Origin of the sequence: Rhizobium lusitanum, assembly GCF_014189535.1 — a bacterium.
Taxonomy (GTDB): Bacteria; Pseudomonadota; Alphaproteobacteria; order Rhizobiales; family Rhizobiaceae; genus Rhizobium; species Rhizobium lusitanum_C.
Genome location: NZ_CP050307.1, coordinates 972368 through 1030038 on the forward strand (window position 1 = coordinate 972368; position 57671 = coordinate 1030038).

Below are 57671 nucleotides of genomic sequence, written 5' to 3' on the forward strand. Positions count from 1 at the left end.
TCCAGAAGCTATCGTCATATCCGTCGCTACGGTCGTTGGTCGGCGCGCACCACCATCGGCGATCCAGGGCGCCATTCCCAATGGACTGGGTCAACCGGCAGGCCGACTCAGTCGTGGGTCTCGGAGGAGTTGTGCAGATGGCTGGTTAAGGCGCCACGTGCGTCTGGAAAATCTTGCTCACCACTGTCCACTGGCCATCGACCTTAAGCAGATGGAAGAAGTCGGTGAACGAGATGCCCGACATGTCGTTGGCGTCGATGCGGGCGCTAGCCGCCGTACCGACGATCTCGATGCGGGTTATCGCGGCCGTCGCGTCGGGAGACGGGCGAAAATCCTTGTCGATCCCCTCGAACAAGATCGGGATCGCGCCGCCGCTGAGCTTGCCATCCGGGCCGACGCTGTACATCGTTGCCTGGGGGTGGAAAGCGGACTTCATGATGCTGCTCTTGGCTTGCTTGCAGCCTTCGATGTACTTGTTCAGCACTTCGGAGATGGCTTGGTAATCCTGCACATATGTCGGGTTGCTCATGGTTTTTCCTTGGTTGGCTGTTGGGCGGCTTGGCGGCTCTGCGGCTTGGGTGGTTGTGCACATGCCAACTGCGACTGCCGCAAAAATCAAAGTCTTGATGAAAGTCGTCGTCACTCGATTACTCCCGGTAAGAGTCGCCATGACTCTTCGGTTCCACGTCGATACTGTGTCGATAACCAACCTGCTCAGCCCGCCAGCACAGGCCAGTCGGTGTAGCCCTTGGCACCGTTGCCGTAATAGGTTTCACGGGGGGCCACAGCCAGGTCAGCGCCCTCTTTCAAGCGACGGACCAGATCGGGATTGGCAATGAATGGACGGCCGAAGGCGACGGCATCGACCTTGCCTTCCGCACGGCGATTTACCGCGAGGTTGAGGTCGTAGTTGTTGTTGCCGATGTAGGGGCCTTTGAACCGTGCGCGCAATGCGTCGAGGTCCACGCCGGCGGGCACGGACCGCGAGGTGGCCGTGGCGCCCTCGACAAAGTGCATATACGCCAAATGGAAGCGATTGAGCTGCTCAATCAAATGGCCATATGTCTGCATGACCTGACTGTCCAGCGGCGTATTACCAGCGTCCGGCGTCGCGGGAGAAAGTCGAATACCGACGCGGTCGTGACCCCAGACCTCGACCACCGCCGCAGTGACTTCCAACGTGAGCCGGCTGCGATTCTCGATGTTGCCGCCGTATTCGTCGCCACGCTGGTTGGTCGAATCGCGCAGGAACTGGTCCAGCAAATAGCTGTTGGCGGAATGCACTTCCACGCCATCGAAACCGGCGCGTTGTGCGCATTCCGCAGCGTGCCTGTATTGCTGGATGATGCCGGAAATCTCGGACGTTTCCAGTGCACGCGGCATCGAGACATCCAACAGCCCCTTTTCAGTATAGGTCTGCCCTTCCGCTCGAATCGCTGAAGGTGCCACCGGGGCTGCACCGTCCGGCTGCAGGTCCACATGCGAGAAACGGCCCACATGCCACAGCTGGCACACGATCAGGCCACCGGCTGCGTGCACCGCATCGGTCACTTTTTTCCAGCCTGCTACCTGTTCTTCGGTCCAGATGCCCGGCGTCAACGCATAGCCACGCCCCTGCGCGGAGATGTTGGTCGCCTCGCTGATGATCAAGCCCGCGCTGGCCCGCTGTGCGTAGTAGCAGGCGTGCATTTCATTAGGCACGCCATCTGTGCCCATGCGACTACGTGTGAGCGGTGCCATGACGATGCGGTTTGCGAGCCTCAATGCACCCATCTCCATTGGCGAAAAAAGATCGCTGAAAGCACTGCTGAGCGTCATTTTTATTCCCTTCGGCAACCAAGTTTCATGATGAATTTGTGTCAAGGCTGCAGTATAGAGATCCGCGATAATGACGTGAATAATCAGAAACGGCCATACAGTATGAACAAAAAGATCATAATCCAGGATGCCGGCCGTGCGGGAGTGGCGCCCGCCTCGCTGCCTGTGCATTTTCCGGGGCTTTTGACGTTCGAGGCGGCGGCCCGGCATTTGAACTTTGCCCGAGCGGCAGCAGAATTGGACGTCACGCCCACCGCGGTATCGCGCACCATCAAAGCCATGGAAGCACAATTGAATGTCCGGTTATTCAACCGCACCACGCGCAGTGTCAGCCTGACTGAGGCGGGTTCGTCACTGAACTCAAAAATGACACCCGCGCTTGCACTGATCAGAGACTCCTTGTCAGAAGCCTTGCTGGCAACTGATCAGCCGTCTGGCACCGTCCGCGTCAATTCTTCATACGTCGCATACCGTATGTTGATCGAACCTCACATAGATGCCTTTCTGGCGAGTTTTCCGATGATCCATGTCGAGATATCGTTGGATAACGTGCTCGGCGACATCGTCAATGCCGGCTTTGACGTCGGCATACGGATGGGCAAGAGAGTGCAGAACGACATGGTGGCCATGCAGCTGGGATCGGTACAGAAAAGAATTGTGGTAGCCGCCCCAGACTATTTTCAAAATCGAAAGGAACCCAAGACCATTGACGATCTGCTGGACTACAACTGCATTCGGCAACGCTATTCCGTGGGAGGCCGGTGGTTTGAATGGAAGTTCGATTCGGAGGGACAAATAATTCGAATCGACGTGCAGGGGCGTCTGATATTTGACGAAATGAGGTCTGTCGTGGACGCGGCCGTACAGGGGCAAGGTATCGGTTTCGTATTCGAGCAGTTTGCAAAACAGGAGCTGACCGGCGGCCAATTGCGGCAGACTCTGAAGCAGCACAGCGGGATGGACGACGCGTTTCATCTGTATTATCCACATCGCAAACATATGCCGGGAAAGCTTCGCGCGTTCGTTGATTTCATGCTGGATGCTAATGCAGCATAAGGCGAGAGCATGATCTTTCAATCGAACCGCGTGCGGATCATAGATCCAACTGGTGGCTTCCGCGAGAGTGATGACGGATTGGCAGCGCTAGTGAAGAGCGAGTTGCGCAGTGCCGCTTTGCAGCTAATTGTGAGACTTGCGCGCCTTGAAGGGTATCGAACCCGCGGCCTCCTAAGAGACAGTATAATGTCGTTGGATTGTTAAATTATAACGGCCACTTAAGGTGCTGGAAAGCGATATCGAGAATTATGGAACTAAAGCCGACATCCGGCATCTTCAAACGACTTCGGCGTGTGTGGCTCGGCAGCGAACACTGCCCCCAGTGGGTTTGGCATTAAGCGCCTGATAATGCGGATCGATTGGTAGCGCCCCGGGGATCATCATCGGCGCTGGATTTATCCGAAAAATCAGAGATTTGCGCTCTTTTGATGAGGAGGCATCGTTCGCTGCGGATTGACAGTTGCAAAAGGCCGCGCAACAGCGCGGCCGATTGGTCACCCGTGGTTCGAAGCCACGAATGGATAGTCGGTATAGCCTTCGGCGCCGCCGCCGTAGATGGTGGTCGGGTTTACCTCCGTCAGCGGAACGGCTGTCTTCAGCCGCTTCACGAGATCCGGATTGGCGATAAATGGCCGGCCGAACGAGAAGAGATCAGCCTCGCCCTTCGTAAAGCGCGACGTCGCGAGTTCCAGGTTGTAGCCGTTATTGGCAATGTAGGTGTTCGCGAATTTGGCCCTAAGCTCTGCGTAATTGAAGGCAGCAGCCTCATGCGGCCCACCTCGCCCACCTTCGACGACATGGAGATAGGCAATACCCATCTCACCCAATTTCTCGGCGATGTAGTTGAATTGCGCCTGCGGATCGGTCGACGTGATACTGTTGATCGGCGAAATCCGCACCCCCGTCCGCTGCGCACCGACCTCCGCGGCCACGGCGGCAGTGACTTCCAATATTATCCGTGCACGACCTTCGACGGAGCCGCCATAGGCGTCGGTGCGGGTGTTGGAGCCGTCCTTGGCAAACTGATCCAGCAGATAGCCGTTGGCGCCATGGACTTCGACACCATCAAAGCCCGCGGTAATCGCGTTGGCGGCGGCGCGACGGAAATCGGCGATGATGGCCTGGATCTCATCCAGTTTGAGCGCGCGAGGTTCGGACACATCGACGAAGGCATTGTTCACGTAAACCTTCGTATCAGCCTTGATGGCGGATGGCGCGACCGGGGCTTGCGCATTCGGCTGCAGATCGACATGCGAAACACGACCTACATGCCAGAGCTGCAGAAAGATGTGCCCGCCTTTGGCATGCACCGCGTTTGTCACTTTCCGCCACCCGTCGATCTGGGCTTGCGTATAAATCCCCGGCGTATCCTGATAGCCCTGCCCTTCCTGCGAAATCTGCGCCCCTTCGGATATGATCAGGCCAGCAGTCGCGCGCTGGGAATAATATTCCACCGCGAGTTCGCTAGCCACGAAGCCAGCGCCAGCTCTGTTGCGGGTCAAGGGGGCCATGACAATACGGTTCGCCAGCGTCAGGGCGCCGAGTGTGTAGGGTTCAAAGAGTGTGTTGTCAGTCATTTCGTTTCTTTTCTTTTCTCTCGTCCGGATTTCATGGTTCTCTGTCGCGCCTCGGAGTTTCGCGCCGAAGCTCGGCACAGGCCGGCCTGCCTTTGCGGCACGGCCTGCGTCGGTGACCGCGCGTAGGCGCTAGGCGGCGGAGCGATAACGCTCTGCTGCGTGGACCTGCGCAAAGCCCGGGAGCATCGCCTGACGTGTGGCCTGATAGGCATCCCATTGGGCGGCATCATGCAGCGGCGGGATGGTGACAGACTCGCGCTTGTCGAAGCCTGCCAAGGCAGCGTCCACGAGTTCACCCACTTCCATCACGCCCGGAAGCGTGTTGACGTCGATGCCGACAAGCTCCCAGAGCTCCGTCCGTGTCGCCGCCGGCAGGACTGCCTGCACATAGATCCCCTTGGGTCCGAGTTCGAGGCTGAGCCCCTGCGAGAGAAACGTCACGAACGCCTTGGTGGCGCCATAGACGGACATTCCGAATTCCGGGGCAAGCCCGACGACCGAGGAGACGTTGATGATCGCACCCGAACCCGCCTCGATGAACCGCGGTGTGACGGCACTGGTGAGACGGGCAACCGCCGTCACATTGAGCGCAATCAATTGGGCGATATCATTCGTAGCCTGATTGGGAAATGCTCCTTCCAGGCTCGCACCGGCATTGTTGACGAGAATTCCGATCTGACGATCGTCGCGCAGACGCGTTTCCACCGCCGCCAGTTCATCGGAATTGGTGACATCGGCCGGCAGAATGTCGATTGTTACGCCGGTTTCCTCGCGAAGTCGCGCCGAGAGAGCCACCAGTCTTGCCTTATTGCGCGCGACCAGTACGAGATTGTGCCCACGCCGGGCGAACCGTTCTGCATATGTGGCTCCAATACCAGAGGACGCGCCGGTGATAAGGACGGTGGGAGTGTCAGCCATTGTCTTGTTCTCTTTCGAATGAGTGTTATATAATTATGATGATGAACCTAATTATGACTTTAAAGTGATGGCTATCATAAAAAAGTCAATGGCAGAGATGGAGAAATCTCGAAATGAAAATCAGTCGCGAACAGATGGCCGAAAACCGCCAAAGGATCCTGGAGGTCGCAAGCCGGCTGTTTCGGGAGAAAGGATTTGAGGCCGTCGGCGTCGCCGAGGTCATGAAGGCCGCGGGACTGACGCATGGGAGCTTCTACGGTCATTTCAGCTCCAAGGACGACCTGATCGTCCAGGCGCTTGCGCACGCGCTTGGCCAACGCAACGGAGCGACACTTCCTCTTGGTGCCTACATGGAGGAGTATCTTTCGCCACGCCATCGCGACAACAGGGCCGGTGGCTGCCCGATTTCCGGACTTGCCGCTGACACGCTGCGCCAGACCCCGGAGGCCCGTGCGGCGGTGACGGATGGAGTGCGGGCACAGCTCGACTGGATGAGCGAGAAGGTCGAAGAGCCAACCGAAGCCGACCGCCGCCGCCGGGCCATTGCAAGCTGGTCGGCGATGGTCGGGGCAACGATCCTGGCACGGGCTATGGTCGATCCCGCCTTGTCGAAGGAGATATTGATGGAGACGCTCGCCTGGATCGATGACGAACACCACCGCCCTGCTTCCGCACTTTCAGATTCTCAATGAGGAACAGTGGCGGCTGGGTCTCCGCGTCTCGTCGGCGTGCATGCGAGAGCAGGAACTCCCTATTCCCCTCAGCCTACGGCTGGTGAAAGAGATGCTGTTCGAACGCGGCGCTGCCGTTTCTTATGAGACGGAAGATCAAGCCAGGCTTGTGGTCACGGCCGCAAGCACAATATACCGCCCAACCTTCGCGACGGTCACCAACAACAGGAATGTCGGTAGCGGCTCTCGCAGAACGCCGGCGGCTATTGTGATCGGATCACCAACGATCGGCAGCCAACTTGCCAGCAACGACCATCGTCCATAGCGTCGATACCATGTCTGCGCCCGATGCATCGCCTGTTCACGAACAGGAAACCATCGGCGCGAACGGAAACGTTCCATGCCGCGACCCAATATCCAGTTGAGCAGTGAGCCGAGGACATTGCCGATGCTGGCGACGGCCACGAGGACCGGAGCCGCATATTCTCCCGTCAGGAGCAAGCCGACCAAGGCAGCCTCGGACTGCATTGGCAGAATGGTGGCCGCCGCAAAGGCAGCCATGAACAAGCCAAGATAGACAGCAAGCTCGGCCATCGGTCAAAGATACGCGATGATTGTGTTGCGTTCGTTGATCCGACAATGTCGATCTTTCGGAAACATACCGATAGCTTTCTCTATACCCTGACCACGGCAGTCTCGGTCCAACCCATACTTGACGAGCGCTTATCATAATGGCGACCGGCAAGATCGAGCAAGTGTTTGCGTGACAATCAACAAGCTTTGAGATTGTCCCCTCACCTTGCAGAAATGGCCAATCGGTGATGACCGGTCAGTGCTTTGCCATCCTCAGCCACTTCATCGCATAGTAGGTGAGGAACATGTAGAGGCCTGCGATAGCGATACAGTGGATGAAGAAGCCCACCACCGACTCCTCGAAGTTCCACCAGTCCAATGTCACCCGCATTGCGAGCTTGGTGCCGAGGCCCAGCTCGAACGAGCTCCAGACCCCATGGATGGCGATGACGACGGCGATCAGCCGAAGCACAAAGCTTCTCACAGCACTCGATTTCGAGATGCCGAACAGATTGCGTCCCACGCCCATGATCATCGGCCAGCGCAGGCCCAGATGGACCGCGAGGATGACCAATGCCCAGTAGGCGGCGAGCGTGTGGATCTGGCGGATCGTGAAGCCGCCATAGGACGACATGAAGCCTGACAGAGTGTTGGAGATAAGCACGCTGGTCACCAGCAACACCAGCATGGTGACGAGCAGCAGCGCGGTGATCGCGACCTCGATCAAGCTCCTCGCTTCGCGTCGTCCTCTAGAGATCGTGCCGTACCAGCGCCTGTTGAAGACGTTGTGCACGATCACCAGCAGAAACATGGCGGTGCCGGCGACCTCATGGACGGTATTGCCCAGCCACCAGTAGGAAAGACCGATCAGCAGCAGGCCGGCGGCTATGAAGTCAAACGTCAACCTTAGGAGAAATACAGAGTTCAACGCGCAAGCCCCTCAACCTATTCGACCGGCGTGTCGTTGAACCTGGGAATGCGGTACCCGGTATAAAGATAATCGCTGTCCGCCTGCCCCTGATGGCAGGATTGGCAGCGGGCGGTGTTCTCGCTCATGTTGATCGTCTTGTCGGGCCAGAACCACTGGAACTGCCAATCGCCGGTGCGGCGACGGTCATCATAGTCGGCACCCCATCCACTCCCCTTTTCCATCACGAAATATCGGTAGAGCGCGCCATCCCGATAATCAACGAGCACGAAATGCGTGCCGTTCGGGATCGGCTGTCCTTTTTTGACAGCTTCCATCGCCTCGGGTGTCGTCAGGATGTGCTCAGTCACATTGCCGCGCCGGACGGTCGTGTAATGCACCAGCTGATCAAGGTTCTCGGGGAACTTCACGCGATTGGTTTCAGCGTCGGCCTGCCATCCGGCAAGGGACACAAAGGCAACAACCATAGAGATCACGAGGAAACGGCTTGCAAATATCGTCATGAACAACCTCGACGGGTTCGTAAAATGAATTGGGGCAAAGCGTGTGTTGAGAGCACGCCTCAATGCTCTGGTGGCTTCGATCGGGGCGGCCTAACGCCGGTACTGCTCGTCCGAAACCTGCTCCTTCCACTCGACCGCTTTACCGTCGAGAGCCTCCGCGATCGCAATGTGACTCATATCGGCGGTGGCAGTCGCGCCATGCCAATGCTTGACACCGGGTGGGATCCAGACGACGTCGCCGGGTCTGATTTCCTGGGTGGAGCCGCCCCACTGCTGGACCAGGCCAGCTCCCGCCGTGACGATCAACGTCTGGCCCAAGGGGTGCGTGTGCCAGGCGGTACGCGCACCGGGCGCGAACGTCACGATCCCGCCGCCAATCCGCGCCGGTGCGTCCCTCTGAAAGCGCGAATCGACACGCACGGAGCCGGTGAAATTGTCGGCGGAGCCCAAGCTGGATGGCTGCGAACCAGCGCGGGCGACGACGACTGCCTGCTCGTCCTGGGCAAAAGCCGCCGAAGTTAGGAGGGCCAGCGAGGACATAATGAACGTAATCGTCTTCATTCGAATCCCTTGTGTTGGTTATGGCCCCACGTCGCGCTTCATGCGCGGGCCGCACATTACGAACCAAAGCGGACTTCAGTTTTTCTGGAAGACTTCCTTGGCCACAGCGACGGCCGAAACGGCATTCGGCCAGCCCGCATAGAAGGCCATTTGCGTGATCGTCTCGACCAGTTCCTCCTCGGTCACGCCATTCTTGCGCGCCAGCGCGAGGTGGGAGCGAAGCTGGTCAGGGCGGTTCATTGCGATGAGCGCGGCAACCGTGATCAGGCTTCGATCTCGCTTCGAGAGCTGGGGCCGCTCCCAGATATCCCCATAGAGCACGTCATCCGTGAGCTCAGCCAACTTGGGCGCTGTGCTCCCCATCAATTGCTGCGCTCGTGACTGCTGCTGCGTGCCCCCCGCCTCAGAAGCGGTTGGCGTTGGCGTTTGTGCGTTGGTCAAACTGGATACACCTCCAGCCAGCAGCACGCCGCCGGTGATAAGTAAGTTTCTGGCGAAATGCTTCACCTTGTTTCTCCTGAAATTCTGAACCTGAGTTCGGAATGGAAATGCGAAATCAGTCGAGGTTCTTCTCGTCGAGGAACTTCGACACCTGATCCGCGATCTCGACGTTGTTCAGGTCCGAAAAGGGAAAATGGGTGTTGCCCCTGATGCCGATCTCCGGCAGGTGCACGACGGTCACATCGCCGCCATGCTTGTTGACCGCGTCCCGCCACAGTCGGGCCATCTGAAGTCGGGCACGCCAGCTATCCTGCGCCGGCAGGTCCACGGGATGATCGGGAATATTGTCGCCGTAGAAGACGAGGATCGGGATCCGCGTCAATGCCATGAACTGCTCCATCGGGACCGTAGCACCTTGAACGGTATCGAAGGCGCTCGGGATCGGAGCGGGCGCCTCGCCTTCGGGGAAAACGAAGCTGCTGCCGGGCTCGAAGGAGACAATCGCCTTGACGTTCTGGTTCTTGATGGCGGCCAGCCAACCGGGTCCGCCGCCTTGCGAATGGGTAAAGAGAATGCCCGGACCGATCCGGTTAAAGAGCGCCGAGACACCATCGGAAGTCACATTCATGTCGAACGGCCCGGTATTGGGCGTCATCGATCGGAAAAATTGGTTGAGCGCCTCAGGACTGCGGTCGAACTGGACGCCCTCGAAATAGTTCGGCCATAAGCCGACGCGGAACTGATTGAACCAGAGCTGCTCGTCCGGTGTCGGCTTGATTGTCGTCTCGACCATGCTGCGACCCGCATCGCCCCGACGCGGCTGGTCGATCAGATAGGTGGAAAAATGCCGACGCAGAAAGATGGTCTGGAAGCCCTCGCGACCATCCGCCGTCGTCTCCCATGTCCTGGAGAACTGGCCAGCACCATGCCACATGACGACCGGAAACTTCCGCGGACTAACCGGGATCTGATAGAAGGCATAGAGATGATCGCCGTGATAAGTCTGCCCCGCGGGCTCCAGCGGCTTCCTCGGATCGAAGGTTCCGGCTGCGGTTGCAACCGTGCCCCCGACCGCAAAGCTACCCTGCTCCTGAATGACGAGAGGCTCGGGCTTGCTCGCCTGTTGAGCCATTGCGGGCGATATCAGGATGCCGGCAGACACCAATAATGGTGCAAAAAAATACTTCCAGGCGCTCACAGTCGGGTCCTTCTATCAAATCAAGACAACCCAAAGCTAAACGCAATGTCACTTTTTTATTAGACAGCTAAGTCTGATAAGCTCTAGAAGCTGAGCTAATCAATCCATCGACCAATCATTTTCAGATGTATGAACATGGGTGCAGCTCGCACCAATGTTCACTTGAAGAGACCTGATCAAAGGGGCAGTTGCGGCCTAGGACTGACCCATCAGCTGCTGGTCCCGCCATGTAAAATACGACGTCCGTTTCGAGATCAGCCACTGACTGCCCTGACGGACATACTCGTCGTTGTAATACACACCATTGGTATGTCTGGTCTTCTTACCATCCACCGTATTGACGAGCACAACGAGGCAGTAGTGAACGGCCGTCGCGCGGTCTCCGTCCAGTTCGGCGGTATGCTGGCCATTTAAGTGATAGGAGGTCTCGAAGTTGGCCATGAAACCTGAAAAAGTATCTTCGATTTCCTTGCGTCCTTTGAGTGACGCAAAGAGCTGTCCTTCGAAATATGTGTCGACGACCGCGTCTTCCGTGAACAGCAGCGCCTGAGTGGCCAAGTCTTTCTGGTCTGCAAGGTTCGAGAATGCGTCGACAAGAGCCTTAAGGGCGGCCTTGTCTTCGAGTGTCTGGATTCGCTGCTCTAAACTGTCGTGTTGCACGATTTTCTCCTGGTGTTGTTCGATGAAGGTAAGAGAGGTCGATTGAGCTGGGCGGCCTGCGCAGCCGGTCGCGAGCAGGATCCGCCACCTGCCTCATTGAAGGGACGCGCGCACCCTGGCTTTATCCAGGTCCTCGGCAACCAGCGTTGGCTCTTGAGCGAGGGGCATGTTGGCGACGTCATGCACTGCATCGAGGGCGCCGACTTCGTCCGCGTCCATCGCATCAAAGAGCCGATCAAAATCATCTGGTGCCGAGCCGGTCTCGGCGACGAGTTCGAACGTCTTGCGCAGAGCTTCGTCGGACGTAAGGCTGCGGACCAGCACCTCCGCAAGCTGGCGCCGGGCAATCACGCCATCGCGCGGGGTGCCGGATTGCCGCTTATCCCCCTGCAGCAGCAGGAGCCGGAGCTGATTGGCGTCGTTGTAGTCGAACCAGCCGGGACGCACGATCGTGTAGGGCAAGCCGCTTGCGCGAACCAACCGCTCGCCGCGCCGTTTCCAATCATGCGCCCCTCTACGATCGGTCACGCCGATGGAGGTCATCAACGCAATACGGACCTGTCGGTTTCCCAATGCGGCCAGAATATTACGAACCCCACCATAATCGACAGCTTCGGCTGCGGATGCGCCGCCGTGCGAACCATGGGTAAACACGATGGCGTCGACACCATCTACAGCGGCTAAGAGCGTATCAGGTTGCGTCAGGTCGCCGACGACAACATCCACCTCTGGTGTCGGACGAAGCTTGGTGCGATTGCGCACCAAAACGCGAACGCTGTGCCCCTCGCGAAGAGCTTCCTCGATGACATATCGGCCGATGCTTCCAGTCGCGCCGACAACCAGAATTTTGATCTGCGACTTACCCATGGCGTTTCCTCACTATTGGTGACTGCTATTTTTCATGTGATGCTCCCAGAACCGGGTGGCATTCGTGATCCACCCTTCGGCGCTGGTGCCGATGCCTGGTCCGAAGCCGTGTCCAAGACCGCTGTATTTATGATATTCGACCTCGGTACCGGCCTGGCGCAGGGCCGCAATGCGCCGTTCCATACGGGATGGAGGCGCTATTCCGTCTTGCTCGCCGGCCACGACAAAGACGGGAGGCTCATTGGAAGAATGGTCTGAATGGCCGGTGTAAGCCATCACGACCACCGACGGCCTGGGAAGGTTGTCGCCTGCGAAAGCCGCAACGCCGTGCGAACCGATCGACGCGGCCATCCGTGCTCCGGCTGAACTGCCCCATAGGGAATAGTCCCTGGTGCCGACACCGAGATCGCCCGCATTCTTGAAGATGTAGGAAATGGCCGCCGCAAGGTCTTCGGTCGCGACCCCACCGCCATATCCGGCCCGATATCTCAGCACCAAGACATTGTATCCGCGGCGGCTGATCTCCAAGGCATAGGGAAAGCCTTCGTGAACAGAACCGACATAGGAAAACCCGCCGCCGGGCGAGACAACAGCGAAGGGCTCTCCCGGTTTGCCACGAAAGAAGAACAAGCCGGTGTTCTCTCTGGTCGGATCTTCCCGTTTCTGCGCCTCGGTGTAAAAATCGTAGAATATCGTTTCGCCCTTGTTCACGTCATCGATCATGCGATTGAGCGCCGAGACGACGTTCCCCGGATCCACATGACTGTGATAGGGCAGAAGCAAGCCGATATTGCCAAGGCGCATCGTCTCGTCATAGGCACGACCATCCCACGGCAACAGCAATCGACCGAAACCCGCAAATGCCGGATTGCCCAGCATGTCGACTATCTGACTAGCAGGGCGCAAATGCGCGGGCTCTCCATCCTTTGAGTGACGCTCTACACGCATGGTAGCGCCTCCACTGGATTGCGCACTGTCACTACCGCCGGCTTCGACAGATGCCGGCGCCAACAATAGAGACAGGGCCACATACACAGAGTTCAGCTTAGAGGTGCCCATGGCATCGAAGGTGAATTTGAACATGGCAGTTGGCGGGCCGCCCAACCTACGAAGCCAGGGCGGCCTGCGATCTCCTTTATCGGCCGGTCATCTTCAGTGCGGCCTCGGGAAGCCGCTCGCCCTGAACTTCGATCTTCGACGCTGCCGTGTTGATTTCGGCAAGATCGTCCGCGCTCAGTTCGAGGTCGACTGCCCCAAGATTCTCCTCAAGACGATGCAGCTTGGTGGTACCGGGGATCGGTACGATCCAGGGCTTTTGAGCGAGCAGCCAGGCCAGCGCGACCTGAGCCGGTGTCGCGCCCTTGCGCTCACCGACCGCTTTGATGAGGTCGACAAGAGCGAAGTTCGCCTTGCGAGCCTCGGGTGAAAAGCGAGGTACGCTGTTACGGAAATCGGTCGGATCGAACTTGGTGTTCTCGTCGATCTTGCCGGTTAGGAAGCCGGCGCCCAGCGGGCTGAATGGCACAAAGCCAATGCCAAGCTCCTCGAGCACCGGCAAAAGCTCTGCTTCCGGCCCACGCCAGAACAGCGAATATTCGCTCTGAACCGCCGTGACAGGCTGGACGGCGTGCGCCCGGCGGATCGTTTGGATGCCGGCCTCGGATAGGCCGAAATGCTTGACCTTGCCTTGCGCTTTCAGATCCTTGACGGCACCAGCCACGTCCTCGATCGGCACCTCCGGATCGACACGATGCTGGTACAGGAGATCGATGCGATCGGTCCGCAGGCGCTTGAGGCAGGCATCCACCGCAGCCTTTATATGGTCCGGCTGGCTGTTTGTGCCCCCACGGCGCTCACCGGTCTTGAGGTCGATGTCAAAACCGAATTTGGTAGCGATGACCACCTTGTTGCGGATCGGGGCGAGCGCCTCACCAAGGAGGTCCTCGTTGATGAAGGGGCCATAGGATTCGGCCGTGTCGAAAAGCGTCACGCCGCGATCATGGGCGGCCCGGATGAGCTTGATCATCTCGGCCCTGTCAGCCGGCGGTCCGTAAAGGGCGCTCATGCTCATGCAACCGAGGCCGAGCGCTGAAACATCCAGATTGCCGATCTGTCGCTTTTTCATCGTTATTCTCCTTGAGGTCTGAGGGTACTACCCGTCAGGAACCACCATGCGCCGCAACGCCATTCGTTTCGTCATTTTGCGAATTGGCTTGAATTTAACGCGTCTGGCGCCATGCGATTAGATGCTATAATCTGCATGTTCCTATAAGATGGGCTAATCAATGCCACATGAGAACTTCAACGACCTCGCCGCTTTCGCCACCGTCGCAAAGGAGCGGAGTTTCACAAAGGCCGCAGCAAAGCTTGGGGTTTCGCAATCCGCCCTGAGCCAAACCATCCGAGCATTGGAAGAGCGGCTTGGGCTCCGCCTGCTCACGCGCACGACGCGCAGCGTAGCTCCAAGCGAAGCGGGCGAGCGGCTGTTGCAAACTGTCGCGCCAAGGTTCGAGGAGATAGAAGCAGAGCTGGCTGTGTTAAGTGAGTTGCGCGAGAAACCCGCGGGCACGATACGCATCACGGCCGGTGAGCATCCGGCCATCTCCGTGCTTCAACCCGCTCTCAAGCGGTTTCTGCCGAACTATCCCGACATCAACGTCGAGATCATCGTCGACTACGGCCTGACCGACATTGTCGCCGAGGGTTTTGATGCCGGCGTCCGCATGGGCGAGCAGGTGGCAAAGGACATGATCGCGGTCCGCATTGGTCCCGAGATGCGGATGGCGGTCGTCGGATCACCGGCCTACTTCGAGAAGCGACCTGCCCCGCAAACGCCACAGGACCTGACTGCGCATAGCTGCATCAATATGCGGCTCCCGACCTATGGCGGGCTCTTTCCCTGGGGTCTGGAAAAGGATGGACGAGAGGTGAAGGTGCGCGGCGAAGGGCAGCTCGTCTTCAACAATCTCGGCTTGAGACTGCATTCGGCGCTGGACGGGCTGGGGGTGACCTACATGCCGGAAGATCAGGTACTCCCCTACGTTGCCGAGGGGCGGCTCATCCGGGTTCTTGAGGATTGGTGCCCCTATTTTCCCGGCTATCACCTCTATTATCCGAGCCGGAGGCACTCTTCACCCGCACTGACCCTGCTCGTCGACAGTCTCCGCTATCGTGGGTAGCTGACGCAAATAAAGACTCTCGTCACTTGGCCAATCAGTGTGGTTCCCCGGCCAACAGCGCCCAGAAGGCCAGGAACGGTGTCTCGACCGATCTCATGGCGTGTTTGATTCCGGGCTCATTGTAAAACGACCCGCCAATGCCGGGAGAAAACCAGTCCCCCTCCCCTCGCTGAAACTCTCCATTGGACAGCACAAGGTAGACTTCCTCGGGAGCGTGATCATGATCCGGATAACGCACATGGGGCGCCATCAGGGTGACGCCGATCCACAGGTCGCTTCGCTCCTCCAATCCGCCGGGACCGATGATCATTGCATTGGCATGGCCATCGGCAAAATTTGTACTCTCCGTGCCGTCACACTTGGTTCGCTGGCGCCATTCGAGGTTCGGCTCGATCCCCTTGAAGCCTTCGACCAACCGCTGAATCAAGGGCTCTGACGTATCGACGGAAAGGACCTCGTTAAGGTTCTTGCAGACAGGGAGGCGGCTCCCAGGTCCTTGCCGTCCGGGGCCCGGGTGCTCAAGCAGTGCAAAAATCTGCGGGATGGAACGACGGGCCTCCAGTGCTTTGGCAAACTGATCGAACGCCGCAAATGCCGCATCCACGAAAAATTGCAGGTTCTCGCTGCGTTCGATCATGTCATTGCCTCCAGAAACTTGGACCGACGAACCGGCCCACCCGCACCATCAGATGTCTTTTGCGATACGCAGCCCGTCATAGATGGCGGCGTGCGTGTTTCGTGCGGCCACGGCATCTCCGATGCGGAACAGCTGGAACTTTCCATCACCATTGCGAACCACGGACTGAGGCTGGCCGTTCAGAAGCTCGTCATGCGAGATTTCGCCGAGGTTGGACGAAAGCGGCTTCAGCTCGAAATAGAGCTCATCCAGCGGGATGGTCCCGTGATTGATGACGATCTGGTCGAAGCTTCGCTGCTTGGAAACCCCGCCATAGTCGCTGCCAACATGGGCCACCAGCAGGTTGCCGCTCTTCTCGACCGCTTCCAGCCGGTAGGTGACAGTGAAGGTCACATCCTGCTTCTGCAGGGAACGCATATAAGGCACCAAGTTCATCGCCATAACTTCCGGGGCGAAAGAGCGGTCCGGCGTCATGATCTCGACCTTGGCGCCGGCCTTGGCAAGAAACTCCGCGGCCTGAAGGCCGGCATGATCGCCGGCGTCGTCAAAGACCAGGACATTGCTGCCCGGTTTCACATCGCCCGAGATGATGTCCCAGGAGGAAACGACAAATTCGTTGCCCTTCGACAGCACCTCCGTATGCGCCATACCGCCGGTGGCGACGATGACGACGTCGGCATTTTCGGCCGCGATAGTTTGGGCGTCGGCCCAGGTGTTGAAGCGAAAGACGACGCCATGCTTCTCGCACTGGCTCATCCGCCAGTCGACAATGCCGATCATTTCGCGACGGCGCTCGCTCTGCGCCGTCAGCCGGATCTGCCCGCCGGCATTGTTGGCGGCCTCGAACACCACGACCTCATGGCCGCGCTCGGCGGCAACGCGAGCAGCTTCCAGACCGGCCGGACCGGCACCAACGATGACGACCTTTTTGCGAACCTCGGCCTTCGCAATGACATGCGGCATGGTTTCTTCGCGGCCCGTCGCCGCGTTGTGGATGCAGAACGCCAGACCGCCCTGATAGATACGATCGAGACAGTAGTTGGCGCCGACGCAGGGGCGAATATCATCTTCCCGCTTCTCCATGATCTTTCGGACGATATGCGGGTCCGTCATGTGGGCACGGGTCATGCCGATCATATCGACCTTGCCTGCGGCGATGGCGTGGCGGGCGGTTGCCACATCCTGGATCTTGGCGGCATGGAAGGTCGGGAAATTCGTTGCCGCACGGATTTCACCGGCAAAATCGAGATGCGGAGCGCTGGCCATGCCCTGGATCGGGATGACGTCGGTCAGGCCGGGGTCCGTGTCGATATGGCCGCGAATGACGTTCAGGTAGTCGATCAGGCCACTTTCCTTCAGGCGCTTCGAGATTTCGATACCTTCGGCCTTGTCCGTTCCGCCGGGAAGACATTCGTCGGCGGTGTAGCGTACGCCGAGAATGAAATCGTCCCCTACCCGTTTTCGCATCGCCGCGAATACGTCGAGACAGAAGCGCATACGGTTTTCAAGCGAACCACCATAAGGACTGTCGAGCTCGTTGGTGACCGGAGACATGAACTGATCGATCAGGTGGCCATAGGCTTCCAGTTCCACACCGTCCATGCCGCCCGCCTTCATCCGCTCCGCCGCATCGGCAAAGTCCTTGATGATGCGTTCGATGTCCCAATCCTCCAATTTCTTCGGGAAGGCACGGTGCGCTGCCTCGCGGTGATGGGATGGAGCCAGAACGGGGAGCCAGTCGCCCTTGTCCCAACGCGTGCGCCGGCCAAGATGCGTGAGCTGGATCATAATCGCAGCACCCTGTTCGTGCACGGCATCCGTCATTTCCCTGACCCACGGAACGATCTCGTCCTTATAGGCAAGCAGGTTGTTGAAAACCGGAGGACTGTCTCGCGAAACCGCGGCCGATCCCGCCGTCATCGTCAGCGCCACGCCGCCTTTTGCCCGCTCGACAGTATACGCGCGGTAGCGCCCCTTCGGCATGCCATCCTCCGGATAGGCCGGCTCGTGGGAGGTCACGATAATGCGGTTCCGCAGGGTCAGATGCTTGAGTTTGTAGGGCTGAAGGAGGGGGTCGTTCGACATGGGTCGTGCTCCGGATTTAAAACGTCGGCATCGACGCTAAGTGTAATGTACACATGTGTCAACAATGAAAACAGACAAGTCGCTCTTGTGGACACTTATGTACATTTACATTGTGCGACGCCCTACAATTTGTTAGGAGGTAATCTATGGATCAGACTTTGAATGACACCGGCTGGCGAGGATCGCAGGAGGGGTGGCTCGAGGCCGCCTATCTCTCCCTGCTCGATTCCGGCGTGGATTCGGTGAAGATTCTCCCGCTCGCGAAAAGGCTCAATCTGTCACGGACCAGCTTCTACTGGTTCTTCAAGGATCGCGAGGAACTCTTAGCCGCGCTCGTTACGCGATGGCGCGACAAGAATACCGGCGGCATTGTCAGGCAGACGGAGGCTTATGCGGAATCGCTGGCCGAGGCGATGCTCAATGTCTTCGACTGCTGGCTCAACAACGAGCTGTTCGATGCAAAGTTCGAATTTGCAGTCCGCAGCTGGGCGCTGCAATCCGACGAGATCCTCGAACAGGTTCGGGAAGCCGACCAGATGCGTCTCGAAGCATTGAAGCGCATGTTCATTCGCTTCGGCAACTCCGAGATCAATGCAGACGTAAGGGCGCGCACGACCTATCTGGTGCAGATCGGCTATATCTCCATGCAGTCTCAGGAGGATATCGCCGTCCGCATGAAGCGCATTCCCGAGTACATCGAGATTTACACCGGTCAGGTGCCGCAACAGAGGGAGCTCGATCGCTTCTTCTCCCGGCACAACTACAAGCCTGACTAAGGGGGCGTTAACATGCATGGCTCCCTAAGAACCGGTATTGTTGGTGGCAGCGGCTGGCTCGGCGGAGCCATCGCCGGCTCGCTTCTAGATGCTGGCCTGGTCGAGCAGCAGACGCTCTCGCTATCCTATCGCAAGGAGCAGCCGCAACGTTTCGCAAATGCTTTCTGGACGACGGATAACCAGGCACTTGCCGATCGATCGGACATTATCATTCTCTCCGTCCGGCCGGCCGACTGGAGTGGTCTGGCCGTCGATGCCCGGGGCAAGCTCGTCATCTCCGTTATGGCAGGGATTCGTATGAGCGCGCTGTCCGACCGGCACAATACGGGTCGCGTGGTCCGTTCTCTCCCGAACGCCGGCGCCGAAGTCGGCAAATCCTATACGCCCTGGATCGCCTCCAATGAAGTCGACGACGATGATCGGAACATCGTTCGAGCCATCTTTGATGCATGCGGGTCACAAGACGAAATCGCAAGCGAGACGGATATCGACTACCTCACGGGCCTTTCCGGGTCCGGGCCGGCATTTCCCGCCTTGCTGGCATCCGCGATGATGCGTGACGCGATTGCCTATGGACTGCCCAAAGAGATTGCCCGGCGGGCGGTCACGACTGTGCTAGCGGGCGCCGGCCGTCTGATCGAGCACAACGAGGACTGTCCCGACGACATTGTTAGAGCCTTTCTCGACTACCGTGGCACCACTGCGGCGGCCATTGAAGGCATGCGTGCCGCAGGCTTCGACGCTGCTGTCGCGAACGGGCTATCAGCGGCATTCAAGAAATCGGTAAGTATGGGGGACGCTTCCTGACAACCGGTGGGTGGGTGTTCTGCGGCACCCCGCTCAGTTCTGAAGGCCGCACAATAAAGGGAACGAGAATGAAAAAATTACTTTCGTCCACAATCTTGATAGCCGGCCTCTTCGGAGGAGCCTCCTTTGCCAGCGCCGCCGAATGCGGCAGCGTCACCATCGCCAGCATGAACTGGCAGAGTGCCGAGGTTCTTTCGAATCTCGACAAGATCATCCTGAACGAAGGTTACGGCTGCCAGGCTGAAATTACTGTCGGCGACACCGTCCCGACAATCACCTCCATGGCGGAAAAGGGTCAGCCGGACATCGCGCCGGAAGCATGGATCGACCTGCTTCCGGACGTCGTGAAGAAGGGAACGGAGGAAGGCAAGATCGTTGCAGTCGGCTCCCCGTTGCCGGACGGCGGCAATCAGGGCTGGTGGATCCCGAAGTACCTTGCGGACGCCCATCCCGACATCAAGACCATTCCCGACCTCCTGAAGCATCCGGAGCTCTTCCCGGATCCAGAAGATCCGTCAAAGGGAGCTATCTACAACGGCCCGCAGGGCTGGGGCGGCACTGTCGTCACCTCGCAGCTCTACAAAGCGTTTGGAGCGGAAAAGGCTGGATTCACGCTGGTGGATACAGGATCGGCCGCCGGTCTCGATGGCTCTATCGCCAAGGCTTATGAAAGCAAGAAGGCATGGGTAGGCTACTACTGGGCGCCCACAGCATTGCTCGGCAAGTATCCGATGGTGAAGCTGGAGGCAGGCGTTCCTGCTGATGCCGCGGAGTGGAAGCGCTGCAACACGGTGGCGGATTGCCCGGACCCGAAGCCGAACGCATGGCCGATCGACAAGATCGTTACCCTCACCGCCAAGCCCTTTTCCGAAAAGGCCGGCCCCGAAGTCATGGACTACCTCGCTAAGCGCTCCTGGAGCAACGAGACCGTTAACAAGCTGATGGCTTGGATGACAGACAATCAGGCAAGCGGCGAAGATGGTGCCAAGCACTTCCTGAAGGAAAACAAGGACGTCTGGACGAAGTGGGTTTCACCGGACGCAGCCAAGAAAATCGAAGCTGCTCTGTAAACGTCTATCCTGCGGTGCGCGAAAGCGCACCGCCTCTCAACAGCCGACAAAATCAAAAAGACTTGAGCCACGGCTTCTTGTATAAAGAAGGGGAACCGAATGGAATGGTTTTATAAATTTCCGCACATGGACGATGACGCTCTGCGGAACCTGAAGAAGGCGATAGACGACGGCTTTCGCTGCTTCACGCGCGCCTATGGCGATACAATCGAAAGCCTGTTTTCGCCGCTGCAACGCTTTCTGATTGCCGCCGATCGCTTCATGACGCAGACGCCGTGGCCAATCATTACCCTGATCATTCTTGTCATCGCCTGGTTTGCGACGCGCAGCCTGAAGATCGTTTCCGGCTGTCTCGTCATTCTGCTGCTGATCGGCTATTTCGATATGTGGGACGACACCATGCGGACGGTCTCGATGATCTTCGTCTGCACCATCCTGTCGATCGCCATCGGCATTCCGATCGGAATCCTGATGGCACGCTCCAACACGGTTCAAAGGATCATCAATCCTATCCTCGACGTGATGCAGACCATGCCGAGCTTCGTTTACCTGATCCCCGTGGTTATGCTGCTCGGGATCGGTAAAGTGCCCGGCCTGATTGCCGTCGTCATCTATGCCATCCCGCCCATGATCAGATTGACAGACCTCGGCATCCGTCTCGTCGACAAGGACGTGCTGGAAGCGGCGGACGCGTTTGGAACTTCGAACGCACAAAAGCTCTTCAAGGTCCAGCTTCCGCTCGCCTTGCCCACGATCATGGCCGGCATCAATCAGACCATCATGATGGCGCTTGCCATGGTCGTCGTCGCCTCGATGATCGGTGTGCAGGGCCTCGGCCAGCCCGTTCTGAAGGCGATCGCCAACCAGTACTTTACATTGGGAATGTTCAACGGCCTTGCCATCGTCGGCATCGCCGTCATCTTCGACCGGGTCAGCCAAGCCTATGGCAAGAGGCTCCAGAAGCATCGGGAGATCGTCCATGGCTGAGCAACATTTCGGCGGGATCAAGATCCGCCACCTGTACAAGATTTTCGGCCCCAATCCGATGGCTTATGTCGATGCCGTTCAGAAAGGGCTGACGAAAGCCGAATTGAACGAAAAACATGGACATGTGCTGGGCCTGAGAGACATCAATATCGAGATCTCGTCGGGCTGCATCCAGGTCATCATGGGTCTTTCCGGCTCGGGAAAGTCGACCCTCATTCGGCACATCAACCGGTTGATCGACCCGACCGCCGGCGAGGTGCTGGTTGACGGCGTGGATGTCGTCAAGATGAACGAAGCCGAACTGCGCACCTTTCGCCGCCATCAGACGGCGATGGTCTTCCAGAAATTTGCGCTGCTACCGCATCGCAACGTCCTCGACAACACGATGTTCGGCCTCGAAGTCCAGGGTCTCGATCGGTCGAAGGCCCGCGACGTCGCCATGCGATGGCTGGAACGCGTTGGGTTGCGGGGCTTCGAGCAAAAGTATCCCAATCAGCTTTCCGGCGGCATGCAGCAGCGTGTTGGCCTGGCGCGCGCCCTTTCCAACGATGCCCCGGTCCTGCTGATGGACGAGGCTTTTTCGGCACTCGATCCGCTGATCCGCATGGACATGCAGACGGTTCTCCTCGACATCCAGAAAGAGATCAAGAAAACCATCGTCTTCATTACCCACGATCTCGACGAAGCGCTTCGCCTGGGTGACCAGATCGCCATCCTGCGCGATGGCGAAATCATCCAGCAAGGTACAAGCCAGGACATCGTCCTGAGGCCGGCCGACGAATACGTTGCCAATTTCGTCAAGGAGGTCAATCGCGGCCGGGTGGTTCATGTCGAGGCTGTCATGAGACCTTTTCAGGCGGGTACGGCTTCGAGCGGAGCGAGAATTGCCGCCGGCTCAACGGTTGAGGAGGCCATGCGACTGCTGACATCCTCGCCGGACGGCGATGTCGTCGTGACCTCGGCGACAGGAGACGCAGTTGGATTGATCAACCTGCGTGAACTCGCTGGCGCCATGGTCAATTCGCACACCTTTGCTCCTCCCGCGGTCGCGGCGCAGTGAGCCGGCCGTGGGCGGGGATCCATGGTCGCGCTCCATTCAACCGTGTAACGCTGCGGTGAGCCACGCCGCAGCCCGGTCGCGTGCAAGCGTACCCCTTCCCTTCAGCGGCAGCAGAACGTTGTAACGGCCTTCCGCCGCAAACTCTGCTTCATCAAGCGGCACGAGTGTCCCATCATTCAGGAATGTGCGGACCAGGACTCCCCAGCCAAGCGCGACCCCTTGTCCGGCGCGTGCGGCGGCGATCGCCTCCGTATAATGATTGAACCGAAGTGACGGCTTGACGTCGAAGGCCGTTCCTCTTTCTCCAAGCCACCGCCCCCAGGAAACCCACGACCGATCGGGAACCTCCGTCTCGATGAACTCGTCCGCGGGCGATAGCGGACCCGCCACTCGGTTTTTCAGGTAGTCGGGAGAGCAGACAGGCATGATGATATCGCCTTGGGAGGCAATGACGGTTCCATCGCTGAAGGGCGGCAGACCATAGCGAATGACGATATCGATCTCACCGCCGTCGAGGTCGATCCTGTTATCCTGCGAGACGACACGCACCTGAATACCCGGATTGAGGCGGCGAAAGTCTGCCAGTCGTGGCAGTAGCCAGAATGACGAAAACGCCACGGTCGCTCCGATGGTTACGACATCCTGAGCGGACAATTTGATCGCTTCGATGCTCTCGGCGATGTTCGCGAAGCTCTGAGCCAACGTCGCCCCCAGCGTCAGGCAAGTCGCCGTAGGCTCGATCGCACGATGCTTGCGCAGGAATAATGGCTGACCAAGTTCCTCCTCCAGCGTCGCGATCTGCCGGCTCACGGCTGCCTGGGTGACGCCGAGTTCGCCTGCGGCCACGGTGAAGCTTTTCCTTCGAAGGACGGCCTCCAAGGTGAGCAAGGCCGTTAGCGATGGAAGCCGTCTCCGGAAATGCATCTTGGATGCCCTTCGCATTACATGAGGTTATGTCTACGCAATATTAAATGCCGTTGAAGAGCCCGAACCACAAGGGCAATCTGCTGATACCCACGCATAAGAGGTCCTCATGCTAAATAGGCTTCCTTCTTCCATCTCGGCGCTACTGACCGCCCGCGCCGACGGACACTCATTGCCGGCGGGCCTCTACACGCGCGAAGATGTCTTCGAGGCGGATTTGGACGTCTTCTTTCATCAGCACTGGATCTGCGTCGGCGTCGACTGCGACGTGCCGGAACCAGGTGACGCCACCGTCGTCGATATCGGCAAGACCAGTCTCATTCTTCTGCGGGACGATGATGGAGACATCCGGGTTCTGCACAATGTCTGCCGCCATCGCGGGTCCCGTCTGCTTAATCCGGGCAAGACGATCGTCTCGAAGCTCGTGTGCCCGTACCACACCTGGACTTACGAACTGACGGGAGAGCTCAGCTATGCGCCTCATATGGGCAAGGATTTCGATAAGGACTGTCACAGCCTGAAATCCGTCACCTTCAGGTCGATCGGCGGGCTCATCTATGTCTGTCTTTCCGACAATCCGCCCGAAGACATTGCTCTGCTTGAGCAGACGATGATCGAGCGCCTCGCCCCTTATGATATCCGCAACGCCAAGGTCGCCTATCAGACCGACGTCATTGAGGACGGCAACTGGAAGCTCACGATGGAAAACAATCGTGAATGCTACCACTGTTCGGCAAATCATCCGGAGCTCTGCGTCTCCTTCGTCGATCTCGATTTTGGCTTCGACCCCGAGACGCTAAGTCCCGAGGATCGCGAACAGGCCGAGGAGCATTCCAGGCTCTATGAAGAGCGCACAAAGGCATGGGAGGCAGACGGCTATCCCTCGACCGCCGTCGAGCAACTCGGCGACTGCGCCACGAACTTCAGGACCCAGCGCCTGATCATCGCTGGAGCCGGCGAATCCCAGACCCACGATGCCACGACCGCATCCTCGAAGCTGCTGGGCCACATGACCCGCAAAGATCTCGGCAACACGCATCTGTGGGGACATAATAGCTGGAACCATTTCATGGGTGACCATGCCGTGGTGGCGACCGTCATTCCACTCTCCGCTGGCAAGACCCTGGTCAGAACCAAGTGGCTCGTACACAAGGATGCCGTCGAGGGCGTGGACTACGATCTCGATAAGCTTACGGACGTGTGGATCGCGACCACGGATCAGGACGCCGACCTCGTTGCGCGTTCCCATGCCGGCACGCTCGACCCGGCATATCAGCCGGGACCGTACTCGCGGTTTACAGAAACGAATCTCGACAAGTTCGCCACCTGGTACATCGATCGGATGCGCGCCCATGGATACTAGGAGCCCACAGACCCCGGCATTGACCGCCGCCCCTCACGACACCTGGAATCCGGAACAAGATGACGCCCTCTTATGTCTGGATGTCCAAGCAGAGACGCACGACGTCAAGACGTTCACCTTCGCATCTCGCGACGGGAAGCGTTTCGCATTCAAGGCGGGCCAATATTTCCTGTTCGACCTAGACCATAATGGAGATGCTGAAAGCAGATGTTACAGCATCTCGTCCTCGCCGCACCGGACCAATGCTTTTTCGGTGACGGTGAAACGGGTTCCCGGCGGCAGAATTTCCAATTGGCTGCATGACACGCTCATCCCGGGAGCAACGATCAGGGCGAACGGCCCGCTTGGCCATTTCGTCAGGCCGCCAGGCCGCAAACTTCTCCTGCTCTCTGGCGGCTCCGGCATTACGCCGGTGATGTCGATGGTGCGCGAACTTGTCGACAGTTGCGATCCCGCTGATGTTGTCTTCATGCATGCTGCCCGGACGCCGCAGGACCTGATCTTTCGCGACGAACTGGCCGGCATCGCGCGAAAACTGAAAGGCCTTCGCCTGCATTTTCTTCCGGAGAGCGTAGTGGGTGAACCGTCTTGGTCAGGTCTGACTGGCCGCATTTCGATCGACTACGTACGGCTTGCGGTTCCCGATATCGCGGATAGAATCGTGATGTGCTGCGGCCCAGCCCCGTTCATGGTAGCGGCGCGCCACATCGCCACCGAACTCGGCGTCGCTGACGCGAACTATCTCGAGGAAAGTTTCGACGCCGCGGTTATCGACGACCCGGCAATTCCAGTCGTTCCAGAGGCGGCCGCGAAGACTTTCCAGGTCACATTCTCGAAACAGTCCCGTAGCATCGAGGTGGCCGGCGAACAGACCGTACTCTCCTGCGCGAAGAAAGCTGGGGTGAGAATACCATCATCCTGTGCGAACGGTGTCTGCGGCACCTGCAAGTCGAAGCTCACCTCCGGCTCCGTCGACATGAGCCACAATGGCGGAATACGCCAGAGGGAAATCGATGCGGGTTTCTTCCTTCCCTGCTGTTCCAAGCCACTCAGCGACCTCGTCATCGAACGTTGAGTGTTCCGGGCGGAAGGTCTGTGCTGGCTGCTGCCGAGCCGCAAATTGGTTCGGAAACCTGCCGCATGGCGCGCATCACCGTCGTTTTCGCGACGGACGCGCGCCTTTTTTGCCGGTTTACGGGCGTCGCGGATCGGATCGCGAGATCTAAATATGGCGGAGACGCTCGCTGTTACACTGATTTTTTGTCTATATCGAAACCTGAGACTGCATCTGCCTTTGGAAAAGCTCGCTTACTTGTAGCCGTCGGAGACTATGCGCTATAAGGTTGGCACGCGCGCTAGATGGCCGTGGAAGTGAAGAGGAAGTGTTATGCCGACTGGTACTGTTAAATTTTTCAATGAGGACAAGGGATTTGGCTTCATTACCCCCGAGAATGGTGGAACGGATGTGTTCGTTCACGTTTCCGCTCTGCAGCGGGGCGGTTCGCTTAGAGAAGGTGAAAAGGTAAGCTACGAACTGGGCCAAGATCGCAAGACTGGAAAGTCGAAGGCCGAAAACGTCAGCGTGCTCTAATCGCATGCACTAAATGATCGATCACGGATTTAGCCTGTTTCATTATTGGAACAGGCTAAATCCGACTCGGGTGAATTTGAACAGACGTCGTCCGATAGGCTACGGTTGACGATTGGCTTGTGAGATCTGAATCTGACAGCCGAAAGCACATAGCCAGAGGCACAATATCCGCGGCATCGATATGTTGCTTAAGGTTTTCGGTACAACCAGCAAGGCTCTTTTCAAGGCCGCCGGTGCCGATAGAGCCGCCATAGGTGCCGGCCCTCCACAGGTGGAATGCGTGTCGATATCGGTGATATCGAGAGTGTCGGTAGAAAAATAGTTCCTGTCCCCCGCTGCCTCAATGGTGATGAGCCCGCAAATCAGCCCGGTGTCCTTGGCGACAATGAATAAGTCCTCATCCCAGATGACGACGTCATTCAGCGACCTCGCCCGCCGCTCACGCGTAGCGGACTTCCACGCCTAGTTTTTCCACTCGGTTGCGGATGCTGTGTGGCATGTTGCTGTCCGTGATGATCAGATCGACGCGCGACAAGGAAAAAGCCTTGGACGAAGCCCCATAGAATACGCTTGCCTGAATGGCGATTTTCTCGCCTGGATGCGAAGCGACCAAAGAACGATGGAGAGCGGACTTGGCTCGTTCGCGATCATGGCGGAAGCCCGCCGCAGGTTGCTGGCCATGGCCGTCGACTGGGCCGAACAGGGTCGCGCCTCCGCGCAAGGCGCCGACCTGCTGATCGGCAACGGCATGGTCTATTATCTGGCGGCATCATTGGGGGAGCGCCTTGGAGTGCCGGTCGTCGAAAGCCAGTTGATGCCGACGCTGCCGTCTCACACGTCTCCGCCTTTACCCTTGCCGCAATGGATGTACCGCCTCTCCGGTTTTGCCAACAAGGCGCTCGGCCATGCGGCCCGTCTTCTGGTCTGGAAGACCCTGAAGCCCGCCTATAACGAGATCGTCAGGCCCGCTCTGGGTCTGCCGCCCTACCCGCGCTTTGCGCCCTTTCAGGATAAATTTCTCAACCATCCGCGCCTTTTCGGCTTCAGCCCGACACTGATCGAACCTTCGGCAAGCTGGCCCGAACAAACCCGCGTGACCGGACCGTGGTATCTGGAAAGCACGGATACATGGCGGCCATCCGAAGCTCTGATGCAGTTTCTGGAGAGCGGGCCGCCGCCCATTTACGTCGGCTTCGGCAGCATGATGCATCATGATGCGGCGGGATTTACCGATACGTTACTCGGCGCGGTCAAGATGACCGGCAAACGCGCCGTCCTGGCGACAGGATGGGGAGGCTTGAGCGAAAAGGCGGACTTCGATAGCAGCACGGTTTTCGCCCTTGAGCGTGCCCCGCATGACTGGCTCCTGCCGCGCATGGCCCTGGCCGTGCAGCATGGCGGCGCGGGAACGACAGCCGCCGCCAGAGCCGGCATCCCTTCGGTCGTCACACCCGTTTTTGGCGACCAGCCCTTCTGGGCCGCGAGGCTCGAACATCTGGGCGTCGCCCCCAGAGCGTTGCCGAGAGAAAAATTGACCGCCACTTCGCTCGCCTCGGCAATTTTGGACGCCGATGCACCACACATGTGTGAGGCGGCGAGAAAGCTCGGCGAGAAACTGAGGGCAGAGCAAGGCGTTGAAAGCGCCATCGATGCGCTGCGTGCCTGGGGCCTGCTGTCGCCTTCCACCACGGCGGCCCAAACAGCAACAGGCTCAAATCCGCCTGATTGAACTCTCTCTGTTCGATGCATTGCGATCGGGCGCTTTAGAGCTTCGGCTCCATGGCGCCCGAGGCTCAACCGTGATTGCACTGCACAATCAAAAAATCTTGAGAAAAGCTTTTCTCATCTTGACTCTCGGTATGAGAAAAGCTTTTCTCACTACAAATAATTCGGGAGAGGACATCTGGAAAATCAGCGTGGCAGAAGCGGGCGGACGACGATTCACGATGTTGCCGCTGCCGCGGGTGTGAGCATTTCGACGGCATCGAAGGCATTGAACAATACCGGTCGAATGGGCGGTGAGACGCGTGAGCGGGTCAAGCGGGTTGCGACCGAGATCGGTTTTCGGCCGAACGCCTTGGCCAAGGGGCTGCTCAGCAATCGCAGCTTTACCATCGGTCTTCTGACCAACGATACCTATGGCCGTTTTACCCTCCCGGTGATGGCAGGCATTACGGAAGCGCTCGTGGATCACGGTGTCTCGGTGTTTCTCTGTACGATCGAAGACGATCCTGCGCTCGGAAAGGTTCATGTGGACGCCATGCTCGACAAGCACGTCGATGGCATCATCGCCTCGGGAAAGAGGATCGACCGCCGGCTGCCGGTGGATCTGTCCAACCTGCCCGTGCCGGTGGTCTACGCCTTCACCGAAGGAACGCCCGACAGCGTCACCTTCTGCGCCGACGATTTTCAGGGGGCAACGCTTGCCGTCGAATGGCTGATAGGTCTCGGCCGCCGACGGATCGCCCATATCACTGGTCCCGACAGTTTCGTCTCGGTGCGCGAGCGCGCTAAGGCCTATCGGGATCTCGTCGGCGACGCATTACCGGTGATGTATGGCGAATGGTCCGAAGCCTGGGGGCACGAAGCCGTTGCCAAGCTGTGGAACACGCCCGGACCGAAACCGGACGGGATCTTCTGTGGCAACGACCAGATCGCGCGAGCGGTCGTGGATGCGCTGCGCGAGCGTGGCGTTTTTGTGCCGACCGATGTGTCCGTGGTTGGTTTCGACAATTGGGAGATTGTCGCCGCCCAAACCCGGCCGCCGCTGACGACGGTGGATATGAATCTCAAGGCGCTCGGGCGGGAAGCCGGGCTGACGGTTCTGGCGTTGGCGGAAGGACGCGCCGTTGAACCGGGGATGAGGACATTGCCCTGCGAACTGATCGTGCGGCAGTCGTGAGGGGAAACCTCGAGAATTGACTGGTTGAGGAAAAGGGCGGGAGAAACGCCCATGGGAGGAGAGAAACATGATGAAGCGACTTCTGGCCGCGACAGGCCTCATATCCTTATGCTTGATGACAAGTGCGTCAGCCGCCGAAAACATCTCGATGTGGGTGCGTTCCGGCATCGGCGATTCCTTCAAGAAGGTCGTCGAGGCCTATAATGCCGGCCACGACGATAAGGTTACCCTCACCGAGGTGCCCTTCTCCGAACTCGTGCAGAAATACGCGACCGCAATCGCCGGCGGCCAGGCCCCCGACGCACTGTCGATGGACCTAATTTACACCCCGGCCTTTGCCGCTGCGGGCCAGCTCGAAGACCTGACGGACTGGGCGAAAGCCCTGCCCTATTTCAACTCGCTTTCGCCGTCGCATGTGAAGCTCGGCACCTATGACGGCCACGTTTACGGCCTACCGCTTTCCGTCGAGACCTCGGTCTTTGCCTGGAACAAGGATCTCTACAAGAAGGCTGGCCTCGACCCGGACAAGGCGCCGACGACCTGGGACGAGATCGAGAAGAATGCCGAAAAGATCCGGGCGCTCGGCGGCGATAACTACGGCTTCTATTTCTCCGGCGGCGGCTGCGGCGGCTGCATGATCTTCACCTTCACACCGCTCGTCTGGGGTGCTGGCGCTGATATTCTTTCCGCGGACGGCAAGAAAGCGACGCTGGATACGCCGCAGATGCGCAAGGCGGTCGATATCTACCGCAGCATGGTCAAGAAGGATCTGGTTCCCGCAGGTGCTGCCAGCGATACCGGCGCCAACTTCCTCAGCATCAGCAACGGCAGGATCGGCCAGCAAACCATCGGCGCCTTCTCGATCGGCACGCTGATCACGCAATATCCCGATATCCATTTCGGCGTGACCCTGATCCCCGGCGTGGATGGAACCCCATCCTCCTTTGCCGGCGGCGATAATTTCGTCATCTCCAAGGGCACGAAGAAGCTCGATGCGGTGAAGAAATTCCTCGAATATACCTATTCGCTGGAAGGTCAGAAGATCATGGCGAAATATGGCAGCTTGCCGACGCGCGGCGATATTGCGGATCAGGTGCTTCAGGGCCTTGATCCGCGCATGCAGGTGGGCCTGAAGGCCATCTCCGTTGCCAAGACGCCCTATACGCTGCAGTTCAACGATCTGATCAACAGCGCCAACGGGCCATGGGCCGGCTTCACCAACGCCGCGATCTTCGGCACGGATGTCGACACTGCCTTTTCCAATGCCCAGGCGGAAATGCAGTCAATCATCGACAACGCCCAGTAACAAAAGCTTGCGACCAACCGGGAGGCTTAAGGTCTCCCGGTCCTTCCCATCGGAACATCAGGAGCATTCCATGGCTAGCCCTGGAGCTATCGGAGCAGTGCGGCGTCGCACACGGCGGCGACGTGCCAGCTGGCACGGATTTCTCTACATCGCGCCGGCCATGGCGCTCGTCATCGTCTTCTTCATCGTACCGGTCCTCTTCACCGGCTGGATGAGCCTGCACAACTGGCCATTGCTCGGCAATCCGCGCTGGATCGGCTTCGGCAATTATACGAGGATGCTATCGGATATCCGCTTCATGGCGGCCCTGCGTTTCACCGCCTATTACACGGTGATCGTCACCATCGCCATATTCGCCGTCGCCTTTCCCCTAGCACTCTACGTCGAAAAGCAGCGGCCTTTTGTCAGCTTCTATCGCACCATCATCTTCCTGCCCGTTGTCGTCGGTCTGGCGACCGCTTCGCTGCTCTGGGTCTGGCTTGCCAATGTCGACAGCGGCTTTTTCTCGCCAGTGGCGCAGACGCTTGGCCTAGTCGACAAAAAGCCGAACTTGCTGGCAGATTTCGACATGGCCTTTGCCACCATCGTCGTCATGGTGGTCTGGAAGATCGCCGGCTTCACGATGATCATCCTTTTGACCGGTCTACAGGCGATCCCGTCCGAGCTGACGGAGGCTGCCCGCATCGATGGCGCCAGGCGCTGGCAGCGCTTCCGTTTCCTGACCCTGCCGCTGATGCGCAAGACCATTGCGCTTGCCCTGATTATCTCGGTTACCGGCTCGGTGCTCGCCTTCGACCAGTTCTACATCATGACCAGCGGCGGACCGCAGAACCGGATGATCTCGGTGGTTTATTACATCTTCAACCAATCCTTCGTGTCCTTCAATCTCGGCTATGGCGCGGCACTGTCGATCGTCCTCCTTGTCATTCTCGTGCTGATCAGCATCGTTCAGCTCTGGCTGCTGCGCGTCGGGGAGGACCGTCCATGAGCTCGGCAAAGGAACGTCGTGCACGGCGGAAATTATGGGGTGGCATCAGCTATCACAGCGTCGGCTTCATCATCGTCATCGTCTTCTTTGCACCCTTCGCAATCGCGCTGCTGTCGTCATTCCGGCACGGCACGGAGGCGAGCCTGCCGCCATTGCCGCCGTGGCCGACAACGGGCTTCAGCCTCGACGCTTATCGTTCTCTCGATGGCTTCGGTGCCGGCGTGTTGCAGCACACGCTGAACTCGCTTTTCGTCTCGGTGGCGACGGTCGTCCTCACGGTCATGGTCAGCCTGCTCGCCGGCTACGGCTTCTCGCGCTACCAGTTTCCGTTCAAGAACGTCTTCTTCGTCCTGATCATCGCGACGCTGATGATCCCGTTCCAATCCATCCTGACGCCGCTTTTCATCATGCTGGCGAAGCTCGGCCTCAATAATTCGCTCATCGGGCTGACGCTTGTCTATGTCACCCTGCAACTGCCCTTCTCGGTCTTCATGATGCGCAACGCCTTCGACGCGGTGCCAAAGGAAATCGAGGAGGCCGCCCGCATCGACGGGGCGCGGGACTTAAAGCTGCTGTTCCGTGTGCTGCTGCCTCTGGTGCTCCCCGGCGTGGCGACCGTTGCGATCTTCGCCTTTCTCAACGCCTGGAACGAATTTTTGGCGGCGCTGATCCTGCTCTCCAGCAGCGAGAAATTCACCCTGCCGGTACTGATGATCGCCGTCAGGACCGGACGGCTCGGCGCCGTCAACTGGGGTGCGGTCCAGGCCGGCATCGCCGTCATGACCATCCCCTGCGTCATCGTCTTCCTGCTTCTTCAACGCTACTACATGCGCGGCCTGATGGCCGGCGCGGTGAAATAAATACTCTAACGAAACGGATTAACGCTATGTCAAACAAGCAAAATCGCCAATTCCGTCCCCTGCCCGTTCCCAACGTCGAACTGCATGGCCTTTTCGGCGCCCGTCAGGACGCAATCTGCAATTCGACGGCTGCGACCCTGCTCGATCGCTGTGTCGAGGCCGGCATGATCCAGGCGATCGACGTCGAGCAACCAAGCCCCGGTATCGTTATTCCCCTCCAGACCTGGTCGGGCTCGACCCAGATGTTCTGGGACAGCGACCTCGGCAAGTCCATCGAGACCATCGCCTATTCGCTCTATCGCCGCCCCAACCCCGAGCTTGAGGCCCGCGCCGACGCCATCATCGACATGTACGGCAAGATGCAGGACAAGGACGGCTATCTGAACGCCTGGTTCCAGCGCGTCCAGCCGGGCCGCCGCTGGACCAATCTTCGCGATCACCACGAGCTCTATTGCGCCGGTCATCTGATCGAGGCCGCCGTCGCCTATTATCAGGCAACGGGAAAGCGCAAGCTACTCGATATCATGAGCCGCTTTGCCGACTACATGATCGTCGTTTTCGGCAATGGCGAGGGCCAGCTACGCGGCTATTGCGGCCATGAGGAAGTGGAGCTGGCACTGGTCAAGCTCGCCCGCGTCACCGGCGAGAAGAAATATCTCGACCTTGCCAAATATTTCGTCGACGAGCGCGGTCAGGAGCCACATTTCTTCACCGACGAGGCGTTGCGCGATGGCCGCGACCCGGCGAAATTCGTGCAGAAGACCTATGAATATAATCAGGCGCATGAGCCGGTGCGCGAGCAGACCAAGGTTGTGGGACATGCGGTGCGTGCCATGTATCTCTATTCTGGCATGGCGGATATCGCGACCGAATATAACGACGACAGTCTGACCTCGGCACTGGAGACGCTCTGGGACGACCTGACCACCAAGCAGATGTATGTCACCGGCGGCATCGGGCCGGCCGCATCCAATGAGGGCTTTACCGACTATTACGACCTGCCGAACGAAAGCGCCTATGCCGAAACCTGCGCCTCCGTCGGTCTGGTCTTCTGGGCGAACCGCATGCTTGGCCGCGGGCCAAACCGGCGCTATGCCGACATCATGGAGCAAGCGCTCTATAACGGCGCCATGGCTGGCCTTTCGCTCGACGGCAAGACCTTCTTCTACGAAAATCCTCTTGAGAGCGGCGGCAAGCATCACCGCTGGACCTGGCATCATTGCCCCTGCTGCCCACCGAACATCGCCCGCCTACTCGCCTCGATCGGCTCCTATATGTACGCCGCCGCGGACGATGAAATCGCCGTCCATCTCTACAGCGAAAGCAAGGCCCGCGTTCCGCTCGCGAGCGGCGTGACAGTCGAGCTTGCTCAGGAGACTCGCTACCCTTGGGATGGCGCTATCCGTTTCGAGGTCAAACCCGACCGAAACGCCCACTTCGCTCTATCGCTGCGCATTCCCGAATGGGCCGATGGCGCGACGCTTGCCGTCAATGGCGTACTCCTCGAGCTCTCCGCCGTCACCATCGACGGCTATGCTCGCATCGAGCGCGAATGGCAGGCTGGCGACACGGTCGATCTCAATATTCCGCTGATCCCACGCACCTTGTTTGCCAATCCCAAGGTGCGCCAGGATGCAGGCCGCGCAGCCCTCATGCGCGGACCGCTGGTCTATTGCGTCGAGACCACCGACAATGGCGCGGATCTCAACGGTATCTCCCTTGCTGGCAATCCGGCATCGGCGCAGACGGCGGAGATTGCGGCGCTGGAGGGTGCAGTGGCGCTCGACATTCCGGTGAAACGCGATGATGCGGATTGGGGAACGGATCTCTACCGGACAGTACCGCCGCAAAGCCGGACCACCACCGCCCGTTTCGTCCCCTATCATCTCTGGGACAACCGCGAACCGGGCGAAATGCTGGTCTGGATCCGTGCCGATCAGATGCAACGCGGAGCCTGACATGGGCAAGAACAGCATGATGCTGACCGGCGTCCGCAAGAGCTATGGCGGGCTGGAGGTCATTCACGGCATCGATCTCGAAGTCGAAGAAGGTCAATTCGTCGTCTTCGTCGGTCCCTCCGGCTGCGGGAAGTCGACCTTGCTCCGGATGATCGCCGGGCTCGAGGAAGTGACGGATGGCGAGATCGCCATCAAGGGGCGGGATGTCACCGATCTCGATCCTTCCGAGCGCGGCATCGCCATGGTCTTCCAGTCCTACGCGCTCTATCCGCATATGAGCGTGCGCGACAATCTCGGTTTCGGGCTGAAAATGGCCCGAACCGATGTCGCCGAGATCCAAGCGCGCGTTAGCGCCGCCTCGGCGATCCTCAAGATCGATCATCTGCTGGAGCGCCGTCCGGGCCAGCTTTCGGGCGGCCAACGCCAGCGCGTCGCCATCGGTCGCGCGATTGTGCGCAAGCCCGACGTCTTTCTGTTCGACGAGCCTCTGTCCAACCTCGATGCGGAACTGCGCGTCTCCATGCGCATCGAAATCGCCCGGCTGCACCGTGAGCTCGGCAACACGATGATCTATGTGACGCACGACCAGACCGAGGCGATGACGCTCGCCGACAAGATCGTCGTGCTCAAGGACGGCAAGATCGAGCAGGTCGGCAGCCCGCGCGAGGTCTATGAAGACCCGGCCAACATCTTTGTCGCCGGCTTCATCGGTTCGCCGCGCATGAACATGATCGCAGCCGAATGGGGCTCCGATGGCCTTGCAAAAATCGCGGGCGGCACGATCAAGACCGATATACGGCAGGCCAATCTTGCGTCTGGCGAAAAACTGATACTGGGCATGCGTCCGGAACATCTCGTCGTCGTATCGGACGGCAATGATGCGGTTCGGGTAAAGGTCGATTTCGACGAATATCTCGGAGGTACACGCTATCTCTATTGCCAGACGGAGGACGGCCAGAGCCTGATCGCCGAGTATCGCGAGGGTCCGGATATTCAGCGCGGCGATACACTTCATCTGCGTTGTGCGCCCGAGAGACGCCGCTATTTCGACGGACAGGGAAATCGTCTGTGTTGATGCGTACCCTGTCAAAGTGACGCGGCCTAATCGTTTGACCAATAACGAAAATTATGGCGATGTTCGCCCCGTCAGATCGGATCAAGGGGGGAGTTTTCGTGGCGAAGACGTATGATTTCATTATCGCCGGCGGTGGCTCGGCGGCTTGCGTCGCCGCCATGCGGCTGGTGCGGGATTTCGGCTTTTCCGTGCTGATTATCGAGCGCGGGCCGCGCAAGACCGCCAAGCTAATGGCTTTTCCCGCCGGCTATATGAAATACCTCGCCCGCGATGATTTTCTGGAAATGCACCATACGGTTCCGCAGCCGCAACTTGGTGGACGCGGCCCCATCGTTCCCGTCGCCAAGGCCCTTGGCGGCGGCAGCTCTGTCAACGCCATGGTCTATATGCGTGGCCAGAAGGAGGATTACGACGGCTGGGCCGCCCATCTCGGCAACGGAACGGAATGGTCCTACGAGGACATGCTGCCGCACTTCAAAGGCATCGAAGCCAATACGCGCTTCAACAACGAGTACCACGGCATCTCCGGCAATCTGCGAATATCCGAGCCTCAGCACACCTGCGATACAACACAGGATTTCCTGCTCGCGGCCCAGGGACTTGGCCATCCCTATAATCCTGATTTCAACGGCGTCCGGCAAAACGGCGTCGGCATCATGCAGCACACCTATGGCCAATGGAACGGCAAGACCGAGCGCTCCGACGCCAAGAAGGCCTTCCTCGATCCGCTCGATGGGGATCCACGCCTGGATATCATCACCGACGCCCGCGTCGATCGCATCGTGATCGAAAACGGCCGCGCAACAGGCGTTGTCTACACACGGAATGGCGAGAGCCATACCGTTCGGGCGGAGCGCGAAATCCTCATCGCCTCGGGCACTTACAACAGCGCCAAGCTGATAATGCTCTCCGGTATCGGTCCGGCCGATCATCTGCGAGAGAACGGCATCACCGTCGCTCTCGATCTCCCCGGCGTTGGCGCAAATCTGCAGGATCACCATGAAGTCCCTGTGATCGCCACGACGAAGGGAAAATCGGGTTACTTCGGCGAGGACAAGGGCTGGCCGATGTTGCGCAACGGGCTGCAATATCTGCTCTTCAACTCCGGCCCGGTAACAACGACCGGCATCGAATCCTGCCTGTTCTACGACCCGGACGGAAGCGATCGACCATCGATCCAGCTCTATTGCGCCCCGATCGTCTACCTCGACCGCGACGTCTCCTCCGCCAAACCGACCCACGGCGTCACTTTCACCTCCTGCCTGCTACGCCCGAAAGCGCGGGGCAGCGTTAAGCTGCGCTCGGCCAATCCAGCCGATCAGCCCTTGGTCGACTGCAACTTCTTCGGTGATCCCGACGATCTACGCCTGACGCTCGCGTCGCTGAAGGTCGCGCGGCAATTGCTGGCGACGGAACCCTTCAAATCGAAAATTGCCGACGAGATCCTGCCCGGGCGAGCCCTGCAGGACGACGAAGCTCTCGCCAAATTCGCCGGCCAGACCGTCAAGACCAACTACCACCCCTCCGGCAGCCTGCGCATGGGGCCGGATAGCGATCCAATGTCCGTGGTCGACGGAACACTTCGCGTTCGCGGCATCGACGGGTTAAGGGTTATCGACTGCTCGATCATCCCATTCATCCCCTCGGGCAATACCAATGCCCCGGCCATGGCGATTGGCTCGAAGGCGGCTGAGATGATTGGGAAGGGTTTCTAAATGCGGTAAAGACGCCCGGCGATGAGACCGGGCGTCCCTGCTATCAAGCTGGCTCGAACAGCGGCGCGATCGTCATCTCCGGCACAAGCACCAAGCCCTTATCGGTGATGCGGATTTCCGGAATGACGGAGAGCGGGATCAGGTTGAAGCCCATATAGGGGATGGTACAGCCGGCCTTTTCCCATTCCACCTTCAATGCTTTCACCTCTTCGGCAACCTCGTGCACGCGCTTGTCGGACAGCAGCCCGGCGATCGGCAATGGCACCATGGCCGTCACCTTGCCGTCCATGACGACGCAGGCGCCGCCCTGCTTGGCTTCGATCGCATCGAGAGCGATCTGCATGTCCGTCTGATTGGTGCCGGCGACGATGATGTTGTGGCTATCGTGACCGACAGAGGAGGCCACCGCTCCCTTCTTCAAGCCAAAATTGTTCAGAAGACCATGCGCGACATTGCCTGATGATTTGCCGTGGCGTTCGACCACGGTCACGAAGCAGAGGCCGTGACGATCGAAATGGGTCTGCCAATCATTGGCAGGTTCGAGTTCGACCGTGACATGGCCGAGCATGATGCCTGGCAGTTCGGTCTTGATCGTGTGGGCGATCACCGGTCCGGTCGGCAGTTCCGGGGTCAGCTTCAGGTTCTTCGGCAGCTTCACCGTATGGTAGGCGGCTTCCGGATAACGATAGGGATTGGACAGCGCCGCATCGAGAACCGGCGTGATCTTGCTGTTCTCCACTACCAATTCGCCGCCATACCATGTGCTCACCGGCTTCAGGTCGTCGGTCAGGAGCACGAGATCGGCACGGCGACCGCCGCCGAGGCCGCCGATTTCGTTCTCCATGCCGAAGCGGGTCGCACCATGCAGCGAGCCCATGGCCCAGGCCTGCTCCGGCGTCATGCCGGCCACGACCGCCTGACGCGTCACCCAATCGAGACCAAAGAATAGCAGATCGTCAGCATCGCGGTCGTCGGTGCACACCGCAATTCGCTTGTGGGACGCGCCGAGTTCGGTGATGGTCTTGATCGCGTGCGGCAGGCTATGCCACGCCGTCGTTGGCGGGCCGCCGCGCAGGAATAGCCAGATACCAGCCTCCAGCAGGTCGTCGGCAATCTCGCGGTCGATGGCCTCATGCGTATCGGTGACGCCGGATGCTGCGTAGGCGGCCACGAATTCCCGACCGTAGACATGACCCGAGACTGGGCGTCCGCGCTCCAGCGCTGCCGCAAGAATGGCATGGCTGCGCTCATCGCCCATTGCCACGGGCACGAAATCCATTTTCTCGCCAAGTGCTACAGCTTCCGGCCATTTGTCAAAAAGGGCCGCGATCTTTCCCGGCGTCAGGTCGCCGCCGGCGGTTTCAAGCTCAGGTGACGTGGCGGGCACGGTACTCGGCACGGTCAGGAAAATCGACAGCGGCGCATGGCGGGCATCCTCAAGCATCGCCTCGACACCGGCGACATCCATGACGTTGCCGATTTCGTGGCTATCGCAGAAGATCGTCGTCGTACCGTTCAGAAGTGCACCCTCGGCATAGGCGCAGGCGGTCACCATGCTCGATTCGATATGGATGTGCGGATCGACGAGGCCGGGCGCAATGATCCCGCCCCTGGCGTCGTAAAGTTTGGCGCCACTGCCCCTATAACTGCCGGCCGGCTTGACCGCGGCGATTCGGCCGCCGGAAATCCAGACTTCCTTGTCCGAAAGGATGCGCTCGGAATAGGTCGAGAGAACGCGCGCGCCCTGAATGACCAGATCGGGATCTCGGCGGGTGGACGCGACGTCGGCGAGCGTGCGCGTCATGGTCGAGAGTGGCTTGACGGAAAAACGGGTGAGCGTCATCGAATATCCAATTCAAAATCAATGATAATCGGGAATACCGGGCATGGTGCGAAAGCCGTCGAGGGTACGGAAACGACGCACCCATCGGCGTAGCGCCGGATAGTCGTCGTGACCGACGCCGTAATCGCGGCTGAGCGCAAAGGACGGGAACAGCGTCAGATCCGCCAGCGTCGGGCCATCGCCGACGAACCACTCGAACCCGTCGAAGTGGCGCAGCGTCATATGGTCGTCCATGATGCGGAAAGCCTTGCGGGCTGCGGCGCTGAGGACAGCTTCGTCGCCCGGCGTATCAAACAGCGATTGCAGGCGTGCGGCAACGGCAGGCGCAAGCGCCGTCGCGGAGAAATGCAGCCACTTTGCCGTCAGACCGAAACTTGCCGCATCCTCAGGTAGCCAGCGCCGCGCCGGGTCGTAAGCCTTGGCGAGATAGGCGAGGATCGCTTCCGTGCCGTTAAGCACAAGGTCGCCGTCGGTGAGCACTGGCATGGTGCCGAGCGGATTGAGTGCCAGCATGGCCGGCTTGCTCTCCTCCTTGCCCGGAAACATGTCGACGGCGATGGTCTTGTGCGCAAGACCTAGCATGGAGAGGAGCAGGCGAACGCGATAGCTTCCCTCATCCATCTCGTAATTATAGAGCGTGATCTCCGCCATCAGGCGACCTCCGCCATAGTTTCGAGGTCGAAACGAAAACCTTCGGCCCATTGCGCATAATGCTTCTGCTTCGCACCGGCATTGACCGCCGGCGAGCCGAGAATGACGATATGAACGGCGGTCTTTTCCGGCGAGACGACCTGAACCGCAACCAACAACCTGTCATCAACGGCCGGCAATACGCCGACATTCCCGACGAGATTGCTGGTGCCGGCCTTCGCCAGCGCCGCCAAGATCTCATCCGCCCGGCGCTCGACATAAAGGCTACGCACCGGGGTAACGCCCATAGCGGCGTCGACGTCGGGAAAGGAGGCTTCCGACGCCGTTGTCGCCCAGATGATCCCGTATCTTTCCTCTGCAAAGTAGGTCGGCACTTTGATCGTCTGCGGCACCTCTAGGCTCGGATGCGCGGGAATGTAGCGACATTGCCCGGCGGTGTCGTACTGCCAGCCGTGATAGAGACAGGCGATGTGGTCGCCACGGACGAAACCGAAGCTGAGACGCATGCCACGATGCGGACAGCGGTCCTCCCAGACATGCGCATTGCCGCTATTGTCGCGCCAGACGACGATCTCGCTGCCCTCGACGATGGCACCCGCCGACGTTCCCAATTCGATCGATGCCGACAGGGCGACAGGCACCCATCCCGCTTCCAATTTCATATGTCACTCCGCTCGATATCGAGAATGATGCAGTCATAGGGCCCAAGGCTGCAGGCCATTTCGAAGGCATCGACGAGATCTACCTGCCCTTTGACGGCGAGTCTTGCCGTCATTGCATCACAGGCTTCCATCTCGATGTCCAGATCCAGCCGACGGGCGCGATGCTGTGCAAACTCGATGAAACTGTCGCAGACCATTTGCCCTCGAAAGATAAATCGCGCACGCTCGGTCATATTGCGGAATGTCCGTTCGCCCTAGCCATGCCTCACCTTTTGCATTAAAAATACTCACGATGCATAAAAATTATACGTGCTTTACTTTTAGGCATTCTATCCGGCCTCCCCATGAAAATTCAAGGGCCTACGCAGAGCTGCCAACAAGCCATGTGAGCAAAGCACCCAGAGCGCCCTTCTGCAACTGGCATAATTGTTGCGTCGATATCCGCTGGACGCGGTTGGCGTGCCAAACCAAAAGAGGATTTCATGATTGACTTGCGTTCGCTGTCCCGTCGCGGATTTTTGAATATGAGCGCTGCCGGCGCGGCTGCCTTGACGCTGCCTGCCGGCCTTGCCAGCCAGGCGCTCGCGGCGGCATCCTTTCCCGCCATCAAGGAAGAGGACGCGGTCGTTGGCTTCGGCCATGTCGGGCCGATTTCGGATGAGGGCTGGACCTGGGCGCACCACCAGGGCCTGCTCGCGGTCAAGGCCGCCTATCCAAAGCTGAAAAAGATTCTCGAAGTCGAGAACATCCCCTATTCGGCCGATGCGACCCGCACCTATCGCCAGTTTGTCAGCCAGGGCGCCAACATCATCTTCGATACGTCCTCGAATGGTGACTTCCTGCATGCCGTCGTCAAGCAGGCCCCCGAGGTTGCCTTCCTGGAATGCGGCGGCCTCGTCAACATGGACAATCTCGGCTGGTATTACCTGGCGCACTGGTATCCGACCTATGTCATCGGCGTTGCCGCTGGCCACCTGTCGAAGACCGGCAAGCTTGGCTATGTCGCCTCCTTCCCCGTCTCGTCGGTGTTCGCCTCCACCAACGCCTTCCTGATGGGCGCCCGTTCCGTCAATCCGAATGCGACGCTGCAGACCATCGCCATCAATTCCTGGTTCGACCCGCAGGCTGCCACCCAGGCCGGCACGGCGCTCATCGATAATGGTTGCGACTTCCTGTTCGGCATCATGGATGAAGCCGGTTACCTCCAGGTCGCCGAAAAGCGTGGCGTCTGGGCCGCCATGTGGAACACCGACGTCCGCCGCTATGGCCCGAATTCCTACGTCTCCTCCGTCCTCATCGATTTCAACAAGTTCTATGTCGATCAGGTCGGCAAGCGCCTTGCCGGCACCTGGGCGCCAAGCGACACGCTTTTCGCGCTGGGCGCCGGCGTCGATCGTGACAAATGGGGCGAGAAGGTTCCGGCCGATGTCGCTGCTGCCGCCGACGCGGTACGCGAGAAGATCATCGGCGGCTGGTCGCCGTTTGCAGGCGAGATCAAGGATTCGACCGGCAAGGTCCGCGTCGCCGCCGGCCAGGCGATGACCGACAACGATCTCTACACCTGGGATTGGTCGGTCGAAGGCGTCACGGGCCTCAGCGCCTGATCGATATCATCGCTCAATAAAAACCTGGCCGGCGCGTCCGGCCAGAGTTACTCTTCATGACATGCTGGTGCCCTTCCGATGACTGAAATCGCGCCCCCTTTCTCCGCCCCCCGGGCACACCGCCTCTGGTGCAACTCAAGGGCATCGCCAAATATTTTCCGGGTGTCATCGCCAACGAGAATGTCGATCTCGACGTTTTGCCGGGCGAGATCCATGCACTGCTCGGCGAAAACGGCGCCGGCAAATCGACCTTGATGAACATCCTGACCGGTATTTACCAACCCGATGCCGGCGAGATCATCATCGACGGCTATGCCAAGCAGTTTGCCTCGCCGCTTCAGGCGATCGCCGCCGGCATCGGCATGGTGCATCAGCATTTCAAATTGGTGCAGGCCTTCACCGTGGCCGAGAACATCCATCTCGGCTGGTCGGAGACGCCGCGCCGTGCCTCGGCGCAGGTATTGGAAGCGCGCACGGCCACATTGGCTGCGAAATTCAACCTACAGACCCGTCCCGGCGCCCGCGTCAGCGATCTTTCAACCGGCGAGCAGCAGCGCGTCGAGATCCTGCGCGTCCTGACGCGGCAGGCCCGCGTGCTGATCCTCGACGAACCGACCGCTGTGCTGACGCCGGCTGAAGCCCGCGAACTGTTCAAGGCGCTGCGCGATTTCGTGGCCCAGGGCAACGCCGTTATCTTCATCAGCCACAAGCTCGATGAAGTCCTGGAGATTTCCGATCGCATCAGCATCCTGCGCGGCGGTCGCAAGATCGCCACGGAGAAGACGGCCGACTGCAATCCGCGCATGCTGGCAAAATTGATGGTGGGACGCGACATCGTGCTTGCCGATATGCGGCAACGGGCGGCAGGGGCCGCACCGATCTCGCCCGACCCGGTGCTTAGCCTCGACAATGTGTCCGCCCTTAACGATGCCGGCGACGAAGCCTTGCATGGTATCTCGCTGCAGGTTCATGCAGGCGAGATTTTGGGAGTTGCGGGCGTAGCGGGCAATGGCCAGCGTGAACTCAGCCAGGTGCTGGCGGGCATGCGGCCGATCAGCGGCGGACGCATCCTGATCGAAGGGGCGCCTGTTGGGCGTAGCAATGCCGCCGCCTTCGTCGAGCGCGGTATCGGCCATATCCCTGAAGACCGATTGCATAGTGGACTGGCACCCGCGCTCAGCATTACCGTCAATGCCGTGATGCGCGAATACAAGCACCCTCCGGTTTCATCCGGGGGTGCCTATCGCCCAAGTTCTGCGACGGCGCTTGCCAAGGAAATCGCAGCAGTCGCAGATGTCGCTATCCCGGATTTCGCCATGCCCATCCGCAACCTCTCGGGCGGAAACCAGCAGCGCCTCGTCGCCCGCCGCGAGATGCGTATCGCGAACAAGGTGCTGATTGCCGCCTATCCAAGCCGAGGCCTCGACGTCGGCGCCATCAATACAATGCTGCGCTATATCGTCGAATTACGCGACGCCGGTGCGGGGATCGTGCTGATTTCCGAGGAATTGGAAGAACTCTTGAACCTCTCGGACCGCATCGCCGTCCTCTACGAAGGCAGGGTCATGGGGGTCGTCGACAACGACAAGGCCGATATCGACCAGATCGGTCTCATGATGGGCGGCCGCGCCCAAACGAGCGAGGTTGCCTGACATGGCCGCATCCTGGCGTCTACAGCGCATGCCCTCCGCCTCGCCCGCCATTGCCTTTGGCGCGCGCATCGCCGCCATTGTTCTGGCATTGGTCTTCGCCAGCCTCATCCTGGCCGCCACCGGTGCCAATCCGCTCGAACTTGCCACGGAAGTGATTGATGCGAGCTTCGGCTCCAGCTTTGGTCTTCAGGATCTCGGCGTTCTTGTCGTCCCTCTGATCTTAACTGGGCTTTCGGTTGCGGTCGGCCAGCAGATCGGCGTCTGGAACATCGGCGCCGAGGGGCAATTCTACGCGGGTGCCTTTGGCGCCGCCACGGTCGGCCTTTTCGTGCCCGGTCCGCCGGTCGTGATCCTGCCGTTGATGTTCGTTGCCGGCCTTGCCGGCGGCGCTGTCTGGATCCTCATCCCGACGCTCGCCCGCGCCTATGGCAACGTCAACGAGCTGATCACCACGCTGCTCCTCAACTTCGTCGCCATCCTCCTGGTCTTCTATGTCTCCACCGGCGCCTGGCGCGACCGGATGTCAAACTCAGCGACGCGGAGACTATCGGCCGAGATTCCGGAATTGTGGGGATCGGTCCATTGGGGGTTTGCAATCGCCATTCTGGCCGCACTTGCCGTGGCGGCAGTTCTCGCCTTCTCACGTTGGGGTTATGAGGTGCGCCTCGTCGGCTCCAATCCGTCTGCGGCGCATTACGCCGGCATGCCGGCACGCCGCCATCTCATCACCGTCATGCTGCTCTCCGGCGCAATCGCTGGTCTTGCCGGCATGCTGGAGATCGCCGGCACGGTACACCGGTTGCAGGGTGGCATTTCCAACAACTACGGCTATCTCGGCATCATGGTCGCGGTTCTCGCGCGCAACTCCGCCATCGGCGTCATCTTCTCCGCCGCGCTGATGGCCTTCATCCTCAATTCCGGCATCATCCTGCAAACCCAGGGGCTGACGACGTCAGCGGTGCTGGCAATCACCGGCCTTATCCTGTTCCTGACGGCGATCGGCGACGAACTCGCCCACTACCGCATCGCCCGCGACAAGGTTTGAAGGGAAAAGAGACCATGGAACTTCTGACCGGCCTCCTCACCACAGCCTTCCTCGCCGGCGGCGTGCTGGCGCTTGCCGCTCTCGGCGAAGTGCTTGCCGAACGTGTCGGTGTCGTCAATCTCGGTGTCGAGGGCCTGATGGCCATGGGGGCCATCACGGCAATCGCGACGGTCGCCGCCTTCCCATCGCCGGCCATCGGCTTTATCGCGGCGCTGGCAGTCGGCGCGATCTTCGGCATGGTCTTTGCCACCGCCACCGTTTTGCTGCGCGCCAATCAGGTGCTCTGTGGTCTGGCGTTGACGCTGATGGGCAACGGCATCGCCTCCAGCATCGGCCGCGCCTATTCCGGCATGCCGGCACGCGCCACCTTTTCCGGGATCGAGATCCCGCTGCTGAGTGATATCCCCATTCTCGGCAAGGCGTTCTTCTCGCAGAACATCCTTGTCTACCTCATCTATATCATTCTGCCGGTGGCACTGAGCTACATCATGTTCCGCACCCGCCACGGCCTCAACCTGCGTGCCGTCGGTGAAAACCCGGCGGCAGCGGATGCCGCCGGCATTTCAGTCAATCTCATCCGCTTCGCCTATGTGACGGCCGGCTCGGCGCTTGCAGCCGGGGCCGGCGCCTACCTGACGCTTGCCTTCGTGCCCTCCTGGTCCGACGGCGTGATAGCCGGGCGCGGCTGGATCGCGGTGGCGCTGGTGATCTTTGCCGGCTATCGGCCGATCCCGGCTGTTCTTTCCGGTCTGCTATTCGGCCTCATCACCGCGCTCGGCTTCGTGGGTCAGGCGCGCGGCTGGCCAATCGCGCCCGCCTTTCTGTCCATGCTGCCCTATCTCGGCACCATGGCCTTCATTATCGTGCCGGTCCTTGCCTGGCAGCGCATGCGCCGTATCATGGCCGCACCCGCCGCAATCGGCCTGCCCTATTATCGCGATGTCCGCTAAGGTAGATCAATGGACAAGGAAAAGAGCGTCGCATGAGCCAATGTTCCGACAAGGCAGCCCTCGATCAGTGGTATGCGCTTGAGACAGAAAAGGAGATTCCGTTCGGAACCTCCGCAAACCGTCTTCTCGGCACCAATCTCACGGTCACGCGCGACAGGGACGGCACGGTCCTTGTCAAAGCCGATGGACGGGAAGAGCCGCTGCCGCTGATCAAGCGCTTCGGCCTCGTCTGGACCACGCTCGGCACACCGGCCGGTGGTCTTTTCGATTTGCCGGAAGCCGATGAGCCGGATCGGCGCGTCGTCAATTGCGGCACGGTCGCGGTGCGCGCCTCCGGCCTCAGGATCGTCGAGAACTTCCTCGACCTGGCGCATTTTCCCTTCGTCCACACCGATATCCTCGGCGCCGAACCGCATACCGAGGTGACGCAGTACAATGTCGAGATCCGCCGCGACGTCGATGAGGTGTGGGCAACCAATTGCCAGTTCTTCCAGCCGCAGGCGGCCCTTTCGGCCAGCGAAGGTATCATGACCGACTACATCTATCGCGTCATGACCCCGTTCACGACCCTGCTCTACAAGACCTGCCCGAATGCGGCCAACCGCTGGGACGTGATCTGCCTCTTCGTGCAGCCGCTCGATCCCGACCGCTGCCGCGCCCATCCAGTGATGTTCCTGATCGACGACGTTTCGACCACGACGGAGCTGGTGCATTTCCAGCAGCTCATCTTCCTGCAGGACCGCATCATTCTTGAGAACCAGCGCCCCGTACTGCTACCGCTGGAGCCGCGCGCCGAAATCCCGACGCGGGCCGACGCCACCTCGATTGCCTATCGTCGCTGGCTGAAGGAAAAAGGCATTACTTACGGCACGACGATCATGGCCGCCTGAGAGAGAATGCAATGGATTTACGCGGCAAGACGCTGAGCGCATCGGGTTTTCATTCGCCCGAACGCGGTACCATCGATGTTCTGGACGACGTGCTGATCGAGATCGATGCCGACGGCGTGATCACCGCCGTTCATCGCCACGGCGATCCGAATTACCGGACCATCCGCGATGCGCGTGACGCCTCCGGCGAGCTGGTGACCCTGCCGGCTGGTTCTTATATCCTGCCCGGCTTCGTCGATCTGCATGTGCACGCCCCGCAATATCCGCAGCTCGGCGACGCGCTCGACGTGCCTCTTGAGGTTTGGCTTCAGAAATACACCTTCCCGCTGGAAGCGCGCTATCAGGACGCCGCCTTTGCCCGCCGCGTCTATGGCCTGCTGGTCGAAGACCTGCTGGCCAACGGCACGACGACTGCCCTCTATTTTGCCACCATCCATCAGGAGGCGACGCGGGTGCTGGTCGATACCTGCCTTGAAAAAGGTCAGCGTGCCCTGATCGGCAAGGTGGCGATGGACAATGCCGAGGAATGCCCGGACTATTATCGCGACCTGACGCCGGAGGAGGCGCTCGACGGCACACGGGCGCTGATCGATTACGTACGTGGCCATCCGGACAATCATGAAGGACGTGTCCTGCCGGTCGTCACGCCACGCTTCATTCCCTCCTGCACCGATGCGACGCTCGAAGGTCTCGGTGCCATCGCCAAGGAATGCGGCTGCCATGTGCAGACCCATTGCTCGGAGAGCGATTGGGCGCATGGCTATGTGCTCGCCCGCCATGGCATGACGGATACGGATAGCCTCGATCGCTTCGGCCTCCTCGGACGAAAGACCGTGCTGGCGCATGCCAACTTTCTGACGGCGAAGGACATGGAGACCGTCAAGGCGCGCAAGGCAGCGGTAGCGCATTGCCCGCTGTCGAATGCCTATTTCGCCAATGCCGTCTTTCCCTTGCGGGCAGCTCTGGAAAAGGGGTTGCATGTCGGTCTTGGCACCGACATTTCCGGCGGCCCGAGCGCGTCGATGCTGGAAAACGCGCGCGGCGCGATCCTCGTCTCGCGGATGTTGCAAAGCGGCGTCGACCCGAACCTGCCACCTGCCGCCCGCTCGACTTTCGGCCCGGCGCAGATCGATTTTCGCGATGCCTTTTACATCGCCACATCGGGCGGCGGCATCGCGCTCGATCTGCCTGTGGGGCAGTTCGCGCCCGGCTATCAATTCGACGCCGTGCTCATCGACACCGAAGCAGAGAAAGGCACCGTCCGGCTGTTCGAAGACCGCGATGAGGGCGAAGGCATCCTACAGAAAATCATCTACACAGCATCGAAACCAAACCTTACGACCACCTGGGTCGGCGGCCGCAAGGTCTAGGGGCACCAAGACTATGCTGCCTTGGTGATACGCACCGGCAGCGACTTATAGGATGGCGTGCCGCTTTGCTTGTCCTGATAGTCGATCGGGATCAGGCAATTCGCCTCCGGATAATAGGCGGCGACAGAGCCCCGAGCGATATCGTAGGAAATCGCCGTCAGCTTCATCTGTCGCTTGCCACCGGAGGGCAAAGCCGTCGAGATCTCGACGAGATCGCCGTGTTCCAAGCCGTTCGCCGCCAGATCCCCATCATTCATGAACAACACGTCGCGGCGGCCGAACACACCGCGATAGCGATCGTCAAGGCCATAGATCGTCGTATTGTACTGGTCATGACTGCGAATGGTCGCGAGCTTCAGAATGCTCGCATCGGCAAGTTCCTTGTCCTCGTTGAGGCCCGGAAACAACAGGAACTCGGCCTTGCCCGACGGCGTCTTCCAGATGCGCTCGGTCGGTCCGATCGGCAGGCGGAAGCCGCCGGGCACGCGAATACGCTCATTGTAGCGCTCGAAATCGGGGAAGACGATTTCGATCTTGTCACGGATACGGTCGTAGTCGTCGACCAGATGCATCCACTCGACCTTGCTATTGGGCAATGTCGCCTGCGCCATGGCGGCAACGATCGCCGGCTCCGATCGCAACTCATCCGAAGCGGGTTTCAGCTTGCCGCGCGATGCATGCACCATCGACATGGAATCTTCGATCGTCACCGATTGCGGGCCGGAAGCCTGGATGTCCACTTCGGTGCGCCCAAGCACCGGCAGGATGATTGATTCCTTGCCGATCAGCAGGTTCGAGCGGTTGAGCTTAGTGTTCATATGAACAGCGAGATCGAGCTTGCGCATAGCTTCGGCGCAGAGCTCTGGATCGGGAAGCGCGATGGCGAGATTGCCGCCGAGGCTCAACAGCACCTTCGAGCGACCCTCCGCCATGGCCTGCATGCCGGCAACCGCGTCATGCCCATGATGTTCCGGTGGCTTGAAGCCGAAAGCGCGCTCGATGCCGGCCAGCAGCGCCGCGTTGGGTTTTTCGGTGATCCCGACCGTGCGGTCGCCCTGAACGTTGGAATGGCCACGCAGCGGGCAGATGCCGGCGCCCGGCTTGCCGAAATTGCCGCGCAGCAGCAACAGATTAGCGATCTGCTGCACATTGTAGGTTCCCTTGGCATGCTGGGTAATGCCCATGCCGTAGGGAATGATCGTCGCCTTGGATTTGACGTAGGCGTCGGCCACCCGTTCGAGATCGTCGCGTGTCAGGCCGGAGACGCGCTCGATATCCGCCCACTCGGTTTGCTTGAGATCGGCGGCGAGCGCTTCGAAGCCATTGGAGTGTTCGTCGATGAAGGCGCGATCGATCGCATCCGGCTGTGTCTCCGCCAGTACCAGTACCGCCTTCATGATGCCCTTGAGTGCCGCCGCGTCACCGCCGATCTTCACCTGATAATAGGAGGAGGCGATCCGTGTCGAACCGAGTGTGGCCATCTCGACCGGGCTCTGCGGATCGGCGAAGCGCTCGAGCGCCCGCTCCTTCAGCGGATTGAAGACGATGATCGGCACGCCGCGCTTCGAACATTCATGCAGCGTCCCCATCATGCGCGGATGGTTGGTGCCGGGGTTATGGCCCATCGAGATGATCAGGTCGCAATGGTCGAAATCGTCGAGCGACACCGTGCCCTTGCCGATGCCGATCGAATTCGGCAGGCCGGTGCTCGTCGCCTCGTGGCACATGTTGGAGCAATCGGGGAAGTTGTTGGTGCCGTATTCGCGTGCATAAAGCTGGAACAGGAAGGCGGCCTCGTTGGAGGCCCGGCCGGAGGTGTAGAACTCCACCATGTCCGGATCGGGCATACTGCGCATGACTTCGCCGATCCGGGTAAAGGCTGCCTCCCATTCGATCGGCTGGTATGTGTCGGTTGCGCGATCATAGGCTAGCGGATGCGTCAACCGGCCGGCATTCTCCAGATCGTAGTCGCTCCACTGGAGCAGCTCGGTCACGGTATGCTGGGCGAAGAATTCGGGCGTCACGCGCTTGTTCGTCGCTTCCCAGGTCACGGCCTTGGCGCCGTTTTCGCAGAACTGGAAGGTCGAGGTATGTTCCTTGTCGGGCCAGGCGCAGCCGGGGCAATCGAAACCATCCGGCTTGTTGGTGCGAAACAGCAGCAGCGGCGCTTCGGTTACATCCATCTGCTCGCGGACGGCTTTCGCGGTGGCTTTAAGCGCACCCCAACCGCCGGCGGGGCCGCTATAGGGACGAATACCCGGGACTTCACGTTTCTGCACCATCGCTCGCTCCTTCAATTCTCTCCCAAGACTCCCTCCCCGAGCCTAGATTATTGACGAATATTCTTCGGACGTTAGCGAGTAAAGTGCAATAGATCGATCGCTCGTCGGCACGACAAAAAGGACGCTCGGGCGGTTGAAACTCAGTTCTTGAAAACCAGACAGCTGCCGCCCTGTTGACGGATTTGGGCGCAAACCTGTTCCGCTTCCACACGCGTTTCCCGGCCGATGCGAGCGGCGTAGCGGACGCGAAAGCCGAAGCTGCCGTTGCGCTGGCGCACGATGAGCGGTTTCTCCTTGTTAAGCGGCGCGGAAAGCTTGCTGACATCCTGCGAAAAGAGGCTGCGGGCAACGGCGGGCTGAAAATGCTCTGCAAGCTGTACGCCCCAAGGTGCCCAAGGACGCTCCTGCTGCAATGCAACCTGCTTCAGCCGGCGCGTGCCGGCGAGCGCCATGCAGGCCTCCAGAAAGGGTTTGCCCTTGTCGAGTTCCGGCGCGGCGATCTCAGGAGGATCATCCTTCCATTGCTCGACCGTATAGGCGGTGATCGCCGCCACGTAGCTGCGCGTCTCATAGGGAAGGCTGCCGGAATTGAGAAAATTCGCCAGACCATTTTCGCCGGCATTATAGGCTGCGGCCGCAAACCCCAGATTACCGAAACGGCCCCGCAATTCATCGAGATAGACGGCCGCCTTGCCCAGCGCTTCCAAGAGATCGTAGCTGTCGCGAACGCCGCGCAATCTCGCCGTTCCCGGCATAAACTGGGCAATGCCCTGTGCGCCCTTCGGGCTGATGGCATCGGGCCGAAACATACTCTCCCGCCAGATCAGCCGGGCGAGATAGTCTGGCGGAAGCTTGTTGGCCTGGGCGAAATAGTCGATCGCCCCGCAGAGATCACGATTGTAGCTTTCCTTGCGGATACAGAGCGTTTCGCCGGTATCGGTGATGAACGGTCCGGAGATGCAGAATGGCGGCGCCACGCTCCATTCGGGTTGCGCCCTTGCGGGAACAACGGCAGACAGCAAGACGCCGAACGCAACAACGAAGCCTACGGTCTTTCTGACAAAGCCGGGCCGAAGCTGTCTGCCTGCCATTCGTGCGTAACCCATTGGAAACCGTCAAATCGCTAGCTCTGCTCTAGATAGCATCGATGCGCGATGACGAAAACCGTAAAGGCTGCAATGGCGACGGCGATACAATCTATTCGGCAAGACGACCGCCGCGCATCGGCGCGGGCACACCTGTCGTACCGGGGAAGCTGATCGGAAGGCCCCGAAGCACACGCACAGCAAGGAATGCAAAGCATTCGGCCTCGACGGCATCACCGCGCCAGCCAAACATTTCGGCCCCGATCGGCGTTACGCCGGCGCGTGTCTCGAGCATCGACATAATCGTCGGATTGTGACGGCCGCCGCCGCTCACCACCAGCTTTTTCGGACGGCGTGGCAGCAGGTCCAGCGCTTTGCCGACGGCAGAGGCTGTAAAGGCGGAAAGCGTTGCCGCTCCATCCTCGATACCGAGCCCATCGGCCATGGAGGCGCCGAAATCGAAGCGATCCAGCGATTTCGGATAGGGGGCGCTGAGATAAGGATGCTCCAGGAGCTTGGCGAGCCTGGCCTCATCCACCTTGCCGGCCCGGCCAAGTGCGCCATCGCGATCCATCTCACCGAGGCCATGGGATTTGATGAAGTCATTGAGCGGGGCATTGGCCGGCCCGGTGTCGAAGGCGACGAAATTGCCCTCGCCGTCCGACCAGGTAATATTGGCGACGCCACCGAGATTGAGGATGGCGGTGTCATCGCCGGTGCCCGCGCTGCGCAGCAAAGCGGTATGATAGGCGGCGGCCAGCGGCGCACCCTGACCGCCTGCCCGCACATCGGCGGAACGGAAATCATAGGCGACCTTCGTGCCGAGGATGGAATGCATCAACTCGCCATCGCCGAGCTGGCGCGTATCGCCGAGGCGATCTTTCTGCGGGGCGCGATGCAGCACGGTCTGGCCATGGAAGCCGACCACGCCGATATCGGCCATGGTCAGGCCAAAGCCTTCGACAAGCTCCTTGACGGCAGCCGACTGGGCGCGCGTCAATGCCTCCTCGGCCTCCTTGAAGATGGCCGGCTCCGGTCCGTTGAAATTCCAGACTCTTGCCTGCGCCAAGGTCTCTTCCAGCAGCCGCCTGATCCAGTCCGGATAGGGCGCCAGCGCATAGGGGCCGAATTCCGCGATCCGCTCGCCATCGGTCTTGATCAAGGCGACATCGATATTGCCGTCGAGAACGGTTCCGGTCATCAGACCGACTGCCCAGATTGGTTCCATGATCAAGCTCCTAAACTCTATTGACGAGATCGCCGACGCTCTGGCGAAGCATAAGGATCCCGCTGTCGAAATGGCGTGTCGGATGAATGCGGTTGGTGAGAAGGGTCCAGGCCCTGCCCTTGTCGAAATCGATCCAGAGGCCTGTGCCGGTAAAGCCGGTATGGCCGATTGTATCAGGCGAACATAGCTTGCCGCCGGACCAATCATCATAGGGACGCTCCCAGCCATGGGTGCGCGTCGCCGACAGTGGCGTCCGCATCAAGGTGATCGAGTGCCTGGCGGCACCGGTGCCAGTCAGCAATCCCTCGGCGAAATCGAGGACCGAGGCGACTGTTCCGAACAGGCCGGCATGACCGGCACCCTCTAATGCCGAGCAATTGTCGTCATGGACTTCGCCCGAGAGTACACGATGACGCCAGGTGCAGTCTTCCGTCGCAGCCGCCTGATCGGGCGCAGCGGAGAAGGCAAAACCGGGACCGGCGTCCATATCGCGGATCGTCTGCCCGGTTAGGCGCTCCAGCGCAAAGCCGAGCAGGATGAAGTTGATATCGGAATAGACCGGCGGACCGGACCGCCACTCGCGCTGCAGGATGAAGGCACGAAGCAGATCGGGGCTCTGGCCATAGGTATAGAGCGGCGCGACGGCGGGGAATGGCGTCTGGTGACCGAGGCATTCGCGGAAAGTCACCTTCCGCTCCCAGGCCGCGGCATCATATTGGCGCAGGTCCGGCAGCAGCGAAGTCAGCGGCGCGTCGAGATCGATTTTGCCTGCCTCCGCCAAAGCCAGAATACGTGGGGTGGTGAAGATGACCTTGGTCAGCGAGGCCAGATCGAACCATGTGTCGGTGAGCATCGGCCGCGTGACCGGAACTGTCTGCGCGGAGCCGACAGCACGGACCATGCGGCCGCCACCGAGATCGACAATGCCGAGCACGCCGCCTGGAATACGCCCGGCCGCAATGGCGGCTTCGACAGGGGCGAATGCCCGGTCGAAACTCTGTGCGAAGTCCGTATTCCCCGCTGCCGTCATCTCCCCTCCCCGCCGCTTCTCTCTCAAACTTCCGTCTGGGCCATATGATCCGCGGAAAACCGGCGCCATTCCGGCGCGTCCGGCTCGAAACCGAGCGGGCGCACAAGAGACGGAACCTGGCGCGTATCCAGCGCAAAACTCTCCCGCCGGCGCTCGACCGTCGGAACGGCCGAAATCAGCCGCCTGGTATAGGAATGTTTCGGTTCTGACAGGACCGAAGCGGCATCGCCGATCTCGACGATCTCTCCGGCATAGATCACGGCGATCCTGTGCGCAATCCGCTCCACGACCGCCATGTCATGCGAGATGAACAGATAGGCGAGGCGATATTCGCGCTGCAATTCGATCAACAGCTCCAGAACCTGCGCCTGAACCGACACATCCAGCGCCGAAACGGCCTCGTCGAGCACTAGAACAGAGGGGTTCAGCATCAGCGCCCGGGCAATGCAGAGCCTCTGCCGTTGCCCGCCCGAGAACTCATGCGGATAGCGCTCAAGGCTGTTTTCGGGCAGGCCGACGCGCTTCAGCAACTTGACCATCCTGTCGCGCGTCTCTCCGGAAGCCCGGCCGCTAGCAGCAATAACGGGTTCAGCCAGGATGCTATCGATGCGAAGCCGAGGATTGAGCGAGGCGTAAGGGTTCTGGAACACCATCTGCACGGCGCTCGTCCGATCCGTAGTCTTTCCACCCTTCGCCGTAAACGTACCGCGTGTCGATTTCACCAGTCCGAGAATTGCCCGCGCCGTGGTGGATTTTCCCGAGCCGCTTTCACCGACGATTGCCAGCGTTTCGCCGGGCAGCAGATCGAAATCGACACCTTCGACCGCATGCACCGCCCCGGCCGAACGGCGAAAGAAACTGCCCGATACCGGAAAACGAACCGTCAGTCCCTCGACCTTGAGCGCGGGAGCCGGTTCAACCACTTCGTCGCGATTGAAATCCGATCGCGCCGCACGACCGGCCGAAAAATGCGGGACGGAGTGAAGGAGATGCTGCGTATAGGGATGCGTGGGCCTGTCGAGGATCTGGTTCAGCTCGCCCTGCTCGACAGCCTGCCCTGCCTGCATCACCATGACCTTGTCGGCAATACCGGCAACGAGGCCGATATCATGGGTGATGAAGATCATCGACATGCCGGTTTCGCGCTTCAGTTCGGCAAGCAACGCCATGATTTGCGCCTGCACCGTCACGTCCAGCGCCGTCGTCGGTTCGTCGGCGATCAGCAGGCGCGGATTGCAGGCGAGCGCGGTCGCGATCATCACCCGCTGCAGCATGCCGCCGGAGAGTTGGTTCGGGCAATAGTTCAGCCGTCGCGCGGCATCGGGAATGCGGACGCGATCCAGAGCATCCTTGGCAGCAGCCCTCGCCTGGCGTCCAGTCAGCCCGCGATGCAGACGAAAGGACTCCTCGATCTGTGTGCCGATGGTCAGCACCGGATTGAGCGAGGTCATCGGCTCCTGAAAGATCATCCCAATCTCGGCGCCACGGATCTTCGTCAGCACCGCTTCCGACGCCGTCGTCAGGTCGAGAATGCTATTGTCAGCGCGCTTCAGCCTGATCGAACCGCCGACAATACGGCCGCCGCCGAAATCGACGAGGCGGTTGATCGACAGTGCGGTAACCGACTTGCCCGAGCCGCTCTCGCCGACGATGGCAAGCGTCTCGCCGGCGGCAAGATCAAAGCTGACGCCACGGACGATCCTGTTGGCTTGCGGATTACGCCCAAAGCCCACCTCCAGATTGGAGACAGAAAGCAGAGGACTCATGGGACTGCCCTCCGCATTTTCGGATCGAGAATATCGCGCAGCGCGTCGCCGAGCAGATTGAAGCCGAGGATGCTGATCATGATGGTGATGGCGGGGAAGATCAGCAGCCAGGGGGCTGTTTCCATCAGGTTGCGGCTGTCGCTCAGCATCAGCCCGAGCGAAGACGCCGGCGGTTGCGTGCCGAGGCCAAGGAAACTCAAGCCGGCTTCGGTCAGTAGCGACCACGCCAGCGCCAGCGTGATCTGCACCGTCAGCGGCGCGACGAGGTTCAACAGCAGGTGCCGCGTCAGGATATAGCGCTTGCTGCTGCCGAAGGTGCGGGCGGCATCGACGAAATCGCGTGCTTTCAGCGAGAGCGCCGGGCCGCGCACGACGCGGGTGAAGATCGGCGTGTAAACGATGGCGATGGCAGCGACGCTGGTCCAGGTGCCGGGTCCGACGATGGCGATGATCAGGAGGGCAAGGAGGATGGCCGGGAAAGCCAGAAGTACATCCATCATCCGCATGATCACCCCATCCCAGCGCTTTCCGAACCAGGCGGCGGTCAAGCCCAGCACGGTGCCGATCAGGCTCGCGAGCGCAACCGAGAGGAAGGCGACGGTGAAGGATTCGCCGATCCCGTTCATCAGCCGGCTTGCGACATCACGGCCGAAGAGGTCGGTGCCCATCCAGTAGACGGCATTCGGCGAATGCAGCCGGTCGATCCGGTTCTGGGTCAGCGGATTGTGCGGCGTCAGCCCCAGCATGCCGAGAACGGCAAGCATGAAAAAGACCAGAACGATGATGCCGCCGATCCGGCCGCTCGTGTGCCCGAAAATGGCTCTGACGATGCGCATCAACCTTCTCCCAGACGAACGCGCGGATCGAGCGCGACATAGGCAAGGTCAACGAGAAGATTGACGATCATGAAGTTGAAGGCGATGAACAGGACGCTGCCCTGCACCAGCGCGTAGTCACGTTGCAGGATGGCATCGAGCACCATGCGTCCAAGTCCCGGCAGGGCGTAGATCTGCTCGACCGGAACCGCCCCGCCAAGCAGATAGCCGAACTCGACGCCGCTCAGCGTCACCACCGGAATGAGCGCGTTCGGCAGCGCATGACGCCAGATGACGCCCCGCGCCAGCACGCCACGGCTCCGCGCGGTGCGGACATAATCATCGCTCAGGACATCGAGCATGGCGGAGCGCACGACGCGTGTGACGGAAGCCGCGAAGGCAAAGCCGAGCGTCAGCGCCGGCAGGATCATCTGCCCGAGATTTCCGAGGGGATCCTGCCAGATCGGCGTAAACGCGCCCATGGTCGGCAGCACCCCGAAGCCAGCCGAAAGCGCATAGATGATGAGAAGGCCGAGCACGAAATTCGGCGTGGACTGCCCGACCATGGCGGCGATACGCACCAGAAGATCGGACAGTTTCCCATTTCGTGTCGCGGCGAAGACACCGGCAGGCAGGCCGATCAGGAGCGCAATGACCATGGAGAGCAGGGCAAGCTCAAGGGTCAGCGGAAACCGCTCGAGAATGATATCGAGCACCGGCTTGCCGTAAGTGACGGAGAGGCCGAGATTGCCCTGCAGCAAGCCGAACAGCCAGCGCCAGTACTGCACGAACCACGACTGGTCGATGCCGAAATAGGCGGAAAGCGCCTGTCGTTGCTCCGGCGTCAGCAGGCCCGCATTGGTTCCCAGCATCGCCGTGATCGCGTCGCCCGGCACCAGCCGGATAGCGATGAACACGAGGACGGACACCCCCAGCATGATCAGCGGGAATGTCATCAGCCGGCGTGCCAGATACCCCATGAAACGTCCTCTAGGTCAGGCTTTCCATCACTGGATGGAGACTTTGCTGAGACCGAAGAGAGAGCCGGTCGGCGTCGGCACAAAGCCCTGAACGTTCTTCTGTTCGGCCGTGTAGCCATAGGCGGTATAGAGCCAGATCCAGGGCGACACCTCGGCGATGTGCTTTTCGAAATCAGCAAAGATCGCCTTGCGCTTGACCGGATCGGTCTCGACGCGGCCCTTCTGCATCAGACTATCAAGCGTATCGTCGATATAGTTCGCGACCTTCTGCAGGTTACCGGTTTTGGTCCAGTAGCGGTTGTACATGGTATAGGGGTCGGCGCTGCCGCCATTGAGCGCGACCGCCATGTCGAAATTGCCCTTCAGCCAGGCATCGACATAGACGTTAAGCTCCATCACCTTGATGTCGAGCTTGATGCCGATTTCAGCAAGCTGCGACTGGATGACCTGGGCTTCGGCGGTGGCGGTCGGCGGCTCGCCGGTGGCAGCGATCACGGTTGCCGAAAAGCCATTGGCAAAGCCGGCATCAGTCATCAGCTTCTTGGCTTTTTCGATATCGCGCTTGTAGCAGAAGAGCTGGTTCGGATCGGTCGCGTAGAGCGGCATGGTCAAGGGACCCGTAACCTTGCCCTCGCCGAGCGCTGCCGTATCCATCACATCCTGCCGGTCGATGGCGCAGGAGATCGCCTGACGCACGGCGAGCTGATCCATCGGCTTATGCGAAGGGTTGAGCTGCAGGACGTTGTAGGAGAGCCCCGGGGTCA

Annotated in this window: 54 protein-coding genes and 1 pseudogene (1 of these 55 cut by a window edge); 25 read left to right on the forward strand and 30 right to left on the reverse strand. The window is 59.9% G+C overall.

Annotation, left to right across the window (positions count from 1 at the left end; genetic code table 11):
• Positions 1–145 precede the first annotated feature (145 nt).
• Positions 146–643 (reverse strand): nuclear transport factor 2 family protein, encoded by a 498-nt coding sequence (locus HB780_RS07500; RefSeq protein WP_286203006.1) that lies wholly within the window; start codon positions 641–643, stop codon positions 146–148.
• 71 nt (positions 644–714) lie between these two features.
• A complete protein-coding gene (locus HB780_RS07505; RefSeq protein WP_183689395.1) occupies positions 715–1818 on the reverse strand; it encodes an alkene reductase in 1104 nt (367 codons plus the stop codon).
• A gap of 102 nt (positions 1819–1920) precedes the next feature.
• On the opposite strand from HB780_RS07505, the gene HB780_RS07510 reads away from it, so the two are divergent.
• Positions 1921–2874: a LysR family transcriptional regulator gene (locus HB780_RS07510; RefSeq protein ID WP_183689396.1), complete on the forward strand. Its 954-nt coding sequence runs from the start codon at positions 1921–1923 to the stop codon at positions 2872–2874.
• A gap of 494 nt (positions 2875–3368) precedes the next feature.
• Here the strand turns inward: HB780_RS07510 and HB780_RS07515 are convergent, their stop codons facing one another.
• The gene (locus tag HB780_RS07515; protein WP_183689397.1) at positions 3369–4451 is read right to left on the reverse strand and encodes an alkene reductase; all 1083 of its coding nucleotides are present in this window, start codon (positions 4449–4451) and stop codon (positions 3369–3371) included.
• Between the two features lie 129 nt (positions 4452–4580).
• The gene (locus HB780_RS07520; protein ID WP_183689398.1) at positions 4581–5369 is read right to left on the reverse strand and encodes an SDR family NAD(P)-dependent oxidoreductase; all 789 of its coding nucleotides are present in this window, start codon (positions 5367–5369) and stop codon (positions 4581–4583) included.
• A gap of 113 nt (positions 5370–5482) precedes the next feature.
• Here HB780_RS07520 and HB780_RS07525 point away from each other — a divergent pair, with 113 nt between their 5' ends.
• Positions 5483–6061 carry a TetR/AcrR family transcriptional regulator gene (locus HB780_RS07525; protein WP_183689399.1) on the forward strand — a complete coding sequence of 193 codons (579 nt, stop codon included), beginning with the start codon at positions 5483–5485 and terminating at the stop codon, positions 6059–6061.
• Between the two features lie 135 nt (positions 6062–6196).
• On the opposite strand, the gene HB780_RS07530 is transcribed toward HB780_RS07525, so the two are convergent.
• From HB780_RS07530 to HB780_RS07575, 10 genes are all read right to left on the reverse strand, one after another.
• On the reverse strand, positions 6197–6634 hold the full coding sequence (locus HB780_RS07530; protein WP_183689400.1) for a YqaA family protein: 438 nt from the start codon (positions 6632–6634) through the stop codon (positions 6197–6199).
• Between the two features lie 235 nt (positions 6635–6869).
• A complete protein-coding gene (locus HB780_RS07535; protein ID WP_183689401.1) occupies positions 6870–7541 on the reverse strand; it encodes a DUF4405 domain-containing protein in 672 nt (223 codons plus the stop codon).
• Positions 7542–7558: 17 nt separating this feature from the next.
• Positions 7559–8044: a cytochrome P460 family protein gene (locus HB780_RS07540; RefSeq protein WP_183689402.1), complete on the reverse strand. Its 486-nt coding sequence runs from the start codon at positions 8042–8044 to the stop codon at positions 7559–7561.
• Positions 8045–8134: 90 nt separating this feature from the next.
• On the reverse strand, positions 8135–8605 hold the full coding sequence (locus HB780_RS07545) for a (R)-mandelonitrile lyase (protein ID WP_183689403.1): 471 nt from the start codon (positions 8603–8605) through the stop codon (positions 8135–8137).
• A gap of 75 nt (positions 8606–8680) precedes the next feature.
• Positions 8681–9046, reverse strand: a complete 366-nt coding sequence (locus HB780_RS07550) for a carboxymuconolactone decarboxylase family protein (protein WP_286203029.1) — start codon at positions 9044–9046, stop codon at positions 8681–8683.
• Between the two features lie 115 nt (positions 9047–9161).
• Positions 9162–10244 carry an alpha/beta hydrolase gene (locus HB780_RS07555; RefSeq protein ID WP_183689404.1) on the reverse strand — a complete coding sequence of 361 codons (1083 nt, stop codon included), beginning with the start codon at positions 10242–10244 and terminating at the stop codon, positions 9162–9164.
• Positions 10245–10439: 195 nt separating this feature from the next.
• Complete coding sequence (locus HB780_RS07560; RefSeq protein WP_183689405.1) at positions 10440–10904, reverse strand: nuclear transport factor 2 family protein; 465 nt, start codon at positions 10902–10904, stop codon at positions 10440–10442.
• Between the two features lie 93 nt (positions 10905–10997).
• Entirely contained in the window at positions 10998–11771 is a 774-nt protein-coding gene (locus tag HB780_RS07565) for an SDR family oxidoreductase (RefSeq protein ID WP_183689406.1), read from the reverse strand.
• Positions 11772–11783: 12 nt separating this feature from the next.
• Positions 11784–12719, reverse strand: a complete 936-nt coding sequence (locus tag HB780_RS07570) for an alpha/beta hydrolase (RefSeq protein ID WP_183689644.1) — start codon at positions 12717–12719, stop codon at positions 11784–11786.
• A 187-nt stretch (positions 12720–12906) separates the two neighbouring features.
• Positions 12907–13896, reverse strand: coding sequence for an aldo/keto reductase (locus HB780_RS07575; protein WP_183689407.1), 990 nt, complete (start codon positions 13894–13896; stop codon positions 12907–12909).
• Positions 13897–14056: 160 nt separating this feature from the next.
• Between HB780_RS07575 and HB780_RS07580 the strand changes: the two genes are divergently transcribed.
• Entirely contained in the window at positions 14057–14950 is an 894-nt protein-coding gene (locus HB780_RS07580; RefSeq protein ID WP_183689408.1) for a LysR family transcriptional regulator, read from the forward strand.
• A gap of 34 nt (positions 14951–14984) precedes the next feature.
• Here HB780_RS07580 and HB780_RS07585 read toward each other — a convergent pair whose 3' ends face one another.
• Together HB780_RS07585 and HB780_RS07590 are read right to left on the reverse strand one after the other, a co-directional pair.
• On the reverse strand, positions 14985–15587 hold the full coding sequence (locus HB780_RS07585) for a dimethylsulfoniopropionate lyase (RefSeq protein ID WP_183689409.1): 603 nt from the start codon (positions 15585–15587) through the stop codon (positions 14985–14987).
• Positions 15588–15635: 48 nt separating this feature from the next.
• On the reverse strand, positions 15636–17672 hold the full coding sequence (locus HB780_RS07590; RefSeq protein WP_183689410.1) for an NADH:flavin oxidoreductase: 2037 nt from the start codon (positions 17670–17672) through the stop codon (positions 15636–15638).
• 146 nt (positions 17673–17818) lie between these two features.
• Here HB780_RS07590 and HB780_RS07595 point away from each other — a divergent pair, with 146 nt between their 5' ends.
• The 5 genes from HB780_RS07595 (at position 17819) to HB780_RS07615 (ending at position 22372) form a co-directional block, all read left to right on the forward strand.
• Entirely contained in the window at positions 17819–18448 is a 630-nt protein-coding gene (locus HB780_RS07595) for a TetR/AcrR family transcriptional regulator (RefSeq protein WP_183689411.1), read from the forward strand.
• A gap of 12 nt (positions 18449–18460) precedes the next feature.
• Positions 18461–19255 carry a pyrroline-5-carboxylate reductase family protein gene (locus tag HB780_RS07600; protein WP_183689412.1) on the forward strand — a complete coding sequence of 265 codons (795 nt, stop codon included), beginning with the start codon at positions 18461–18463 and terminating at the stop codon, positions 19253–19255.
• A 68-nt stretch (positions 19256–19323) separates the two neighbouring features.
• Complete coding sequence (locus HB780_RS07605; protein WP_183689413.1) at positions 19324–20325, forward strand: ABC transporter substrate-binding protein; 1002 nt, start codon at positions 19324–19326, stop codon at positions 20323–20325.
• A 99-nt stretch (positions 20326–20424) separates the two neighbouring features.
• Positions 20425–21312 (forward strand): ABC transporter permease, encoded by an 888-nt coding sequence (locus HB780_RS07610; protein WP_183689414.1) that lies wholly within the window; start codon positions 20425–20427, stop codon positions 21310–21312.
• Positions 21305–22372, forward strand: a complete 1068-nt coding sequence (locus HB780_RS07615; protein WP_183689415.1) for a quaternary amine ABC transporter ATP-binding protein — start codon at positions 21305–21307, stop codon at positions 22370–22372. Before HB780_RS07610 ends, HB780_RS07615 begins: the two co-directional genes overlap by 8 nt.
• Positions 22373–22408: 36 nt before the next feature.
• Here HB780_RS07615 and HB780_RS07620 read toward each other — a convergent pair whose 3' ends face one another.
• A complete protein-coding gene (locus HB780_RS07620; protein ID WP_183689416.1) occupies positions 22409–23296 on the reverse strand; it encodes a LysR substrate-binding domain-containing protein in 888 nt (295 codons plus the stop codon).
• Positions 23297–23405: 109 nt separating this feature from the next.
• Here HB780_RS07620 and HB780_RS07625 point away from each other — a divergent pair, with 109 nt between their 5' ends.
• From HB780_RS07625 to HB780_RS07635, 3 genes are all read left to right on the forward strand, one after another.
• Positions 23406–24659 (forward strand): aromatic ring-hydroxylating oxygenase subunit alpha, encoded by a 1254-nt coding sequence (locus HB780_RS07625; protein ID WP_183689417.1) that lies wholly within the window; start codon positions 23406–23408, stop codon positions 24657–24659.
• A complete protein-coding gene (locus HB780_RS07630; protein WP_183689418.1) occupies positions 24649–25734 on the forward strand; it encodes an FAD-binding oxidoreductase in 1086 nt (361 codons plus the stop codon). The genes HB780_RS07625 and HB780_RS07630 overlap by 11 nt, the downstream gene beginning before the upstream one ends.
• Positions 25735–26046: 312 nt before the next feature.
• Positions 26047–26250, forward strand: coding sequence for a cold-shock protein (locus HB780_RS07635; RefSeq protein ID WP_007693942.1), 204 nt, complete (start codon positions 26047–26049; stop codon positions 26248–26250).
• A gap of 439 nt (positions 26251–26689) precedes the next feature.
• Here the strand turns inward: HB780_RS07635 and HB780_RS33470 are convergent.
• Positions 26690–26809 (reverse strand): annotated as a pseudogene (locus HB780_RS33470) (DeoR family transcriptional regulator); the annotation flags it as partial.
• A gap of 60 nt (positions 26810–26869) precedes the next feature.
• On the opposite strand from HB780_RS33470, the gene HB780_RS07640 reads away from it, so the two are divergent.
• The 8 genes from HB780_RS07640 (at position 26870) to HB780_RS07675 (ending at position 37054) form a co-directional block, all read left to right on the forward strand.
• On the forward strand, positions 26870–27979 hold the full coding sequence (locus HB780_RS07640; RefSeq protein ID WP_286203007.1) for a glycosyltransferase: 1110 nt from the start codon (positions 26870–26872) through the stop codon (positions 27977–27979).
• A gap of 174 nt (positions 27980–28153) precedes the next feature.
• Complete coding sequence (locus HB780_RS07645) at positions 28154–29152, forward strand: LacI family DNA-binding transcriptional regulator (protein WP_183689645.1); 999 nt, start codon at positions 28154–28156, stop codon at positions 29150–29152.
• A 67-nt stretch (positions 29153–29219) separates the two neighbouring features.
• Positions 29220–30458: an ABC transporter substrate-binding protein gene (locus tag HB780_RS07650; protein ID WP_183689419.1), complete on the forward strand. Its 1239-nt coding sequence runs from the start codon at positions 29220–29222 to the stop codon at positions 30456–30458.
• Positions 30459–30528: 70 nt separating this feature from the next.
• Positions 30529–31446 carry a carbohydrate ABC transporter permease gene (locus HB780_RS07655; RefSeq protein WP_183689420.1) on the forward strand — a complete coding sequence of 306 codons (918 nt, stop codon included), beginning with the start codon at positions 30529–30531 and terminating at the stop codon, positions 31444–31446.
• Positions 31443–32306, forward strand: a complete 864-nt coding sequence (locus HB780_RS07660; protein WP_183689421.1) for a carbohydrate ABC transporter permease — start codon at positions 31443–31445, stop codon at positions 32304–32306. Before HB780_RS07655 ends, HB780_RS07660 begins: the two co-directional genes overlap by 4 nt.
• Before the next feature lie 26 nt (positions 32307–32332).
• Positions 32333–34264, forward strand: a complete 1932-nt coding sequence (locus HB780_RS07665) for a glycoside hydrolase family 127 protein (RefSeq protein WP_183689422.1) — start codon at positions 32333–32335, stop codon at positions 34262–34264.
• Position 34265: 1 nt separating this feature from the next.
• Complete coding sequence (locus HB780_RS07670) at positions 34266–35339, forward strand: ABC transporter ATP-binding protein (RefSeq protein WP_183689423.1); 1074 nt, start codon at positions 34266–34268, stop codon at positions 35337–35339.
• Positions 35340–35437: 98 nt separating this feature from the next.
• Positions 35438–37054, forward strand: a complete 1617-nt coding sequence (locus tag HB780_RS07675; RefSeq protein ID WP_435693875.1) for a GMC family oxidoreductase — start codon at positions 35438–35440, stop codon at positions 37052–37054.
• A gap of 43 nt (positions 37055–37097) precedes the next feature.
• Here the strand turns inward: HB780_RS07675 and HB780_RS07680 are convergent, their stop codons facing one another.
• From HB780_RS07680 to HB780_RS07695, 4 genes are read right to left on the reverse strand one after another with little or no spacing between them, the layout of a single operon-like run.
• Complete coding sequence (locus HB780_RS07680) at positions 37098–38897, reverse strand: adenine deaminase (RefSeq protein ID WP_183689425.1); 1800 nt, start codon at positions 38895–38897, stop codon at positions 37098–37100.
• Positions 38898–38915: 18 nt separating this feature from the next.
• Positions 38916–39548, reverse strand: coding sequence for a glutathione S-transferase family protein (locus tag HB780_RS07685; protein WP_183689426.1), 633 nt, complete (start codon positions 39546–39548; stop codon positions 38916–38918).
• Positions 39548–40210, reverse strand: coding sequence for a Rieske 2Fe-2S domain-containing protein (locus tag HB780_RS07690; protein ID WP_183689427.1), 663 nt, complete (start codon positions 40208–40210; stop codon positions 39548–39550). Before HB780_RS07690 ends, HB780_RS07685 begins: the two co-directional genes overlap by 1 nt.
• Positions 40207–40407 carry a hypothetical protein gene (locus HB780_RS07695; protein WP_183689428.1) on the reverse strand — a complete coding sequence of 67 codons (201 nt, stop codon included), beginning with the start codon at positions 40405–40407 and terminating at the stop codon, positions 40207–40209. Before HB780_RS07695 ends, HB780_RS07690 begins: the two co-directional genes overlap by 4 nt.
• Before the next feature lie 285 nt (positions 40408–40692).
• Here HB780_RS07695 and HB780_RS07700 point away from each other — a divergent pair, with 285 nt between their 5' ends.
• The 6 genes from HB780_RS07700 to guaD all read left to right on the forward strand — a co-directional run bounded on the left by HB780_RS07700 (position 40693) and on the right by guaD (position 47721).
• On the forward strand, positions 40693–41814 hold the full coding sequence (locus HB780_RS07700) for a BMP family ABC transporter substrate-binding protein (protein WP_183689429.1): 1122 nt from the start codon (positions 40693–40695) through the stop codon (positions 41812–41814).
• Positions 41815–41942: 128 nt separating this feature from the next.
• Positions 41943–43466 (forward strand): ABC transporter ATP-binding protein, encoded by a 1524-nt coding sequence (locus tag HB780_RS07705; protein WP_183689430.1) that lies wholly within the window; start codon positions 41943–41945, stop codon positions 43464–43466.
• 1 nt (position 43467) lies between these two features.
• Positions 43468–44511 carry an ABC transporter permease gene (locus HB780_RS07710; protein WP_183689431.1) on the forward strand — a complete coding sequence of 348 codons (1044 nt, stop codon included), beginning with the start codon at positions 43468–43470 and terminating at the stop codon, positions 44509–44511.
• 14 nt (positions 44512–44525) lie between these two features.
• Positions 44526–45461 (forward strand): ABC transporter permease, encoded by a 936-nt coding sequence (locus HB780_RS07715; protein WP_183689432.1) that lies wholly within the window; start codon positions 44526–44528, stop codon positions 45459–45461.
• Positions 45462–45493: 32 nt separating this feature from the next.
• Positions 45494–46351 carry an aromatic ring-hydroxylating oxygenase subunit alpha gene (locus HB780_RS07720; RefSeq protein ID WP_183689433.1) on the forward strand — a complete coding sequence of 286 codons (858 nt, stop codon included), beginning with the start codon at positions 45494–45496 and terminating at the stop codon, positions 46349–46351.
• A gap of 11 nt (positions 46352–46362) precedes the next feature.
• Complete coding sequence (gene guaD, locus HB780_RS07725; protein ID WP_183689434.1) at positions 46363–47721, forward strand: guanine deaminase; 1359 nt, start codon at positions 46363–46365, stop codon at positions 47719–47721.
• 11 nt (positions 47722–47732) lie between these two features.
• Here guaD and HB780_RS07730 read toward each other — a convergent pair whose 3' ends face one another.
• From HB780_RS07730 to HB780_RS07765, 8 genes are all read right to left on the reverse strand, one after another.
• Positions 47733–50003 carry an FdhF/YdeP family oxidoreductase gene (locus tag HB780_RS07730; protein ID WP_183689435.1) on the reverse strand — a complete coding sequence of 757 codons (2271 nt, stop codon included), beginning with the start codon at positions 50001–50003 and terminating at the stop codon, positions 47733–47735.
• 140 nt (positions 50004–50143) lie between these two features.
• The gene (locus HB780_RS07735; RefSeq protein WP_183689436.1) at positions 50144–51094 is read right to left on the reverse strand and encodes a lytic transglycosylase domain-containing protein; all 951 of its coding nucleotides are present in this window, start codon (positions 51092–51094) and stop codon (positions 50144–50146) included.
• Between the two features lie 106 nt (positions 51095–51200).
• Positions 51201–52316, reverse strand: a complete 1116-nt coding sequence (locus HB780_RS07740) for an anhydro-N-acetylmuramic acid kinase (protein WP_183689437.1) — start codon at positions 52314–52316, stop codon at positions 51201–51203.
• Positions 52317–52326: 10 nt separating this feature from the next.
• Positions 52327–53346, reverse strand: coding sequence for a serine hydrolase domain-containing protein (locus HB780_RS07745; RefSeq protein ID WP_183689438.1), 1020 nt, complete (start codon positions 53344–53346; stop codon positions 52327–52329).
• Positions 53347–53369: 23 nt separating this feature from the next.
• Positions 53370–55112: an ABC transporter ATP-binding protein gene (locus HB780_RS07750; RefSeq protein WP_183689439.1), complete on the reverse strand. Its 1743-nt coding sequence runs from the start codon at positions 55110–55112 to the stop codon at positions 53370–53372.
• Positions 55109–55948, reverse strand: coding sequence for an ABC transporter permease (locus tag HB780_RS07755; protein ID WP_183689440.1), 840 nt, complete (start codon positions 55946–55948; stop codon positions 55109–55111). Before HB780_RS07755 ends, HB780_RS07750 begins: the two co-directional genes overlap by 4 nt.
• Positions 55948–56907: an ABC transporter permease gene (locus HB780_RS07760; protein WP_183689441.1), complete on the reverse strand. Its 960-nt coding sequence runs from the start codon at positions 56905–56907 to the stop codon at positions 55948–55950. Before HB780_RS07760 ends, HB780_RS07755 begins: the two co-directional genes overlap by 1 nt.
• A gap of 27 nt (positions 56908–56934) precedes the next feature.
• Positions 56935–57671 carry the end of an ABC transporter substrate-binding protein gene (locus HB780_RS07765; RefSeq protein WP_435693876.1) on the reverse strand. It continues 757 nt past the right edge of the window, so only the last 737 of its 1494 coding nucleotides appear in the window; its start codon lies off the right edge, out of view; it ends in the stop codon at positions 56935–56937.

Excerpts from the sequence above, each read along its gene's own strand:
- HB780_RS07670 (WP_183689423.1), top strand. The coding sequence starts at position 34,266 with ATGGGCAAGAACAGCATGATGCTGACCGGCGTCCGCAAGAGCTATGGC.
- HB780_RS07540 (WP_183689402.1), bottom strand. The coding sequence starts at position 8,044 with ATGACGATATTTGCAAGCCGTTTCCTCGTGATCTCTATGGTTGTTGCC.
- HB780_RS07510 (WP_183689396.1), top strand. The coding sequence starts at position 1,921 with ATGAACAAAAAGATCATAATCCAGGATGCCGGCCGTGCGGGAGTGGCG.
- HB780_RS07690 (WP_183689427.1), bottom strand. The coding sequence starts at position 40,210 with ATGAAATTGGAAGCGGGATGGGTGCCTGTCGCCCTGTCGGCATCGATC.
- HB780_RS07585 (WP_183689409.1), bottom strand. The coding sequence starts at position 15,587 with ATGATCGAACGCAGCGAGAACCTGCAATTTTTCGTGGATGCGGCATTT.
- HB780_RS07610 (WP_183689414.1), top strand. The coding sequence starts at position 20,425 with ATGGAATGGTTTTATAAATTTCCGCACATGGACGATGACGCTCTGCGG.
- HB780_RS07505 (WP_183689395.1), bottom strand. The coding sequence starts at position 1,818 with ATGACGCTCAGCAGTGCTTTCAGCGATCTTTTTTCGCCAATGGAGATG.
- HB780_RS07620 (WP_183689416.1), bottom strand. The coding sequence starts at position 23,296 with ATGCATTTCCGGAGACGGCTTCCATCGCTAACGGCCTTGCTCACCTTG.
- HB780_RS07735 (WP_183689436.1), bottom strand. The coding sequence starts at position 51,094 with ATGGCAGGCAGACAGCTTCGGCCCGGCTTTGTCAGAAAGACCGTAGGC.
- HB780_RS07580 (WP_183689408.1), top strand. The coding sequence starts at position 14,057 with ATGCCACATGAGAACTTCAACGACCTCGCCGCTTTCGCCACCGTCGCA.
- HB780_RS07635 (WP_007693942.1), top strand. The coding sequence starts at position 26,047 with ATGCCGACTGGTACTGTTAAATTTTTCAATGAGGACAAGGGATTTGGC.
- HB780_RS07700 (WP_183689429.1), top strand. The coding sequence starts at position 40,693 with ATGATTGACTTGCGTTCGCTGTCCCGTCGCGGATTTTTGAATATGAGC.
- HB780_RS07520 (WP_183689398.1), bottom strand. The coding sequence starts at position 5,369 with ATGGCTGACACTCCCACCGTCCTTATCACCGGCGCGTCCTCTGGTATT.
- HB780_RS07740 (WP_183689437.1), bottom strand. The coding sequence starts at position 52,316 with ATGGAACCAATCTGGGCAGTCGGTCTGATGACCGGAACCGTTCTCGAC.
- HB780_RS07570 (WP_183689644.1), bottom strand. The coding sequence starts at position 12,719 with ATGCGTGTAGAGCGTCACTCAAAGGATGGAGAGCCCGCGCATTTGCGC.
- HB780_RS07715 (WP_183689432.1), top strand. The coding sequence starts at position 44,526 with ATGGAACTTCTGACCGGCCTCCTCACCACAGCCTTCCTCGCCGGCGGC.
- HB780_RS07685 (WP_183689426.1), bottom strand. The coding sequence starts at position 39,548 with ATGGCGGAGATCACGCTCTATAATTACGAGATGGATGAGGGAAGCTAT.
- HB780_RS07530 (WP_183689400.1), bottom strand. The coding sequence starts at position 6,634 with ATGGCCGAGCTTGCTGTCTATCTTGGCTTGTTCATGGCTGCCTTTGCG.
- HB780_RS07615 (WP_183689415.1), top strand. The coding sequence starts at position 21,305 with ATGGCTGAGCAACATTTCGGCGGGATCAAGATCCGCCACCTGTACAAG.
- HB780_RS07660 (WP_183689421.1), top strand. The coding sequence starts at position 31,443 with ATGAGCTCGGCAAAGGAACGTCGTGCACGGCGGAAATTATGGGGTGGC.
- HB780_RS07680 (WP_183689425.1), bottom strand. The coding sequence starts at position 38,897 with ATGACGCTCACCCGTTTTTCCGTCAAGCCACTCTCGACCATGACGCGC.
- HB780_RS07525 (WP_183689399.1), top strand. The coding sequence starts at position 5,483 with ATGAAAATCAGTCGCGAACAGATGGCCGAAAACCGCCAAAGGATCCTG.
- HB780_RS07655 (WP_183689420.1), top strand. The coding sequence starts at position 30,529 with ATGGCTAGCCCTGGAGCTATCGGAGCAGTGCGGCGTCGCACACGGCGG.
- HB780_RS07720 (WP_183689433.1), top strand. The coding sequence starts at position 45,494 with ATGAGCCAATGTTCCGACAAGGCAGCCCTCGATCAGTGGTATGCGCTT.
- HB780_RS07650 (WP_183689419.1), top strand. The coding sequence starts at position 29,220 with ATGATGAAGCGACTTCTGGCCGCGACAGGCCTCATATCCTTATGCTTG.
- guaD (WP_183689434.1), top strand. The coding sequence starts at position 46,363 with ATGGATTTACGCGGCAAGACGCTGAGCGCATCGGGTTTTCATTCGCCC.
- HB780_RS07545 (WP_183689403.1), bottom strand. The coding sequence starts at position 8,605 with ATGAAGACGATTACGTTCATTATGTCCTCGCTGGCCCTCCTAACTTCG.
- HB780_RS07695 (WP_183689428.1), bottom strand. The coding sequence starts at position 40,407 with ATGGTCTGCGACAGTTTCATCGAGTTTGCACAGCATCGCGCCCGTCGG.
- HB780_RS07575 (WP_183689407.1), bottom strand. The coding sequence starts at position 13,896 with ATGAAAAAGCGACAGATCGGCAATCTGGATGTTTCAGCGCTCGGCCTC.
- HB780_RS07625 (WP_183689417.1), top strand. The coding sequence starts at position 23,406 with ATGCTAAATAGGCTTCCTTCTTCCATCTCGGCGCTACTGACCGCCCGC.
- HB780_RS07745 (WP_183689438.1), bottom strand. The coding sequence starts at position 53,346 with ATGACGGCAGCGGGGAATACGGACTTCGCACAGAGTTTCGACCGGGCA.
- HB780_RS07640 (WP_286203007.1), top strand. The coding sequence starts at position 26,870 with ATGGAGAGCGGACTTGGCTCGTTCGCGATCATGGCGGAAGCCCGCCGC.
- HB780_RS07515 (WP_183689397.1), bottom strand. The coding sequence starts at position 4,451 with ATGACTGACAACACACTCTTTGAACCCTACACACTCGGCGCCCTGACG.
- HB780_RS07595 (WP_183689411.1), top strand. The coding sequence starts at position 17,819 with ATGGATCAGACTTTGAATGACACCGGCTGGCGAGGATCGCAGGAGGGG.
- HB780_RS07590 (WP_183689410.1), bottom strand. The coding sequence starts at position 17,672 with ATGTCGAACGACCCCCTCCTTCAGCCCTACAAACTCAAGCATCTGACC.
- HB780_RS07605 (WP_183689413.1), top strand. The coding sequence starts at position 19,324 with ATGAAAAAATTACTTTCGTCCACAATCTTGATAGCCGGCCTCTTCGGA.
- HB780_RS07750 (WP_183689439.1), bottom strand. The coding sequence starts at position 55,112 with ATGAGTCCTCTGCTTTCTGTCTCCAATCTGGAGGTGGGCTTTGGGCGT.
- HB780_RS07730 (WP_183689435.1), bottom strand. The coding sequence starts at position 50,003 with ATGGTGCAGAAACGTGAAGTCCCGGGTATTCGTCCCTATAGCGGCCCC.
- HB780_RS07710 (WP_183689431.1), top strand. The coding sequence starts at position 43,468 with ATGGCCGCATCCTGGCGTCTACAGCGCATGCCCTCCGCCTCGCCCGCC.
- HB780_RS07665 (WP_183689422.1), top strand. The coding sequence starts at position 32,333 with ATGTCAAACAAGCAAAATCGCCAATTCCGTCCCCTGCCCGTTCCCAAC.
- HB780_RS07565 (WP_183689406.1), bottom strand. The coding sequence starts at position 11,771 with ATGGGTAAGTCGCAGATCAAAATTCTGGTTGTCGGCGCGACTGGAAGC.
- HB780_RS07755 (WP_183689440.1), bottom strand. The coding sequence starts at position 55,948 with ATGCGCATCGTCAGAGCCATTTTCGGGCACACGAGCGGCCGGATCGGC.
- HB780_RS07600 (WP_183689412.1), top strand. The coding sequence starts at position 18,461 with ATGCATGGCTCCCTAAGAACCGGTATTGTTGGTGGCAGCGGCTGGCTC.
- HB780_RS07630 (WP_183689418.1), top strand. The coding sequence starts at position 24,649 with ATGGATACTAGGAGCCCACAGACCCCGGCATTGACCGCCGCCCCTCAC.
- HB780_RS07760 (WP_183689441.1), bottom strand. The coding sequence starts at position 56,907 with ATGGGGTATCTGGCACGCCGGCTGATGACATTCCCGCTGATCATGCTG.